The organism is Pandoraea sp. NPDC090278 (assembly GCF_044772185.1).
In the GTDB taxonomy this organism is placed as follows: Bacteria; Pseudomonadota; Gammaproteobacteria; order Burkholderiales; family Burkholderiaceae; genus Pandoraea.
In genome coordinates this window covers 1,784,163-1,839,721 of sequence record NZ_JBIVYJ010000001.1, presented here as the reverse complement: position 1 = coordinate 1,839,721, position 55,559 = coordinate 1,784,163, and the positions used below count along the sequence as shown (strand labels likewise).

General features: G+C 62.4%; 56 protein-coding genes and 1 tRNA gene (2 of these 57 cut by a window edge). 33 read left to right on the top strand and 24 right to left on the bottom strand.

Annotated features, from left to right (window positions below; genetic code table 11):
* From ACIQWO_RS07890 to wrbA, 5 genes are all read right to left on the bottom strand, one after another.
* On the bottom strand, positions 1-298 hold the 5' portion of the coding sequence (locus ACIQWO_RS07890) for a MerR family transcriptional regulator (RefSeq protein WP_402821467.1). Its footprint begins 227 nt before the window's first position; the window shows 298 of its 525 coding nt (coding positions 1-298); it begins with the start codon at positions 296-298; its stop codon lies off the left edge, out of view.
* Positions 299-475: 177 nt separating this feature from the next.
* On the bottom strand, positions 476-862 hold the full coding sequence (locus tag ACIQWO_RS07885) for a hypothetical protein (RefSeq protein ID WP_402821464.1): 387 nt from the start codon (positions 860-862) through the stop codon (positions 476-478).
* Between the two features lie 641 nt (positions 863-1,503).
* Positions 1,504-2,925, bottom strand: a complete 1,422-nt coding sequence (locus tag ACIQWO_RS07880; RefSeq protein WP_402821461.1) for an FAD-binding oxidoreductase — start codon at positions 2,923-2,925, stop codon at positions 1,504-1,506.
* Between the two features lie 48 nt (positions 2,926-2,973).
* Positions 2,974-3,426, bottom strand: coding sequence for a DUF2069 domain-containing protein (locus tag ACIQWO_RS07875; protein ID WP_402821458.1), 453 nt, complete (start codon positions 3,424-3,426; stop codon positions 2,974-2,976).
* Positions 3,427-3,463: 37 nt separating this feature from the next.
* Positions 3,464-4,051: an NAD(P)H:quinone oxidoreductase gene (wrbA, locus tag ACIQWO_RS07870; RefSeq protein WP_039397667.1), complete on the bottom strand. Its 588-nt coding sequence runs from the start codon at positions 4,049-4,051 to the stop codon at positions 3,464-3,466.
* 311 nt (positions 4,052-4,362) lie between these two features.
* On the opposite strand from wrbA, the gene ACIQWO_RS07865 reads away from it, so the two are divergent.
* Positions 4,363-5,751, top strand: coding sequence for a YihY family inner membrane protein (locus tag ACIQWO_RS07865; RefSeq protein WP_402821454.1), 1,389 nt, complete (start codon positions 4,363-4,365; stop codon positions 5,749-5,751).
* Here ACIQWO_RS07865 and ACIQWO_RS07860 read toward each other — a convergent pair.
* The 3 genes from ACIQWO_RS07860 to ACIQWO_RS07850 all read right to left on the bottom strand — a co-directional run bounded on the left by ACIQWO_RS07860 (position 5,748) and on the right by ACIQWO_RS07850 (position 8,309).
* Positions 5,748-6,080 carry an Mpo1-like protein gene (locus tag ACIQWO_RS07860; protein ID WP_402821451.1) on the bottom strand — a complete coding sequence of 111 codons (333 nt, stop codon included), beginning with the start codon at positions 6,078-6,080 and terminating at the stop codon, positions 5,748-5,750. The genes ACIQWO_RS07865 and ACIQWO_RS07860 overlap by 4 nt on opposite strands.
* 109 nt (positions 6,081-6,189) lie before the next feature.
* Positions 6,190-7,005 carry an alpha/beta fold hydrolase gene (locus tag ACIQWO_RS07855; protein ID WP_402821448.1) on the bottom strand — a complete coding sequence of 272 codons (816 nt, stop codon included), beginning with the start codon at positions 7,003-7,005 and terminating at the stop codon, positions 6,190-6,192.
* The gene (locus ACIQWO_RS07850) at positions 7,002-8,309 is read right to left on the bottom strand and encodes an O-acetylhomoserine aminocarboxypropyltransferase (protein ID WP_402821445.1); all 1,308 of its coding nucleotides are present in this window, start codon (positions 8,307-8,309) and stop codon (positions 7,002-7,004) included. The genes ACIQWO_RS07855 and ACIQWO_RS07850 overlap by 4 nt, the downstream gene beginning before the upstream one ends.
* A gap of 375 nt (positions 8,310-8,684) precedes the next feature.
* Here ACIQWO_RS07850 and ACIQWO_RS07845 point away from each other — a divergent pair, with 375 nt between their 5' ends.
* Genes ACIQWO_RS07845 through aroC form a run of 3 tightly spaced genes read left to right on the top strand, consistent with a single transcriptional unit; the run spans position 8,685 to position 12,196 of the window.
* Positions 8,685-9,140: a CBS domain-containing protein gene (locus tag ACIQWO_RS07845; protein WP_039397675.1), complete on the top strand. Its 456-nt coding sequence runs from the start codon at positions 8,685-8,687 to the stop codon at positions 9,138-9,140.
* Positions 9,137-11,056, top strand: coding sequence for an MFS transporter (locus tag ACIQWO_RS07840; protein ID WP_402821442.1), 1,920 nt, complete (start codon positions 9,137-9,139; stop codon positions 11,054-11,056). Before ACIQWO_RS07845 ends, ACIQWO_RS07840 begins: the two co-directional genes overlap by 4 nt.
* 36 nt (positions 11,057-11,092) lie before the next feature.
* Positions 11,093-12,196, top strand: coding sequence for a chorismate synthase (gene aroC / locus ACIQWO_RS07835; protein ID WP_402821439.1), 1,104 nt, complete (start codon positions 11,093-11,095; stop codon positions 12,194-12,196).
* A 113-nt stretch (positions 12,197-12,309) separates the two neighbouring features.
* Here aroC and ACIQWO_RS07830 read toward each other — a convergent pair whose 3' ends face one another.
* Both ACIQWO_RS07830 and ACIQWO_RS07825 read right to left on the bottom strand, forming a co-directional pair.
* The gene (locus tag ACIQWO_RS07830) at positions 12,310-12,627 is read right to left on the bottom strand and encodes an MliC family protein (protein ID WP_402821436.1); all 318 of its coding nucleotides are present in this window, start codon (positions 12,625-12,627) and stop codon (positions 12,310-12,312) included.
* A gap of 53 nt (positions 12,628-12,680) precedes the next feature.
* Positions 12,681-14,351: an electron transfer flavoprotein-ubiquinone oxidoreductase gene (locus ACIQWO_RS07825; protein WP_046292319.1), complete on the bottom strand. Its 1,671-nt coding sequence runs from the start codon at positions 14,349-14,351 to the stop codon at positions 12,681-12,683.
* A 178-nt stretch (positions 14,352-14,529) separates the two neighbouring features.
* On the opposite strand from ACIQWO_RS07825, the gene ACIQWO_RS07820 reads away from it, so the two are divergent.
* The 3 genes from ACIQWO_RS07820 to ACIQWO_RS07810 all read left to right on the top strand — a co-directional run bounded on the left by ACIQWO_RS07820 (position 14,530) and on the right by ACIQWO_RS07810 (position 17,232).
* On the top strand, positions 14,530-15,306 hold the full coding sequence (locus ACIQWO_RS07820) for an SDR family oxidoreductase (protein ID WP_402821431.1): 777 nt from the start codon (positions 14,530-14,532) through the stop codon (positions 15,304-15,306).
* Positions 15,307-15,533: 227 nt separating this feature from the next.
* Positions 15,534-16,598 carry a DctP family TRAP transporter solute-binding subunit gene (locus ACIQWO_RS07815; RefSeq protein ID WP_402821428.1) on the top strand — a complete coding sequence of 355 codons (1,065 nt, stop codon included), beginning with the start codon at positions 15,534-15,536 and terminating at the stop codon, positions 16,596-16,598.
* 160 nt (positions 16,599-16,758) lie between these two features.
* Positions 16,759-17,232 (top strand): acyl-CoA thioesterase, encoded by a 474-nt coding sequence (locus tag ACIQWO_RS07810; RefSeq protein ID WP_402821912.1) that lies wholly within the window; start codon positions 16,759-16,761, stop codon positions 17,230-17,232.
* Position 17,233: 1 nt separating this feature from the next.
* Here ACIQWO_RS07810 and ACIQWO_RS07805 read toward each other — a convergent pair whose 3' ends face one another.
* Complete coding sequence (locus tag ACIQWO_RS07805) at positions 17,234-17,779, bottom strand: LuxR C-terminal-related transcriptional regulator (protein ID WP_402821425.1); 546 nt, start codon at positions 17,777-17,779, stop codon at positions 17,234-17,236.
* 227 nt (positions 17,780-18,006) lie between these two features.
* Between ACIQWO_RS07805 and ACIQWO_RS07800 the strand changes: the two genes are divergently transcribed.
* Both ACIQWO_RS07800 and ACIQWO_RS07795 read left to right on the top strand, forming a co-directional pair.
* On the top strand, positions 18,007-18,705 hold the full coding sequence (locus ACIQWO_RS07800; protein WP_402821422.1) for a CoA transferase subunit A: 699 nt from the start codon (positions 18,007-18,009) through the stop codon (positions 18,703-18,705).
* A gap of 23 nt (positions 18,706-18,728) precedes the next feature.
* Positions 18,729-19,367 (top strand): CoA transferase subunit B, encoded by a 639-nt coding sequence (locus ACIQWO_RS07795; RefSeq protein ID WP_039397694.1) that lies wholly within the window; start codon positions 18,729-18,731, stop codon positions 19,365-19,367.
* 267 nt (positions 19,368-19,634) lie between these two features.
* On the opposite strand, the gene ACIQWO_RS07790 is transcribed toward ACIQWO_RS07795, so the two are convergent.
* Positions 19,635-20,426, bottom strand: a complete 792-nt coding sequence (locus tag ACIQWO_RS07790; RefSeq protein WP_402821419.1) for a 3-hydroxybutyrate dehydrogenase — start codon at positions 20,424-20,426, stop codon at positions 19,635-19,637.
* Positions 20,427-20,590: 164 nt separating this feature from the next.
* Between ACIQWO_RS07790 and ACIQWO_RS07785 the strand changes: the two genes are divergently transcribed.
* The 15 genes from ACIQWO_RS07785 (at position 20,591) to ACIQWO_RS07715 (ending at position 37,618) form a co-directional block, all read left to right on the top strand.
* Entirely contained in the window at positions 20,591-21,469 is an 879-nt protein-coding gene (locus ACIQWO_RS07785) for an alpha/beta fold hydrolase (RefSeq protein ID WP_402821416.1), read from the top strand.
* Positions 21,470-21,535: 66 nt separating this feature from the next.
* The gene (locus ACIQWO_RS07780) at positions 21,536-21,892 is read left to right on the top strand and encodes a RidA family protein (RefSeq protein WP_039397700.1); all 357 of its coding nucleotides are present in this window, start codon (positions 21,536-21,538) and stop codon (positions 21,890-21,892) included.
* A 47-nt stretch (positions 21,893-21,939) separates the two neighbouring features.
* Positions 21,940-24,210 (top strand): RelA/SpoT family protein, encoded by a 2,271-nt coding sequence (locus tag ACIQWO_RS07775; protein WP_402821412.1) that lies wholly within the window; start codon positions 21,940-21,942, stop codon positions 24,208-24,210.
* A gap of 182 nt (positions 24,211-24,392) precedes the next feature.
* Positions 24,393-24,469: transfer RNA gene (locus ACIQWO_RS07770), tRNA-Val, on the top strand.
* 237 nt (positions 24,470-24,706) lie between these two features.
* Entirely contained in the window at positions 24,707-26,614 is a 1,908-nt protein-coding gene (gene thrS, locus ACIQWO_RS07765; RefSeq protein WP_402821409.1) for a threonine--tRNA ligase, read from the top strand.
* A 52-nt stretch (positions 26,615-26,666) separates the two neighbouring features.
* The gene (gene infC / locus ACIQWO_RS07760; RefSeq protein WP_402821909.1) at positions 26,667-27,185 is read left to right on the top strand and encodes a translation initiation factor IF-3; all 519 of its coding nucleotides are present in this window, start codon (positions 26,667-26,669) and stop codon (positions 27,183-27,185) included.
* Positions 27,186-27,364: 179 nt separating this feature from the next.
* Positions 27,365-27,562: a 50S ribosomal protein L35 gene (gene rpmI, locus ACIQWO_RS07755; protein WP_010806049.1), complete on the top strand. Its 198-nt coding sequence runs from the start codon at positions 27,365-27,367 to the stop codon at positions 27,560-27,562.
* 25 nt (positions 27,563-27,587) lie between these two features.
* Positions 27,588-27,947, top strand: coding sequence for a 50S ribosomal protein L20 (gene rplT / locus ACIQWO_RS07750; RefSeq protein WP_010806048.1), 360 nt, complete (start codon positions 27,588-27,590; stop codon positions 27,945-27,947).
* Between the two features lie 149 nt (positions 27,948-28,096).
* On the top strand, positions 28,097-29,110 hold the full coding sequence (gene pheS, locus ACIQWO_RS07745) for a phenylalanine--tRNA ligase subunit alpha (RefSeq protein WP_039397704.1): 1,014 nt from the start codon (positions 28,097-28,099) through the stop codon (positions 29,108-29,110).
* Positions 29,111-29,195: 85 nt separating this feature from the next.
* Positions 29,196-31,634 carry a phenylalanine--tRNA ligase subunit beta gene (gene pheT / locus ACIQWO_RS07740; RefSeq protein WP_402821397.1) on the top strand — a complete coding sequence of 813 codons (2,439 nt, stop codon included), beginning with the start codon at positions 29,196-29,198 and terminating at the stop codon, positions 31,632-31,634.
* A gap of 64 nt (positions 31,635-31,698) precedes the next feature.
* Entirely contained in the window at positions 31,699-32,091 is a 393-nt protein-coding gene (locus ACIQWO_RS07735; RefSeq protein WP_039397708.1) for an integration host factor subunit alpha, read from the top strand.
* Positions 32,092-32,172: 81 nt separating this feature from the next.
* The gene (locus tag ACIQWO_RS07730; RefSeq protein WP_402821394.1) at positions 32,173-32,568 is read left to right on the top strand and encodes a MerR family transcriptional regulator; all 396 of its coding nucleotides are present in this window, start codon (positions 32,173-32,175) and stop codon (positions 32,566-32,568) included.
* A gap of 314 nt (positions 32,569-32,882) precedes the next feature.
* A complete protein-coding gene (locus tag ACIQWO_RS07725; protein ID WP_402821391.1) occupies positions 32,883-35,153 on the top strand; it encodes an EAL domain-containing protein in 2,271 nt (756 codons plus the stop codon).
* A 465-nt stretch (positions 35,154-35,618) separates the two neighbouring features.
* The gene (locus ACIQWO_RS07720; RefSeq protein ID WP_402821388.1) at positions 35,619-37,202 is read left to right on the top strand and encodes a diguanylate cyclase; all 1,584 of its coding nucleotides are present in this window, start codon (positions 35,619-35,621) and stop codon (positions 37,200-37,202) included.
* Positions 37,203-37,384: 182 nt separating this feature from the next.
* The gene (locus ACIQWO_RS07715) at positions 37,385-37,618 is read left to right on the top strand and encodes a hypothetical protein (RefSeq protein WP_402821385.1); all 234 of its coding nucleotides are present in this window, start codon (positions 37,385-37,387) and stop codon (positions 37,616-37,618) included.
* A 120-nt stretch (positions 37,619-37,738) separates the two neighbouring features.
* Here the strand turns inward: ACIQWO_RS07715 and ACIQWO_RS07710 are convergent, their stop codons facing one another.
* The 4 genes from ACIQWO_RS07710 to ACIQWO_RS07695 form a co-directional block, all read right to left on the bottom strand.
* Positions 37,739-37,933: a rubredoxin gene (locus ACIQWO_RS07710; RefSeq protein ID WP_039397716.1), complete on the bottom strand. Its 195-nt coding sequence runs from the start codon at positions 37,931-37,933 to the stop codon at positions 37,739-37,741.
* A 206-nt stretch (positions 37,934-38,139) separates the two neighbouring features.
* On the bottom strand, positions 38,140-38,430 hold the full coding sequence (locus tag ACIQWO_RS07705; protein ID WP_402821381.1) for a hypothetical protein: 291 nt from the start codon (positions 38,428-38,430) through the stop codon (positions 38,140-38,142).
* 387 nt (positions 38,431-38,817) lie between these two features.
* Positions 38,818-39,144 carry a hypothetical protein gene (locus ACIQWO_RS07700; protein WP_402821378.1) on the bottom strand — a complete coding sequence of 109 codons (327 nt, stop codon included), beginning with the start codon at positions 39,142-39,144 and terminating at the stop codon, positions 38,818-38,820.
* A 100-nt stretch (positions 39,145-39,244) separates the two neighbouring features.
* Complete coding sequence (locus ACIQWO_RS07695) at positions 39,245-39,655, bottom strand: hypothetical protein (RefSeq protein WP_402821375.1); 411 nt, start codon at positions 39,653-39,655, stop codon at positions 39,245-39,247.
* Positions 39,656-39,990: 335 nt separating this feature from the next.
* Between ACIQWO_RS07695 and ACIQWO_RS07690 the strand changes: the two genes are divergently transcribed.
* Positions 39,991-40,224, top strand: a complete 234-nt coding sequence (locus ACIQWO_RS07690; protein ID WP_402821372.1) for a DUF3717 domain-containing protein — start codon at positions 39,991-39,993, stop codon at positions 40,222-40,224.
* A 1-nt stretch (position 40,225) separates the two neighbouring features.
* Here the strand turns inward: ACIQWO_RS07690 and ACIQWO_RS07685 are convergent, their stop codons facing one another.
* From ACIQWO_RS07685 to ACIQWO_RS07665, 5 genes are all read right to left on the bottom strand, one after another.
* On the bottom strand, positions 40,226-42,862 hold the full coding sequence (locus ACIQWO_RS07685; protein WP_402821369.1) for an EAL domain-containing protein: 2,637 nt from the start codon (positions 42,860-42,862) through the stop codon (positions 40,226-40,228).
* A gap of 162 nt (positions 42,863-43,024) precedes the next feature.
* Positions 43,025-43,243, bottom strand: a complete 219-nt coding sequence (locus ACIQWO_RS07680) for an RNA-binding S4 domain-containing protein (RefSeq protein ID WP_233326110.1) — start codon at positions 43,241-43,243, stop codon at positions 43,025-43,027.
* A gap of 66 nt (positions 43,244-43,309) precedes the next feature.
* Positions 43,310-43,888, bottom strand: coding sequence for a TMEM175 family protein (locus ACIQWO_RS07675; protein ID WP_150574631.1), 579 nt, complete (start codon positions 43,886-43,888; stop codon positions 43,310-43,312).
* Positions 43,889-43,938: 50 nt separating this feature from the next.
* Positions 43,939-45,510 (bottom strand): GGDEF domain-containing protein, encoded by a 1,572-nt coding sequence (locus ACIQWO_RS07670; protein WP_402821364.1) that lies wholly within the window; start codon positions 45,508-45,510, stop codon positions 43,939-43,941.
* A 27-nt stretch (positions 45,511-45,537) separates the two neighbouring features.
* Positions 45,538-46,110: a flavin reductase family protein gene (locus ACIQWO_RS07665; protein WP_402821361.1), complete on the bottom strand. Its 573-nt coding sequence runs from the start codon at positions 46,108-46,110 to the stop codon at positions 45,538-45,540.
* A gap of 364 nt (positions 46,111-46,474) precedes the next feature.
* On the opposite strand from ACIQWO_RS07665, the gene ACIQWO_RS07660 reads away from it, so the two are divergent.
* Both ACIQWO_RS07660 and ACIQWO_RS07655 read left to right on the top strand, forming a co-directional pair.
* A complete protein-coding gene (locus tag ACIQWO_RS07660) occupies positions 46,475-47,416 on the top strand; it encodes a DUF72 domain-containing protein (RefSeq protein ID WP_402821906.1) in 942 nt (313 codons plus the stop codon).
* A gap of 131 nt (positions 47,417-47,547) precedes the next feature.
* A complete protein-coding gene (locus ACIQWO_RS07655) occupies positions 47,548-47,694 on the top strand; it encodes a hypothetical protein (RefSeq protein WP_402821358.1) in 147 nt (48 codons plus the stop codon).
* Positions 47,695-47,714: 20 nt separating this feature from the next.
* On the opposite strand, the gene ACIQWO_RS07650 is transcribed toward ACIQWO_RS07655, so the two are convergent.
* The 3 genes from ACIQWO_RS07650 to ACIQWO_RS07640 form a co-directional block, all read right to left on the bottom strand.
* Complete coding sequence (locus tag ACIQWO_RS07650; protein ID WP_402821355.1) at positions 47,715-48,524, bottom strand: alpha/beta fold hydrolase; 810 nt, start codon at positions 48,522-48,524, stop codon at positions 47,715-47,717.
* A 131-nt stretch (positions 48,525-48,655) separates the two neighbouring features.
* Positions 48,656-49,132: an OsmC family protein gene (locus ACIQWO_RS07645; RefSeq protein ID WP_402821352.1), complete on the bottom strand. Its 477-nt coding sequence runs from the start codon at positions 49,130-49,132 to the stop codon at positions 48,656-48,658.
* Between the two features lie 178 nt (positions 49,133-49,310).
* Positions 49,311-50,180 carry an IclR family transcriptional regulator gene (locus tag ACIQWO_RS07640; protein ID WP_402821349.1) on the bottom strand — a complete coding sequence of 290 codons (870 nt, stop codon included), beginning with the start codon at positions 50,178-50,180 and terminating at the stop codon, positions 49,311-49,313.
* 297 nt (positions 50,181-50,477) lie between these two features.
* Here ACIQWO_RS07640 and ACIQWO_RS07635 point away from each other — a divergent pair, with 297 nt between their 5' ends.
* The 6 genes in view from ACIQWO_RS07635 to ACIQWO_RS07610 are tightly spaced (at most 48 nt apart) and all read left to right on the top strand, a layout consistent with a single transcriptional unit that may run on beyond the window.
* Positions 50,478-51,572 carry an ABC transporter ATP-binding protein gene (locus ACIQWO_RS07635; protein WP_402821346.1) on the top strand — a complete coding sequence of 365 codons (1,095 nt, stop codon included), beginning with the start codon at positions 50,478-50,480 and terminating at the stop codon, positions 51,570-51,572.
* On the top strand, positions 51,565-52,470 hold the full coding sequence (locus ACIQWO_RS07630) for an ABC transporter permease (RefSeq protein WP_039397742.1): 906 nt from the start codon (positions 51,565-51,567) through the stop codon (positions 52,468-52,470). Before ACIQWO_RS07635 ends, ACIQWO_RS07630 begins: the two co-directional genes overlap by 8 nt.
* A gap of 48 nt (positions 52,471-52,518) precedes the next feature.
* Positions 52,519-53,313, top strand: coding sequence for an ABC transporter permease (locus tag ACIQWO_RS07625; RefSeq protein ID WP_150574625.1), 795 nt, complete (start codon positions 52,519-52,521; stop codon positions 53,311-53,313).
* A 23-nt stretch (positions 53,314-53,336) separates the two neighbouring features.
* Entirely contained in the window at positions 53,337-53,735 is a 399-nt protein-coding gene (locus tag ACIQWO_RS07620) for a (2Fe-2S)-binding protein (protein ID WP_402821341.1), read from the top strand.
* Positions 53,728-55,179, top strand: coding sequence for an FAD-dependent oxidoreductase (locus ACIQWO_RS07615; RefSeq protein ID WP_402821338.1), 1,452 nt, complete (start codon positions 53,728-53,730; stop codon positions 55,177-55,179). The genes ACIQWO_RS07620 and ACIQWO_RS07615 overlap by 8 nt, the downstream gene beginning before the upstream one ends.
* Positions 55,172-55,559, top strand: partial view of an NAD(P)/FAD-dependent oxidoreductase gene (locus ACIQWO_RS07610; RefSeq protein WP_402821335.1) — the beginning only. The gene runs 758 nt beyond the window's last position; the window shows 388 of its 1,146 coding nt (coding positions 1-388); the start codon lies at positions 55,172-55,174; the stop codon falls past the right edge of the window. The genes ACIQWO_RS07615 and ACIQWO_RS07610 overlap by 8 nt, the downstream gene beginning before the upstream one ends.

Below are 55,559 nucleotides of genomic sequence, written 5' to 3'. Positions count from 1 at the left end.
TGCGCGATTTGCCAGCCTCAACCATGCGACGCGGCCGCTTGAGCATTTCGGTAATCGCGGCAATCGAGAAGCCGAGCGAGCGCATGCGCAGGATGCGGCCGAACGTTTCGAGATCGGCGGGTGTGTACATGCGGTAGCGTCCGCCGCTGCGGGCGGGGACGACGAGGTTCAACTCCTCGTAATACTTCAAGGTGCGTGCCGTGACGCCGAGCGCGGCAGCCGCCTGACCGACGGTCAGCAGCGATGCATCGTCCGGTGGGGTGCCGCCGGGGGCTGTCGATGAGAGATCTGCTGGCATGAACGTGCCTCCGATCGAATGATGGACGGAATCTTAGCACAACCTGTACGTGAACGTGCAGGTTTGGGTGTGATGCATCGTTGAGGGTGTCTGAGTGGAAATGGCAATCGGCCCGAGGAGCGTGGACGTCTGAGACGTCGCTGCTCACCGGGCCGATGGGAGGCGGGTGGAGGGAAACTAGCGCGCAGCCAGATTCGGCGCCGTTTCCCAGCGAATCGCGCGCACGCCGGCGGTGTCGCCGAGCGTCGAGACAAGATGTACGAGCGCGGCGCGACCACTGCGGTCGCAGCGCAACACGTAGTCGAGCTCCAGCAGGTAGCCGCCCGAGCGGTCGACGCGGGTTGCCGTTTCCGGCGAAATCCGCTGCGCGCGAAGGGCGTTGCGTACCGTGGTGTCGATGGTGTCCGCCCGGGACGCCAGCGTCAGTACGACAAGTCGATACTGAGGCGACAGGTGAGACGCGGTGGCGTGGGGCGTCGGCGCGGCATTCGATGTGGTCGACGCCGGTGCGAGGCGGGTGCGAGCGCGATCGAACAGCGACGGGATAAGCATTTGCAGCGTCATGGTGTCCTCCTGATTCAAGGGCCTGAGACGGCGGATGCCGGGGCTTGGCAACGCATCGTGTGCCGTCGACGGCCGCTTCCGAGCCACAGATGGCGCGGGAGGCGTACGTATAACGTCACGCGATACATGAATTCGACGCAAGCGTCGGCAGGCTTGATCGCACCGTGGGCGACCGACGATGTCATGTGTCGGTTGCGTGGTGGCGCAAAAAAGCGTGCCTTGTTCCGGATGACGCGACGTCATCCGTCAAACAAACGCTGAACTGCGGTGATAGGTGCGGGAAATCTGATTCGCTTGCCGAAGTCTCGGATGACGCTGACGTCATCGGGATTCGGTGCGATCGATGCACTACCGCTGCGGCATTGAGTCCGGCAGCGGCAGTCGGGGACGACTGCGGGTTACCGGGCCAACGCCTCGCCGGTCATTGCCGACGCTTGCGTGCTACTAGAGCAACTGCCCACGGAAAACTCCGTCGTAATTGGAAAGAACCCATTCTAGGGATTTGGCGCGCGTCTGTAAAGGAAATGGCGGGATTTTGCGGCGTTTTGTCGCGAAATTGACGACATTTCTTCAAAAATTGGCGATTTTTTAACGCGTGACCGTCGAGTGCGTCGATTGCCTGTCGCGATGTCCTGATCGGCTCAGTCGGGCAGCACTTTGCCGGGATTCATCAGTCCGAGTGGATCGAACGCCGACTTGAGTGCGCGCATCAGGGCGATTTCCACGGGTGACTTGTAATGGGCGGACGCGTCGCGCTTGAACTGCCCGAGGCCATGCTCGGCGCTGATCGTGCCGCGATGCGCATGCACGCTGTCATGGACGGCGGCGGTGACGGGCGTCTGATATTGCTTGAGGAAGGCGGCCGGGTCGATGCCGTCGGGCGCCATTACGTTGTAGTGCAGATTCCCGTCGCCGAGATGGCCGAACGTCACCATTCGTGCCCCGGGCGCGATGCGCTGCACAATGGGATCGGTGGCTGCGATGAACGCGGGCACCTGCGAGACGGGCACAGCGATGTCGTGCTTGATGTTGAGGCCTGTCGCCGATTGCGCGAGTGGGATGCTCTCGCGCAGATGCCAGAGCGCATTCGACTGAGCGAGGCTGCTGGCAACGATGGCGTCGCGCACGATGCCTCGCTCGATGGCCGCATTCAGCACCCGTTCCAACAGGTCGCGCGCGTGCGCCTCGCTCTCGTTGTCGGAGAGTTCGAGCAGTACCGACTGCGCAAAAGGCTGGGAGAACGGATAGCGCTGCGACGTGAAGACCTGCGCGACCAATTGCAGACAGAAATCGGACATCAGTTCGAAGCCTGTGAGCAACGGCCCAGCCATGCGCTGCGCAAGATTCAGCAAAGCGAGGGCGTCGGCGGGGCTGTCGAGTGCGGCGAGCGCTGTCATTCGCGCGGCGGGTTGCGCGAAGAGCTTGAGCGTCGCTGCCGTGATCAGGCCGAGCGTGCCTTCCGCACCGATGAACAGATCGCGCAGATCATATCCGGTGTTGTCCTTGCGCAGACCGCGCAGGCCGTCCCACAACTCGCCCTGCGGCGTGACGACCTCCAGACCCAGACACAACTCGCGTGCGTTGCCATATCGCAGCACCGCCGTGCCGCCTGCGTTCGTCGCCAGATTGCCGCCGATGGTGCAGCTACCCTCGGCCGCGAGGCTCAGCGGAAACAGACGCTCGGCTTGCGCAGCGGCCGCCTGCACGTTGGCGAGGAGGCACCCGGCTTCGGCGGTGAGCGTCAGGTTATCGGCGTCCACCTGACGGATGCGATCGAGGCGTCGCAGGCTGATCACGACCTGATGGCCGCTGGTGTCGGGCGTTGCGCCCCCGGCAAGGCCGGTGTTGCCCCCTTGCGGCACCATCGGCACGCCATGTGCGACGCACAGACGCACAAGCGCAGCGGTCTGGGCGGCGTCGGCGGGGCGCAGGACAGCGAGCGCGTTGCCAACGTACCGTTTGCGCTGGTCGGTGAGGTAAGTGCCGGTGTCGGCGCGCTCGGTCAGCACATGATCGCGACCCAGCAGGTCACGGCAGGCAGTGAGGAATTCGGCTTGATTCATGGGGTGGAGGCGGGGCGTGGGCGTCGCCCGAAGGCGAATTGCAGCGCGCTAGCGCGCTGCCGCCGCCCGAGCTTTCGCAGCGCGCTTGAAGGGGCGCAGATAAAAGACGGTCGCGAAGAAAAAGATCAGCGCCAGCGCCGTCTCGATCCATGCAAGCGTGGCAGATGGGCCGGTATCGCTCATGCCACGCACCACGCCCTCTGCGAGGAATAGCAGGATGAACATGCTCGACCACTGGAGCGTGTACAGATTGCCGCGTAGCACGCCGCGTAGCGGCAGGAGCAACAGCAACGCCTTGAGCACCAGCCACGAACCGCCCGGACGCAGCGGCGCCAGCCACAACTCCCAGGCTACCGACAACGCGATCAGCGCCAGCAAGCTGGCAATGCTCACCTGCCGCAACCCCTGAGCGTGGCCCGGCGTGAGTGCCCGACGGGCATCGACATGCGGGGCATCGTCACGCGGGAGGTCGTGCTGACGGTCGGGCGGTGTGGCAGTCATGGGCTTGTCTCGTGGCCTGTACTACTGCGGAAAAGGTTCATTCTGCCAGCTTGCAGGCCGCGCGTGCGAGTCTTGCGCCGAGTGCCGAGGCCAACTGACGTTCGTCCGCCGAGAGCGGGTTGCCGTCGTGCGCGAAGTGCGTCGCACCGTAAGGGGAGCCGCCGGTGCGCGTGCTCGAGAGCGCAGGTTCGGTGTAGGGGAGCCCCATGAGCAGCATGCCGTGGTGCAGCAACGGAATCATCATCGACAACAACGTGCTTTCCTGACCGCCGTGGAGGCTGGCGCTCGACGTGAACACGCACGCGGGTTTGCCTGCGAGCGCGCCGGACAACCACTGGGGAGTGGTGCCGTCGAGAAAGTACTTCAGCGCGGCGGCCATGTTGCCGAAACGGGTCGGCGAGCCGAGCGCCAGACCCGCGCACTCTTCCAGATCGCGCAATTCGACGTACGGCGGGCCGCTGTCCGGGATGTCCGGTGCGCTGGCTTCGCATACCGTCGACACGGCGGGCACGGTGCGCACGCGGGCCTGTGCGCCGGGTACGCTGTCGATCCCGGCAGCAATGCATTGGGCGAGTTGTGCGGTCGTGCCGTGACGGCTGTAGTACAGGACGAGGATTTCAGTCATTGATGCGAGTGAGCGAAGAATCGAGTGCGAGCCGGTTGACCGGAGTCGCGGGCTTTCCATCTTTCAGAGTGTGCTGGCAACGCTGCCAAAGCCGCATGGGCAGAGTGAAAAGCCTGCGAAAAGTGCGGGTATTATAGGGCGTTCCTGGTGGCGTGATCGTAGGGTGGAGCGGGCGCTGTGGATGGCGTTCGACCTGCCGCCGTCGCCAGATTATTGTCACGCTGCCGTACTTGCGTCGTACCTGTGTCGTGTGTGTAGTGCTTTCGTAGTGCTTTCGTAGTGTCTGCGTATTGCCCGGTAAGGAGCCCGATTTGTTCAAACTGTCCCGCATCAACTGGAATAACGTTCGCCAACTGCTGAGGTACGCGCTCGCGCGGGCACAGGACGACCGGATTCCCCAAGTGGCGGGCAGTCTGACGTTCACCTCGATTCTGTCGATCGTGCCGTTGTTTGCCGTGACATTCGCCTTGTTCACAGCTTTCCCGATTTTCAATTCGTTTCGCGACGCGCTCCAGGGCTTCCTGCTCGAGCACCTGATGCCGGAGAGCGTCAACGCACAGATCTTCAATTACCTCAATCAGTTCGCTTCGAAAGCGAAGAGCCTGACGGCGTTCGGTCTGATCGGCTTGCTCTTCACGTCCGTGCTGACGTTGATGACGATCGAATCTGCGTTCAACGTCATCTGGCGTGTGCCGCGTCCGCGCCCGCTGGCCCAGCGTCTGCTCATTTACTGGAGCCTGCTGACGCTCGGGCCGCTGCTGTTCGGCGTGAGTCTGTCGATCAGTTCCTACGTCTTCACGCAATCGATGTCGCTGGTAAGCACCTTGCCACCTGCCGTGGCGTCGCTGCTCAGTCTGATTCCGCTGGCACTCACGAGCGTGGCGTTCATGCTGATGTACGTCTACATGCCGAACTGCAAGGTCGACTGGCGCGACGCGCTGGTGGGCGGCGTGGTGGCGGCGCTGGCGTTCGATCTGACCAAGCGCGGCTTCGGCATGTACATCCGGCAGTTCCCGACCTACACGGCGGTGTACGGTGCCTTCGCGGCCGTGCCGATCTTCCTGCTCTGGATCTACCTGTCATGGCTGGTCGCGCTCGTCGGCGCGACGATCACATCGGTCCTTCCCGCGCTGCGTCTTGGACATTTCCAATATCCGCGCTTTCCCGGCAGCGATTTGCTCGACGGCCTGACACTCATCCATCTGCTCAATCAGGATCGTGAAGCCGGTGGTGGGGGTTATACGACGCAGCAACTGGCGCGCACCATGCGCACGAGTCTCGAACACGCTAACGAGCTGCTGTGTCGCCTCGAACGCATGGGCTGGGTCGGACGCATGACTATGCAACCCCCCGCCGAGCGCTGGCTGCTGCTCGCGAATCCACGGACAACGACCCTGTCGCCGCTCGTCGCCCAACTGGCGCTCAACGTCGACGAACTGGCCCGGCAGATGGAGCGCCATGCGCTGGACGGTGCGCACGTGGCCGAGATCCTGCGCGAAGGGAAGTGGGACGTGCCGCTTGCCGACGCGCTGCCGCGTGATCCATCGTCACCCGATGCGGACGCGCCGGACGTACAGGATGCATTGGACGAGTCGGACGCATCGGACGAAGGCGGCGCGCGTGCCGACACTCGCCGTGGGACCGAAACGCCTTCGACGCAAGACGTCCGGCACTGGACCCCCGCGCCGGGCAAGCGCTAAAGCTTGATGCGGCCGACGCAGATGTCGCGGAACATCACCCAGTCGCCCATCAGGCTGTAGATGGGATGCCGAAACGTGGCGGGCCGGTTCTTCTCGAAGAAAAAGTGCCCGACCCACGCGAAGGCATAACCGCAGACAACTGCCGCAAGCAGCCACCACGCGTTGCCCGTCGCAGCGAACGTCACCAAAAAAGCGATCACACCCCACGAGCCGACGAAGTGCAGTCGGCGGCACGTGGCGTTCCTGTGCTCGCCGAGATAGAACGGGTAAAAGTCCGCAAACCGGTCGAACGTTCGTGATGCCGGTGCGGGGTCATGTCCCTCGGTCATGGCAAGCCTCCTTGTCGTGGTTGGCGAAAGTGACGCCTTCGCTTCATGCATCCTGGTCACACATCCCGATCGTGCTGTGTCGATCCTGTGAGCCTGCGCTCTGGCCGGGTCAGTCTCGCAAGAATCGCTTGAGCGCATCGAGCAGCGCATCCGGCTGTTCCGTCATGATGGCGTGGCCAGCATTGACGAGTTCCACCGTGACCGGTGCGCCGTTGTCGCGCAAGGCGTCGAGCAGGGCCTGTGCGGCGCGTGGTGGCGTCATCTGGTCGCGCTGTCCCAGCACGGCCAGCACCGGACACTTGATTCGCGCGGCGGCGTTCATGCCCTGATCGTAGCCGTTGCAGGCCTCGAAATCCGTAAGAAACACTTTGGCCGGATTCCGTTGTGCGACGCGCTCCATCAACCGCTGGTTGCCGCCCCATGTCCAGAACCCGGGGCCTGGGGCAGACGGTTTGGCCGCGAGCGTGCTATGCGACCAGGCATTGACCAGTGCGATGGCCTCGGACTCGCGCTCCGCGGCGGCGCTGAGCAACGTGTCGGCGACCTTCATCGGGTAGGCCGTGCCCACCAGCGCGATGCGCGAAACGCGTGCCGGATGACGTGCCGCCGCGTCCAATGCGATGAGTGACCCCATGCTGTGGCCCACCCATGTTGCGCGCTCGACACCCGCCGCGTCGAGCACCCCAACCACGCAATCCGCCATCTCACCGATGGTCTTCAACGGCGCACCGGTGCTGCGATGATGCCCTGGCAGATCGAGCGCGAGCACGTTCATGCCGTGATGCGCCAGATATCGACTCTGCAACCCCCAGACACTGTGATCGTGTTGCGCGCCATGAAGGAAGACTACGGTGGGCTGCGTCGGTTGAATCGGTTTGCCTGCGGTGTAGGCGTAGACGTTATTGCCAGCCATGTCGAAATTCATCGCGCTTGCCCCTTCGAAGACGATTTCGCTGCCGCCTTGAGGCCGCGCTTGAGGTCCTGAATCAGGTCGTCGGCGTCTTCCAGGCCGATGGACAGGCGTACGGTGCCTTCGCCGATACCCGCCGCAGCAAGGGCGGCGGCATCCATGCGGAAGTGCGTGGTGGACGCGGGATGAATCACCAGCGAGCGCGCGTCGCCCACGTTCGCGAGATGCGAGAACAACTGCAACGCTTCGATGAATCGCCGACCCGCTTCGCGGTCTCCTTTCAGGTTGAAACTGAACACGGCACCCGCACCCCGCGGGAGTAACCGTTTCGCCAATGCGTAATCGGGGTGCGACAGCAACTCGGGGTAGGCGACGCTCTCGACCGCTTCGTGACCCGCGAGGAACTCGACAACCTTGCGCGCATTCTCGACGTGGCGCGCCATGCGCAACGGAAGCGTTTCGATCCCCTGAAGCAGTTGCCAGGCAGCCTGTGGGTGAAGACATGCGCCGAAATCACGCAACCCTTCGCGTCGCGCCCGTAACAGGAACGGCGCGACCGAGCTTTCCTCGGCGAAGACCATGCCGTGGAAGCCGTCGTACGGCTCGGTGAGTTCGGTAAATTTGCCGCTTTTCTCGAAATCGAACGTGCCGCCGTCGACCAGCACGCCACCGATGGTCGTGCCGTGGCCGCCGAGGAATTTGGTCGCCGAGTGATAAACGAGGTCCGCACCGTGCTCGAAAGGCTGGATGAGCCACGGCGTCGTGAACGTGCTGTCGACGAGCAGGGGTACGCCCGCGTCGTGAGCGATGCCTGCGACCTGTGCGATGTCGAGCACATCGAGGCCGGGATTCCCCAGCGTCTCACCGAAAAACAGGCGCGTCTCGGGACGAACGGCTGCCCGCCAGCCTGCCAGATCGCCGGGGCGAACGAACGTCGTTTCGATGCCGAACCGGCGCAACGTGTAATGCAGCAGATTGTGCGAACCGCCGTAGAGCGCGCTTGACGCCACGATATGCGAACCCGCCCCCATCAGTGTCGCGATGGCCAGATGCAGCGCGGCTTGTCCGCTCGCCGTGGCAATCGCGCCGACGCCATTCTCCAGTGCAGCCATGCGTTCTTCGAAGACCGCGTTCGTCGGATTGGAAATCCGGGAATACACATGCCCGGCGCGCTCCATATTGAACAGAGCGGCTGCCTGATCGGCATCGGAGAACACGAAGGAAGTGGTCTGGTAGATCGGTGTGGCGCGCGCCCCGGTGGTGGGATCGGGGGCCGCGCCGGCGTGCAGGGCAAGCGTATCGAAGTGCGGGACTGACATGTCGGGGATGGCCTCGCAGGTGGTGTGATGTGAACTTTACGTATACGGCAATCCTAGCACCACCTTCGTGCGCTCCGGCAGGCAATACGGGGGAGATCAGGGAAATTGCGGTGTTGTCTTATGTCAGGGGTAAGGTGTTCTCCGAGAGGGGACGCAGAATCGGCTGAAAACCCGCGTGGTACGGCCATGTCGGCGTTCTGCGCCTTTCCTTTTAGGGCGCTTTCCGATAGCATCCATCGAACAGGTTCCAATCACTATTTGACACGGAGACAGCAGGCGTACGCGCCGGCCATCCGTCTCGCAAGCCGAGTCCGGTAACGTCGGCGGCAGCGTTCTGCCACGATTGCCGGAGCAACACAATGAGGAGTGTGTGCCATGCGTGTGTCTGACATCCTGAAAGTAAAGGGCAACACCCTTTTCACCGTGACCCCGGAGACGTCGTTGGCGGATGCCGTCGACACGATGGCGGAACATGACATCGGTTCGCTCGTCGTGATGGAGTACGGCGATCTCGTGGGCATGCTCACGTTCCGCGAGATCATCAACACGATCAGCAAGAACGGCGGCACGGTCGGCGGCTCCACGATTCGCAAGATCATGGACGACCATCCGCTGACCTGCACGCCCGAGACGGACGTCAACGAAGTGCGCCGCATGATGCTCGAGCGCCACGCGCGCTATCTGCCGGTCATGGAAAGCCGCACGCTGATGGGCGTCATCTCCTTCTACGATGTGGCCCGCGCGGTCGTCGAGGAACAATCCTTCGAGAACCGTATGCTCAAGGCCTATATTCGCGACTGGCCGGCCGAGGAAGCGGAAAACGCAAAGTGAGTGAGGCCAGTCAGCGCGAGGCTCGCGGCGACGGCCACCAATCACGACTGCTGAAGGAACGCCGTTTCGCGCCGTTCTTCTGGACGCAGTTCCTCGGCGCGATGAACGATAACGTGTTCAAGATTGCGTTCACGTCGCTCGTCACGTATCACGCATCGCTTTTTCAGGACGTCGATGGCAAGACCGCGGCGTTCCTGATCTCGGCCATTTTCATCGCGCCGTTTCTCTTGTTCTCCGCGACCAGCGGGCAGATTGCCGACAAGTGGGACAAGGCCCGGCTGATCCGCTTCGTCAAGACGCTGGAGATTGCCATCATGGTCGTCGGTGCTGCCGGGTTCGTCTGGACGAGCGCGCCGTTGCTGTACGTGTGCACGTTCCTGATGGGCTTGCACTCGACGCTGTTCGGGCCGGTGAAGTACGCGTATCTCCCGCAGCACCTCGCCAATCATGAGCTGGTCGGTGGCAACGGGCTCGTTGAAATGGGCACGTTCGTGGCGATTCTCGTCGGCACGATTATTGGCGGCGAGTTGGCGGGAGCGGGCGCAGGCGCACTGCCGTGGATCGGTGGTGTGTGTATCGGTCTGGCGATGCTGGGGCGTCTGGTTTCCACCTGGGTGCCGCAAACCGCTGCTGCGCAACCGGACCTGCGAATCAATTGGAATCCGTTCACTGAGACGTGGCGAAATCTGCGCATCGCGCGTAATGACCGGGCCGTGTTTCAAAGCCTGCTCGGCATTTCGTGGTTGTGGTTTCTTGGCGCTACGTTCCTCGCATCGTTCTTCAATTTCTCGCGCGACGTGCTGGGGGCGAACCCCGACGTCGTGACATTGTTGCTGGCCATGTTCTCCGTCGGCATCGGCCTGGGGTCGCTGCTCTGTGAGCGGCTCTCGGGTGGCAAAGTGGAAATCGGACTGGTGCCGTTCGGGTCGATCGGCATGACGGTATTCGCCGTCGATTTGTACTTCGCGAGCCGGGGCGGCGCGCCCGTCGGGGCGTTGCAGACGGTCGGGCAGTTCATTTCGCAACCCGCGCATTGGCGCATCCTGGCCGATCTGTTCCTGCTGGCGATGTTCGGTGGCTTCTACAGCGTGCCGTTGTATGCGCTGATTCAGAGCCGGAGTGCGCCGTCGCATCGCGCGCGCATCATTGCGGCGAACAATATTCTCAACGCGCTGTTCATGGTCGTCTCTGCGCTGATGGCCATGATGCTCACGAAAGCCGGGCTGACCATCGATCAGTTGTATCTCGTGACCGGCATTCTCAACGCGCTCGTCGCTGTCTATCTCTATACGTTGCTCCCTGAGTTCCTGATTCGTTTCGTGATGTGGTTAATGCTTCACACCATTTATCGGATCGAGGTGAAAGGTGCGGATCAGATTCCGGACGAGGGGCCTTGCGTGCTGGTGTGCAATCACGTGAGCTTTGCCGATGCCGTGGTGATCGGCGCGTCGATCCGTCGCCCGGTGCGGTTCGTGATGGATCATCGGATTTTCCAGATTCCCGTGCTGTCCTGGTTCTTCCGGACAGTGGGCGCCATTCCGATTGCGCCAGCGCACGAAGACGCGGCGGGTCTGGAGCAGGCCTACGCGCAGATTGCCAAGGCGCTCGATGCGGGGGATGTGGTTTGCATCTTCCCGGAGGGCAAGCTCACGGCGTCGGGCGACCTGCAAGTGTTTCGGCAGGGCGTACAACGCATCATCGAGCGTTCCCCTGTGCCGGTAGTGCCGATGGCGCTGCGTGGACTGTGGGGAAGTTTCTTCTCGCGGCACGGCGGGGCAGCGATGACGCGTCCGTTCAAGCGAGGCATTCTGAACCGGCTAGAGCTGGTGATCGGCGAGCCGGTCGCGCCAGCGCAGGCGACGCCCGAATCGTTGCGCGATAAGGTACTCAAGCTTCGTGGCCCCTGGCCGGTATAATAGACAATTCCCGTCACACCCCAATCTGATCCCCGTATGTCTGGCAATACGCTTGGAACCCTGTTTACCGTTACCACTTTCGGCGAATCGCATGGCCCGGCCATCGGCTGTGTGATCGATGGATGTCCGCCGGGAATGGCGCTGACGGAAGCCGATATTCAGGTGGAGCTGGATCGCCGCCGTCCGGGTACGTCGCGTCACGTGACGCAGCGTAACGAGCCGGATGCCGTCGAAATTCTCTCGGGTGTATTTGAAGGCGTGACGACGGGCACGCCCATCGCCTTGCTCATCCGCAATACCGATCAGCGCAGCAAGGATTACGGCAACATCGTGCAGACGTTCCGTCCCGGGCACGCTGATTACACCTATTTGCAGAAATACGGCGTGCGCGACTATCGCGGCGGCGGACGTTCGTCGGCGCGCCTGACGGCACCGGTCGTGGCGGCGGGTGCAGTGGCGAAGAAATGGCTGGCGGAGCGCTTTGGCGTACAGGTGCGCGGCTGCATGACGCAGCTCGGCGATATCGAAATTCCGCAGACCGATTGGTCGCAAGTGCCGCAGAACCCGTTTTTCGCAGCAAACGCGGAGGTTGTCCCGCAATTGGAAGCGTACATGGACGATCTGCGCAAGGCCGGTGATTCGGTCGGTGCGAAGTTGCGTGTGATCGCAACGGGCGTGCCGGTCGGTCTCGGGGAGCCGCTGTTCGATCGCCTCGATGCCGATATCGCTCACGCCATGATGGGGTTGAATGCCGTCAAGGGTGTTGAGATCGGCGCGGGATTCCGCAGCGTGACGCAGAAGGGGGCCGAGCACGGCGACGAACTGACGCCGGAAGGTTTTGTCGGCAACAACGCCGGCGGGATTCTGGGCGGCATTTCGACGGGCCAGGACATCGACGTCTCGATTGCCATCAAGCCGACGTCGAGCATCCGTACGCCGCGCCAGTCGATCGACGTCAATGGACAACCGGCAACGGTAGAGACGTTTGGCCGTCACGATCCATGCGTGGGTATTCGCGCGACGCCGATTGCCGAAGCGTTGCTGGCGCTCGTGTTGATCGACCATGCGCTGCGTCATCGTGCGCAGTGCGGCGATGTTCGCGTGACCACGCCGGTCATCCCGGCTCGCGCACCGGAGTAAGCGGAGTCGGGTGAAGTGACGCGGCGTGAGCCGACACGCTGAACCCATAAAAAACGCCAGACGATGAGTCTGGCGTTTTTCACATCTGCGGGCTCACATTCGCTTTGGCGCGATCACTCGCGACATTGCGTGATGGGCTGCTCGCCTTTGGCGGTGTACAGCGTGCCTTCGGGACCCTTGCTCCACCAGATGAGTGTGCGTCCGATGTGCTTTTCTCCACTCGCCGCGCGCGCCGGTTTGAGGACCTCGCGTTTGCCCATCCAGTACAGCGTGACGTCCCCACCAAGATTGTGATCGTCGTAGACGAGCACGGCGACGTGCTGGTTGTCGCACAGGTAGCTCACCGTCTTGGCCTGGACGGCGCCGCCGGTCAGTGCGAGGGCGCTTGCCAACGTCGCGCCAGACATCCATACGGAAATTCTCGACATCATGCCTCCTGTGTGTGCAAATAAAAACCGCCGGGCGAACCGGCGGCAATACAACATCACATATTCGGGTAGTTCGGACCACCGCCGCCTTCCGGCGTGACCCACACGATGTTCTGCGTCGGGTCTTTGATGTCGCACGTTTTGCAGTGCACGCAGTTCTGGGCGTTAATCTGCAAACGCTCGGAATCGTCGTCGTTCTTCACGAACTCATACACCCCGGCCGGGCAGTAGCGTTGTTCCGGCCCGGCATACTCGTTCAGATTGATACCGACCGGCACGCTTGCATCCTTGAGCGTCAGGTGAGCAGGCTGGTTCTCTTCGTGGTTGGTGTTCGAGATGAACACCGACGACAGGCGATCGAACGTGAGCTTGCCGTCCGGCTTCGGATAGACGATCGGCTGGCATTGCGCGGCCGGCAGCAGGCATTCGTGGTCGGCCTTCTTGCGATGAATCGTCCAGGGCATCTTGCCGCCGAGCAGCTTTTGCTCGATGCCGGTCATGAGCGTCGCGACCGTCAAACCCTTCTTGAACCACTGCTTGAAGTTGCGCGCCTTGTTCAGCTCTTCGTGCAACCACGACTGCTCGAACGCTGCCGGGTAGGTCGTCAGCTCGTCGCGCTGGCGATCTGCCGTGACGGCATCGAACGCGGCATCGGCGGCCATCATGCCGCTCTTGATCGCGGCATGGCTGCCCTTGATGCGGCTGACGTTGAGGAAGCCAGCTTCGCAGCCCACCAGCGCACCGCCCTTGAACACCAGCTTCGGCAGCGCAAGCAAACCGCCCGCCGTAATGGCGCGGGCACCATACGAAATGCGTTTGCCGCCTTCGAGGAAGTGGCGGATCGACGGATGCGTCTTGTAGCGTTGGAATTCTTCGAACGGCGACAGATACGGATTGCTGTAGTCCAGCCCGACGATGAAGCCGACGGCCACCTGATTATTCGGCAGGTGGTAGAGGAACGAACCGCCGTAGGTGCTCGAATTGAGCGGCCAGCCCGCCGTGTGAATCACCAGCCCTTCCTTATGCTTGGACGGATCGATTTCCCACAATTCCTTGATGCCCAGACCGTACGCCTGAGGGTCGCGCCCCTCATCGAGGTTGAACTTGCGCATCAGTTGGCGGCCGAGACTGCCGCGCGCACCTTCCGAGAAGATCGTGTACTTGGCGTGCAGCTCCATGCCGAGCTGGAAGTTCTCGGTCGGTTCGCCGTCCTTGCCGACACCCATGTTGCCGGTCGCCACGCCCATGACCGCGCCGTTTTCGTCATAAAGCACTTCGGCGGCAGGGAAACCCGGGAAGATCTCGACGCCCAGCGCTTCGGCCTGCTGGCCGAGCCAGCGCACGACATTGCCCAGGCTGATGACGTAATTACCGTGATTCTGGAAGCAAGCAGGCAGCAGCCACGAAGGCGTGGAGGTCGCGCCCGTTTCGCTCAGGAACAGGAAGCGGTCTTCGACGACGGGGGTGTCGAGCGGTGCGCCGAGTTCTTTCCAGTTGGGGATGAGTTCGGTCAGGGCTTGCGGATCCATGACCGCGCCGGACAGGATGTGGGCGCCAATTTCCGAGCCTTTTTCCAAGACGCAGACCGAAATCTCCTTGCCCGCTTCCTGTGCGCGTTGCTTCAAACGGATAGCCGTGGACAGGCCGGCCGGACCGCCGCCAACAATGACGACGTCATACTCCATCGACTCCCTCGGGCCGTACTGCTCAAGCAGCTTGGGATCCATTGATGCTCCTGTTATAAACGTTAGAATTCGTGGGTGCGGCCATTTTCCGGGAATGGGGAACACCTCGCAACCGCATATTAATAGTACGGTCGTTCGATTTGGTAGGTAGGAAGCTCTAGCGGCGAGCCGGGTGGCGACGCCGTTGCTCAACGGGTGTCGAGGCACGAGGGAGAAGACGATGGGGCGTTCGCTGAATCTGGAAGGCAAGGTCGCAATGGTCACGGGGGCGTCGAGCGGGCTTGGCATGCAGTTCGCCAAGGTGCTCGCGCAGGCGGGGGCGAAGGTCGTGCTAGCTAGCCGTCGCGTGGAGCGACTCAAGGAATTGCGGGCGGAAATCGAGTCTCAGGGCGGCGCGGCACACGTTGTGCCGCTCGATGTCACCGACTACGACAGCATTCGCGCCGGGGTGGCGCATGCCGAGACCGAGGCCGGTGCTATCGACATTCTGATTAACAACTCGGGGGTGTCTACCCAGCAAAAGCTGGTCGATGTGACACCGCAAGACTTCGATTACGTCGTCGATACGAACACCCGCGGTGCGTTTTTCGTGGCGCAGGAAGTGGCCAAGCGCATGATCCGTCGCAGCAAGGGTGACCCGCAACGGCAACACCGGATCATCAATGTGGCTTCGGTCGCCGGGCAACGGGCGATTTCCATGCTCGGTGTCTATTGCATGAGCAAGGCGGCCGTGATTCACATGACCCGTTCGATGGCGCTCGAATGGGGACGTTACAACATCAACGTGAACGCGCTCTGTCCGGGGTACATCGATACCGAAATCAACCACGATCATTGGCAGACCGAAGCCGGGCGGAAGCTGGTTCAGATGCTGCCACGTCAGCGGGTCGGCGAGCCCGGCGACCTTGATGGGTTGATTCTACTTCTGGCCTCAGACGATTCCCGTTTCATCAACGGCTCGATCATGACCATCGACGACGGTCTGGCAGTAGGCTAGGCGCGACGGCCGTCCGAAGGCCACCGGGCGAGGCCGTCAAAGGCGGCCCGCCGATTGCGCAGGCTCGCTGCAATGCGGCAATCGGGGATTGTCCGAGGCAGTCAGCGCAGTGGCGACGAGCGCATAATTTCCCGGCGCTCCAGAACGCTTTTTGACGTTCATGGACGCGCAGCGGATCACGAACGACGTCGCGTTGACGTCGGATCCCGAATCATCTCGAGGACAACATGCGTAATCAAGGCTGGCGGGGGCTCGTCGGAGTCGCGCTTGCCCTCGCCGCAATCGCGCTGCCAGTGGCCGCGCAACCTTACAAGGCCGAATACACGCTGTCGATCGTGCCCGATGGCGGCACACCGTGGGGCAAGGGCACGCAGCTCTGGGCGGACATGGTGCGCGAGCGCACGCAAGGGCGCATCAACATCCGGCTTCACCCTAACGCCACGCTGATGGGCGGTGATCAGACGCGCGAATTCACGGCGCTGCGTCAGGGCGTCATCGACATGGCTGTCGGTTCGACGATCAATTGGTCGTCGGCGATTCCCGAATTCAACGTCTTCTCGCTGCCATTCCTGCTGCGCGGGTATCGCTCGCTCGATGCGCTCACGCAGGGCGAAGTCGGCCGTGAACTCTTCCGTCGTGTGGAGGAGCAGGGCGTCGTGCCGCTGGCGTGGGGGGAGAACGGTTTTCGCCAGGTGACCAATTCGCGTCGCGCGATTCGCGCGCCGGAGGACATGAGAGGGCTGCGCTTTCGCGTCGTCGGCTCGCTCCTGTTCAACGACATCTTCACGGCGCTCGGCGCAGTGCCCACTCAGATGACGTGGGGTGAGGCCATACGCGCATTGCGAGCCCGCAAGATCGACGGTCAGGAAAATCCGATCACGATATTCAACAATGCGCGGCTCGATACCGTCGGGCAGCGCTATCTGACGGTATGGGATTACGTAGCCGACCCCATCGTCTTCGTCGTCAATCGTCAGGTGTGGGATAGCTGGTCGCCGCAGGATCGCGACATCGTGCGCGACGCCGCAGTGGAGGCCGCACGCTTCGAAGTCACGCTGGCCCGTGAGGATCTGCTCAGCAGTGGACAGGGCATGTGGGAAAACCTGGAGGCCCGCGGGGTGAAGGTCACACGACTGACCCCTGAGCAGCGCCAGCGCTTTGTCGATGCGACGCGGCCGGTCTACGTGAAGTGGAAGGCGCTTGTCGGGCGCGATCTGGTCGAAAAGGCCGAAGCGGCCGTCAGGGATGAGTCGATCAGCAGCAAGTCGGCATCCCCTGCAACTCGCAAGTAGGGCGTGGGATAGTCGGCATTGCCGGAGGTGGCGCGGTGCTTTGGGCGCTTCGGAATCTTCCGATACACGGTTCTCTCGCCATTCCTAAATGACGGCCGTCGAGGCGAATCTCGGCAGTCTGACGCGCGCCACGCCCCCCGAAGCGCTACACTTTATCCCCATGACGCCCTGTCAGTTCAAGGCAGGGCGTCGATTTTCATCATGGGGAATTGCAGTGTCGTCAGAGTACAAAGAAGTCTTTCGTATGAGCATGCCCATTCGCTGGGGCGATATGGACGCGTTCGGGCATGTCAATAACACCGTGTACTTTCGTTACATGGAGCAGGTGCGTATTTCGTGGCTGGAAACGCTGGACATCGCGTCGGAAGAGCGTGATACGGGCGAGGGCCCGGTCATCGTCAATGCCAACATGACGTTCCTGCGTCAATTGCGCTATCCCGGCGATATCGATTGCCGCATGTTTATCGGTGCACCGGGACGCAGCAGCATCGATACGCGCTTCGAACTGCGCCGTGCCGATACGCCGGACATTCTCGTGGCTGAAGGCAGCGCGAAAATCGTCTGGGTGAATTATCAGGCTGAGAAGTCGGTGCCGTTGCCGGAGGCCGTGCGCACGTTGGTCGCCGGGGGCTGATTCAGTTGCCCAGCAGACGTTGCACCAGTTCTGTTGCCGTGCCCGCGCCGTATTTCTGCATGAGACGGGCGCGGTAGATATCGACGGTTCGCGGGCTGATCTCAAGAATCTTGCCGATCTGCTTGCTTGTCTTGCCTTGCACCAATTGGGCGGCAATTTCGCGTTCACGGGCGGTCAGCGCGACAGCGACGCGGCGTGTGGCGGAGATGTCTTCGAAGGTCCAGAGGCCAGCGGCATGTGGATCCTTGACGTCGAGCGAACGGCCCGTAACGTGGCACCAGAACAATTCGCCGTTGGCGCGTCGCATGATGCGCTCGTCCGAATAGACGCCTTGCGTGCTCATGATGGGCGGAATGCGTTCGCCGATGCGCTCGAATTCCTTCGGTGACGGATACAGGACCTGGAAAGACTGGCCGATGAGCGTTTCGTGCGCGTAGCCGAAGATCCTGCCGAGTTGGCGGTTGCAATCCTCGATGATGCGCTGGCGCGAAATGACCAGACCGACGGGGGCGATGTGAAAGGCTGTCTGGTAATCGAACGTCGGCATTGGGGGAGATACGGATCCGGTCGGGTCTCGCGCGTGGGAGCTGCGTGTGGCGGCCCGGTACGCGGGAAGATATGTAATTTCACGTATTGTGCCCCATTTGCGTGCCACCGTAAGCTCTGAGATTGCATGAGGTGCGTGGTTCGCGGTGTTAGCGGACTGTCGCAAGCCTCGCAACGCGCGAGTGCGCGGCATAATTTCAATTCTCAACCGAGGGAAAGGGACAAACGATGAACAAGGTATACGCCAGCGCCAAGGAGGCGCTCGCCGGTGTCGTCGCAGACGGGCAAACGCTCGCCGTCGGTGGCTTCGGCCTGTGTGGCATTCCGGAGGCCCTGATCGCCGCATTGCGCGACTCGGGCGTCAAGGGGCTCACCTGCATCAGCAACAACGCCGGCGTCGATGGTTTCGGCCTCGGTCTGCTGCTTGAGACGCGTCAGATCAAGAAAATGATTTCGTCGTACGTGGGCGAGAACAAGGAGTTCGAGCGTCAGTATCTGGCGGGCGAACTCGAACTGGAATTCACGCCGCAGGGCACGCTGGCCGAGAAGCTGCGCGCTGGTGGCGCCGGTATCCCGGCATTCTTCACGAAGACGGGCGTGGGCACCGTGGTTGCCGAAGGTAAGGACACGCGCGAGTTCGACGGCGAGACGTACGTCATGGAGCGCTCGCTGCGCGCCGATGTGTCGCTGGTCAAGGCCGCCAAGGCCGACCGTGCAGGCAACCTCGTCTTCAATCGCACCGCCCGCAACTTCAATCCGATGGCCGCTATGGCTGGCAAGATCACCATCGTCGAAGTCGAAGAACTGGTAGAAACCGGTTCGATCGATCCGGACGACGTGCATCTGCCGGGGATCTTCGTTCAGCGCATTGTGCTGAACGCGCATCCGGAGAAACGCATCGAACAACGCACGGTACGTGCCAAGTAAGCGCCGAGATCAAGGAGATAACCATGGCATGGAATCGTGATGAAATGGCTGCGCGCGCGGCGCGAGAGCTCGAAGACGGCTTTTACGTGAACCTCGGCATTGGTTTGCCCACGCTGGTGGCGAACCATGTGCCGGACGGCATGGAAGTTTGGCTGCAATCGGAAAACGGCCTGCTCGGCATCGGTCCGTTCCCGACTGAAGACGAAGTCGACGCCGACATGATCAACGCTGGCAAGCAGACGGTGACGACGCTGCCGGGCTCGTCGATTTTCTCGTCGGCCGATTCGTTCGCGATGATTCGCGGCGGTCACATCAATCTGGCGATTCTCGGGGCGATGCAGGTTAGCGAAAAGGGCGACCTCGCGAACTGGATGATCCCCGGCAAGATGATCAAGGGCATGGGCGGTGCGATGGATCTCGTTGCTGGTGTCGGTCGCGTGGTCGTGCTCATGGAGCATGTGGCCAAGGGCGATGCGCATAAGATCCTCAAGGCCTGCGATCTGCCGCTCACCGGCGTGGGCGTGGTCAATCGCATCATCACCGACCTCGGTGTGATCGACATCACGCCGGATGGTCTGAAGGTCATCGAACTGGCACCGGGCGTGACGAAGGAAGAAATCTCGCAGAAGACCGGGGCACAGCTCGACACGAGCGCTGTCTGAGGTCAAACGATTGTCGCGGATGCCCGGCGGGTTGCCGGGCTGCAGCGGCATCGGCGACACCGGTTTGCTGAGGATGACCTGGGCCGTTGAACCCGGTCGTCGATGATGTAGGAAGTTGGACTATGCAAGGCAAAACGGGCGGAGAGTTTCTCCGCCCGTTTTGTTTTGATGATCGGCATTGTTGGCTAGCGGGTGAAATGCCGCGTCAATGCTGTCAGTGCGTTTGTCGCTGTCTTCGTCGCTGCTTTTGTCGCTGCTTTCGTCGCTTTACTGCGCAGTCCAGCCACCGTCCATGTTCCATGCGGCACCGCGCACTTGAGCGGCGGCATCGCTGCAAAGGAACACGGCGAGCGCCCCGAGCTGCTCGGGCGTGACGAACTCGCCGGAAGGTTGCTTCTCGCCGAGCAGCGAGCGCTTGGCTTCATCCCCTGACAGCTTGTCACGGGCGGCGCGGTCGTCCACCTGCTTTTGCACGAGCGGCGTGAGCACGAAGCCCGGGCAGATCGCGTTGGCTGTCACGCCGGTCTGCGCATTTTCCAGAGCCGTGACCTTCGTCAGGCCAACAATGCCGTGTTTGGCTGCGACATACGCCGACTTGCCCGCCGAGCCGACGAGTCCGTGGACCGACGCGATGTTGATGATGCGTCCCCAGTTGCGCGTGCGCATACCGGGCAAGGCAAGTCGCGTGGTGTGGAACGCGGACGTCAGGTTGATGGCGATGATCGCGTCCCATTTGTCCGTCGGAAAATCCTGAATTTCCGCGACGTGCTGAATGCCTGCGTTGTTGACCAGAATGTCTACGCCGCCGAACTCCGATTCGGCGTATTGCATCATCGCCTCGATCTCGCTTGCACGGCTCATGTCGGCACCGTGATAGCCGACCTGTGTGCCTGTATGGCCCGCCTTTGCTGCGGCCTCGGTAATGGCTTTGCGTGCTGCGTCTGCATCGCCGAAGCCATTCGTGATGAGGGTGGCGCCTTGTGCCGCGAGCGCCTGTGCCATGCCCAGACCGATGCCGCTGGTCGAGCCGGTCACGAGGGCGATTTTTCCTTTCAGCATTGCATCGTCTCCGTGCGGGAGGAGGGTGGGGGAGGAATACGATGTCGACGAGCGTGGCCCGCGAACTGCGGTTTGATGCGGCTCATGAGTGACCTCATTCTAGCTTACGGTTTGCGGCAAGCGCGGTAGAATTCGAGTCTGGAAACCGATCCGATGAGTCTGCCATGCCGAGTCACACGCCGCGTCTTTCGAACGTTCAGTGTCTGAGTCCTTCCGGACTGCATCGGATGGCCTATGCCGAGTGGGGCGATCCCGAGAACCCTCGTGTGTTGGTCTGTGTTCACGGGCTCACGCGCAGCGGTCGCGATTTTGACGCGCTGGCGAATGCGTTCGCAAACGACTACCGTGTGGTGTGCCCCGATGTGGTGGGGCGTGGCCAGTCGTCCTGGTTGCTGAACCCCGCGGGTTACGTTGTGCCGCAGTATGTTGCGGACATGGTGACGCTTATCGCCCGGCTTGGCGTCGCGACCGTCGACTGGTTCGGTACGTCGATGGGTGGCCTCATCGGCATGGGACTCGCGGGTCTGCCGGATACGCCGATTCGTAGCCTGTTGCTTAACGACGTAGGCCCGCATATCGATGCGCCAGCCCTCGCCCGCATCGGGCAGTATGTTGGTATCCCGAAGCGTTTTGCATCGATCGACGAAGGCGCAGATTACATCTGGTCGATCTCGTCGGCGTTCGGGCCGCATACTCGTCAGGAGTGGCTTGCGTTGAGCGAGCCGCTGCTCAAGGCGGATGGCGATGGCTATGTGCTGCGTTACGACCCGTCGATCGGGGCGGCCTTCTCGGCGGTGACGCCTGAGGCCATCGCGGCAGGAGAGGCCATGCTCTGGGCGTCGCTTGCCGCGTTCCCGGGGCGGACATTGATCGTGCGAGGTGAGCAGTCGGACCTGCTTTCGCGCACGACGCTCGACCAGATGCTGGCGCACGCGCAACACGCGCGCGCCGTTGAAATTCCCGGCGTGGGACACGCGCCGACCTTTGTGCATGCGGATCAGATCGAGATCGCACGCCGATTTTATGAGGGATATGCCGACTGAGACGCGTCAGTGCGACGTGGCGTGGCGGTAGGTCCAGAGTCAGAAGAACACGAGGAGTCTTACATCATGGCAGTACAACGTTTCTACGTCGAAAAGCGCTGGTCGGACATGGCTGTGCACAATGGCACCGTCTATCTGGCCGGTCAGACCCCTGATGATCGTTCGCAGGATATGGCGGGTCAGACGCGCCAGGTGCTCGCACACATCGACCGCCTGCTCGGCGAAGCGAACAGCGACAAGTCGCTCATTCTGTCCTGTCAGATCTTTATCTCGGACATGAAGTACTTCGGTGAAATGAATCAGGTGTGGGACGAGTGGGTGCCGGCAGGCAATGCGCCCCCGCGTGCTACGGTGCAGGCGTTGCTCGCCGACCCTGCCATGCTTGTTGAAATCGTGGTCGTGGCAGCTCAGCGCGAAAGCTGAGTGCACGACCCGCAACATCCGGGGCGCCGGTCGCCCCGTGTTCCGACATGAACCAACATCAAGCACCGACATCCACTGAGTCGCGTCCGACGCCGGGTGTGGGTGATGCATCACTGCCCGCTACTCTGGACGACGCACTCGCATTCGCCGCGACGCTTTGCGGCGAGCACGTCCTCTCGTCCGGCGAACCGATCATGGCGCACGCACGCGGCATGATCGCGATTCTCGACACGCTGCGCGTGGACGAGGCGACGCACCAGGCGGCGGCGCTCTTTTCGGCCGTCGAATTCCTCCCCGATCCACAAGTGACGTTGACGCAGAAGTTCGGTGCCGAAGTCGCCGCGCTCGTGATCGACGTGCGCAAGCTGCAACGGCTCTCGGGCGCTGGCGCGCGTGCCGCGCAAGCGATGCCGGTCGATGGTCGTGATCGCGACGCCATCGCGGAGCGTAAGTCGCAGGTCGAAGGGCTGCGCAAGATGTTGCTGGCGTTTGCACAGGACATTCGTGTCGTGATGATCCGGCTGGCGTCGCGTCTGCAATCGCTGCGCTGGTATGCGGCCGAGAAAAAGGCGCCGCCCGAAGATATGCCGCACGAGGTGCTGGAAATCTATGCGCCGCTGGCCAATCGGCTCGGTATCTGGCAGCTGAAGTGGGAGCTTGAAGACCTCGCGTTCCGTTTCCTGGAGCCGGTCACGTACAAGCAGATCGCCAAGCTGCTCGAAGAGAAGCGCGTCGAGCGTCAGACGTTTATCGAAGGGGCGATCCAGCGGCTTCAGGACGAGCTGTCGCTCGCGGGCGTCAAGGCCGAAGTGTCGGGGCGGCCGAAGCACATCTACAGCATCTGGAAGAAGATGCGCGGCAAGGCGGTCGATTTTGCCGAGCTTTACGATGTACGCGCGTTTCGTGTGATCGTCGACGACATCAAGGATTGCTACACGGTGCTGGGCATTGTCCATAACCTGTGGCAACCGATTCCGAAAGAATTCGACGACTACATTTCGCGGCCGAAGCCGAACGGCTACAAGTCGCTGCATACTGTCGTCATCGGCGACGACGGGCGTGCGTTCGAGGTGCAGATTCGCACGAACGAAATGCACCACTTCGCCGAGTACGGCATTGCGGCGCACTGGCGCTACAAGGAAGCCGGGCAACGGGGTTACGGCGGTGCGTTTTCGGCGAACGACGCTTACGACGAGAAGATCGCGTGGCTGCGTCAGTTACTTGCGTGGAAGGACGATGTCGCCGATACGGTGGGTGCCGAGGCTGCGGTACAGCCGTGGGAGCAGCTCAAGCGCGCGACGATCGACGACCACATCTATGTGCTCACGCCGCAGGCACGTGTGATTGCGCTGCCGCAAGGCGCGACGCCGGTCGACTTCGCTTATCACCTGCATTCGGAGCTGGGGCACCGGTGTCGCGGCGCGCGTGTCGACGGCGCGATGGTGCCGCTCAATACGCCTTTGCAAAACGGGCAGACGGTCGAGATCGTCACCGTCAAGCAGGGTGGTCCGTCGCGGGACTGGCTCAATTCGCAACTCGGGTATTTGCAGAGCCATCGGGCGCGCCAGAAGGTGCGTCAGTGGTTCAACACCATCGACCTCGAAGAGACGATTGCGCACGGTCGCACGATCATCGACAAGACGCTGCAACGCGAGGGCAAGACGTCCGTCAACCTTGAGGAGTTGGCGGCGCGTCTGGGTTTTCGCGCGCCGGACGATCTCTACGCGTCGATTGCCAAAGACGAATTCAGCCTGCGGCACGTCGAACAGGCGCTCTCGGGCAATCTGCCGGGGCCCGAGCCGAAGGACGACGACACGGTCGTCGCCAAGAAGAGTCTCGACACGAGCGTTGCGCAGGGGGCGAAGAGCGGTGTGCTGGTGGTGGGTGTCGGCGCCTTGCTGACGCAATTGGCCAAGTGCTGCCGCCCCGCACCGCCGGATCCGATTGTGGGTTTCGTCACCCGGGGCAAGGGCGTGTCGATTCACCGTCAGGATTGCAGTAGTTTCCAGTCGATGAAGACGCGCGCGCCGGAGCGGGTGATTCAGACGGCGTGGTCGTCCGACGTGCTCGAAGGGCGTGGCGTTGCGGCTTATCCGGTCAATATCCAGATCGAAGCGACGGATCGTCAGGGTTTGCTACGCGACATCTCCGAAGTGTTTTCGCGGGAGAAGCTCAACGTGACGGGCGTCAGCACGCAATCGCGTGGTGCGCAGGCGTTCATGCAGTTCACGGTCGAGGTGCGCGACGGTGGGCAGTTGCAGCGTGCGCTGGCGCAGTTGGATGGCGTGACGGGCGTGGTGTCGTCGCGCAGGCGTTGAAATGGCTGTTGGCGGTGGGCTCTCCCGGGGGGATTGCCCACGGCTCGCCGCAGGTAGTTCGACGTGTCCACTGACGTCGCGGCCCCGCGCGAAAGCCTTGATTGATGCGGTTTTTCGTCGGCAGGCACAATAATCGCTTGGCGATGTGCCGAAACCTTGCTAGAATCTCGTTCTCTTGCAGTAGGCTCGTAGCTCAGCTGGTTAGAGCACCACCTTGACATGGTGGGGGTCGTTGGTTCGAGTCCAATCGAGCCTACCAACGAAATTTAATGCATTACAGTCCGCGAAACCCCGCAGACACAGGCGCTGGAAAACACTCATGTTGAAGACTGCCCGAACTTTCACAGTGGTGAAGGTGCGACATTAAGTCGAGGGTGTTTTTCGTCTGGATGCAAGGAATGAAGAGACGGCCTCGACGACAGTCGAGGCCGTTTTTTTTCGTGGTTTGCCGCGTGGCGTGGGCCGCGCGTGACGTTTTTGCGCATGGGAGTGCGACATGATTTCGGTACGTTTGCCTGACGGTTCGCAACGCCAGTACGAAGCCCCGCTGACGGTGGCGCAAGTCGTCGGTTCGATCGGCGCGGGTCTGGCCAAGGCTGCCCTGGCGGGCCGCGTCGACGGCAAGCTGGTCGATACGTCCTATCTGATCGATCGCGACGTGAGTCTCGCCATCGTCACGGACAAGGACGCCGACGGCCTCGACGTCATTCGTCACTCGACCGCTCACTTGCTGGCGTATGCCGTCAAGGAGCTGTTCCCCGAGGCGCAGGTCACGATCGGTCCGGTCATCGAAAACGGCTTCTACTACGACTTTTCCTTCCATCGTGCTTTCACGCCGGAAGATCTCGAAGCCATCGAGAAGAAGATGCACGAGCTCGCCAAGAAGGACGAGCCGGTGACGCGCGAAGTGCTGTCGCGCGACGACGCTGTGCGTCTGTTCCTGTCGATGGGCGAGAAGTACAAGGCCGAAATCATCGAATCGATCCCGGCTACGGACGAAATCGGTCTGTACCGCGAAGGCAAGTTCGTCGATCTGTGCCGTGGTCCGCACGTCCCGTCGACGGGCAAGCTCAAAGTCTTCAAGCTGATGAAGGTGGCTGGCGCCTACTGGCGCGGCGACGCGAAGAACGAGCAGCTTCAGCGCATTTACGGCACGGCCTGGACGAAGAAGGAAGACCAGGACGCGTATCTGCACATGCTCGAAGAAGCCGAAAAGCGCGATCACCGCAAGCTCGGCCGCGCGCTCGACTTCTTCCATATGCAGGAAGAAGCGCCGGGTCTCATCTTCTGGCACCCGAAGGGCTGGACGCTCTGGCAGCAGGTCGAGCAATACATGCGCCGCGTCTACCGTAACAACGGCTACCAGGAAGTAAAGGGTCCGCAGATTCTCGACCGCTCGCTGTGGGAAAAGTCGGGACACTGGGAGAACTACAAGGACAACATGTTCACGACGGAATCGGAAAACCGTGCCTACGCACTCAAGCCGATGAACTGTCCGGGGCACGTCCTGATTTTCAACTCGGCGCTGCACAGCTACCGCGATCTGCCGCTGCGTTACGGCGAGTTCGGTCAGTGCCATCGTAATGAGCCGTCGGGTGGTCTGCATGGTCTGATGCGCGTGCGTGGCTTCACGCAGGACGACGGTCACATCTTCTGTACGGAAGACCAGATCCTCGACGAGTGCGTGAACTACACGGCGCTGCTGCACGCGGTCTATAAGGATTTCGGCTTCACGGACATGATTTACAAGGTCGCAACGCGCCCTGAGCATCGTGTCGGGTCGGACGAAAATTGGGATAAGGCCGAATTCGCGCTGATGGAATCGCTGCGCCGTTCGGGCTGCGAATTCGTGATCGCGGAGGGCGACGGCGCCTTCTACGGCCCGAAGATCGAGTACACGCTCAAGGATGCGCTCGGCCGTCAGTGGCAATGTGGCACGATGCAGGTCGATTTCTCGATGCCGGAGCGCCTGGACGCCGAGTATGTGGCCGAAGACAACAGCCGTAAGCGTCCGGTCATGCTTCACCGCGCAATCCTTGGCTCGCTGGAGCGTTTCATCGGGATTCTGATTGAGCACCATGCTGGTGCATTGCCTGTCTGGCTGGCGCCGGAGCAGGTGATCGTGATGAATGTCTCGGAAAAAACGGCCGATTACGCCCAGGAAGTGACGAAAAAGTTGAAAGAACAAGGGCTTAGGGCTCGGAGCGATTTGCGCAACGAGAAAATTAGCTATAAAATACGCGAGCACTCTCTGCAGAAAGTTCCCTATCTCGTGGTAGTGGGGGACAAAGAGCAGGAGGGAAGTACGGTAGCCGTGCGTGCCCGTGGCGGCGTGGATCTGGGTGTGATGCCCGTTGACGCGCTCATCGAACGTCTTGCGCAAGAATGCGCATCGTTCCAATAACGCCTGTCGGACAGCGCGGCTAAATTTTTGACTTTTTTCGAGGATAAGCAACATCGCTACCGATAAGTCGCATCGCATCAACGGCGAGATTACTGCGCCCGAAGTGCGTCTAACTGGCGTTGACAACGAGCCGCTTGGTATTGTGAAGCTGGCAGAGGCTTTCCGCCTGTCCGAAGAGGCTGACGTCGATCTGGTGGAAATTGCACCGACCGCGAATCCGCCGGTTTGCAAGCTGATGGACTACGGCAAATTCAAGTATTCGGAACAGAAGAAAGCGCACGAGAACAAGCAGAAGCAGCGGATTATCCAGACCAAGGAAGTCAAATTCCGACCTGGCACCGACGACGGTGACTACAACGTCAAGTTGCGCATGCTGAAGCGTTTCCTCGAAGACGGCGATAAGACCAAGATTACGCTGCGTTTCCGCGGTCGTGAGATGGCTCACCAGGAAATCGGCGCGCGTATGCTGGAGCGTCTGAAGTCCGATCTCGAAGAGTTCGGCCAGCCGGAACAGATGCCGAAGATGGAAGGCCGTCAGATGATCATGGTCATCGCGCCGAAGAAGAAATAATGCCGTGGCGGTGTCGAACGACGCCGCCGGGCAGCAAGGAATTGCCGCCGTCGCCTCATTAGGGGCACGGCAGTAATACAGGGTGCAGTTCGGCCCTGAAAATAAGTGGTCTCAGGTTCTAAAAGGGGCGCGATTTTGGCGTCACACCTGTGATCATGTTAAAAACCCTGGAGTTTTTCATGCCTAAGATGAAAACCAAGAGCGGTGCCAAGAAGCGCTTTCGCGTGCGTCCTGGCGGTACCGTCAAGCGTGGTCAGGCCTTCAAGCGTCACATTTTGACGAAGAAGACCACCAAGAATAAGCGTCACCTGCGCGGTGCCGTCGGCGTTCATGAGTCTGATCTGAACTCCGTACGCGCAATGCTGCCCTTCGCTTAAACCCCGACTTAGATAGGAGAGAAACATGCCTCGAGTCAAACGTGGGGTCACCGCACGGGCCCGCCATAAGAAAGTCATCGCAGCAGCCAAGGGTTTCCGCGGCCGCCGCAATAACGTCTTCCGCATCGCCAAGCAAGCGGTCATGCGCGCTGGGCAATACGCCTACCGCGATCGCCGTAACAAGAAGCGCGTGTTCCGCGCCTTGTGGATTGCGCGTATCAATGCAGGTGTGCGTCAGCACGGTATGACCTACAGCGTGTTCATCGCTGGTCTGAAGAAGGCCTCGATCGAACTCGACCGCAAGGTGCTGTCCGACATGGCCATCAACGACAAGCCGGCATTTGCCGCGATTGTCGCTCAGGTGAAAGCCGCCGTCGCAGCCTAAGCTGTAGTTAGCGTATAGCGCGTTTTATTGCGCGCCGTTCGCCAAGAGGGGGCTCTCATCGGAGCCCCCTTTTGTTTTTCGCTTGCCTTTCCGCTTGTTTTCGCTGGTACACGCGGCCATTCCGACCGCCTAACTTGAGTCTGTAGCATATGGATCTGGAACTTATCGTCAGCGAAGCGCAGCGTGCGTTCGCCGCCGCTCCCGACGCCGCCGCGCTGGAAAACGAGAAAGCCCGCTTTCTCGGCAAGACCGGCCAACTGACCGAGTTGCTCAAGGGCCTCGGCAAGCTTGATCCCGAAACGCGCAAGACCGAAGGCGCGCGGATCAACGCGGCCAAGCAACAGATCGAAGGCGCTCTGCAGGCGCGCCGCCAGGCCATGGCCGACGCGCTGCTCGATGCGCGCCTGTCCGCTGAGGCTATCGACGTCACGCTGCCCGGCCGAGGCCTGGGCGCTGGCAGTCTGCACCCCGTGCTCACCACCTGGGAGCGCGTTGAACAGATTTTCCGTTCCATCGGATTCGACGTGGCCGACGGCCCCGAGATCGAAACCGACTGGTTCAACTTCACTGCCCTGAACAGCCCCGAGAACCATCCGGCGCGTTCGATGCAGGACACCTTCTACGTCGAAGGCAATGACGATGCGGGCAAGCCGTTGCTGCTGCGCACGCACACGAGCCCGATGCAGGTGCGCTATGCGCGCATGAACAAGCCGCCGATCAAAGTGATCGCGCCGGGACGTACGTATCGTGTCGACTCCGATGCTACGCACTCGCCGATGTTCCACCAGGTCGAGGGCCTGTGGATCGCCGAAGACATCAGCTTCGCCGACCTGAAGGGCGTGTACACCGACTTCCTGCGCAAGTTCTTTGAGCGCGACGACATTCAGGTGCGTTTCCGCCCGTCGTACTTCCCGTTCACGGAGCCGTCCGCCGAAATCGATATGCAGTTCGAGACCGGCAAGAACGCCGGCAAGTGGCTGGAGATTTCGGGATCGGGGCAGGTGCACCCGTCAGTGGTCCGTAATATGGGTCTCGACCCCGAGCGCTACATCGGTTTCGCGTTTGGCTCCGGCCTGGAGCGTCTGACGATGCTGCGCTACGGCGTGCAGGACCTGCGTCTGTTCTATGAGAACGATCTGCGCTTCCTGCGCCAATTCATGTAATCGATGCCGGTAGCCCTGGCAGGCGCGCGAAGTCGCTGCCGCCGGGCTTTCGGAAGTGAAGACTTAACTGCGAGCGAACTGATCCATGCAATTCTCTGAATCGTGGCTGCGTACCCTGGTCGACCCGGATTTGTCGACGGACGCGTTGGCGCATGCCCTGACGATGTCCGGGCTCGAAGTCGAGGAAACCGATCCCGTCGCCCCGCCGTTTACCGGCGTGGTCGTGGCCAAGGTGCTCGAAGTCGCCCGTCACCCGGATGCCGACCGTCTGAACGTCTGCCAGGTCGATGCCGGTACTGGCGAGACGCTCACCATCGTGTGCGGCGCACCGAACGTGGCGCCGGGTATCAAGGTGCCTTGCGCTACCGTCGGTGCGGTTTTGCCGCCGGCCGAAGCGGGCGGTGCACCGTTCCAGATCAAGATCGGCAAGCTGCGTGGCGTGCAAAGCTTCGGCATGCTGTGCTCGGCCCGTGAGCTGAAGCTCTCGGAAGATCACGCCGGACTGATGATCCTGCCGGAAGACGCACCGGTCGGCATGAACATCCGTGAGTATCTCGATCTCGACGACACGGTTTTCGTCGTCAAGCTCACCCCGAACAAGGCTGACTGCTTGTCGCTGCTCGGCGTTGCCCGCGAAGTCGCGGCGATCACCGGTGCACCGCTCAAGGATTTGCCGGGGCAGGGCGCACAGACGTCGACCATCGCCGACACGCTGCCGGTGCGCATCAGCTCGCCGGACGGTTGCGGCCGCTTCGGTGGCCGCATCATCCGCAACGTGAACGCTGCGGCACCGTCGCCGCGCTGGATGGTGGAGCGCCTCGAGCGCGCCGGTCAGCGCAGCATCTCGGCGCTCGTCGACATCACCAACTATGTGATGCTCGAACTGGGTCAGCCGCTGCACGTCTATGATCTGAATCGTCTGCAAGGCGGGATCGACGTGCGCTTTGGCCGCGCGGGCGAGACGCTCAAGTTGCTCAACGAGCAGACGGTCACGCTTGACGAGACGACCCTCGCCATCACCGACGCCAGCGGCCCGATCGGCCTCGCGGGCATCATGGGCGGCGATTCGACGAAGGCAGGTCTCGAGACGCAAAACATCTTCCTCGAAGGTGCGTTCTTCTTCCCGCAAGCCATTCAGGGGCGTGCTCGCAAGTACAACTTCGCCAGCGATGCGTCGCACCGCTTCGAGCGCGGCGTCGACTTCGCTGGCAACGTGCGCGCGCTTGAGCGTGCCACGCAACTGGTCCTCGACATCTGCGGTGGTCAGGCCGGTCCGCTGGAAGACCAGGTCGCGAAGCTGCCCGAGCGTCAGCCGGTGAAGATGCGTGTGGCCCGTGCCGTCAAGATTCTTGGCGTGCCGGTCACCGAGCAGGAAATGAGCGCGATCTTCACGCGTCTTGGCCTGCCGTTCACGCTGACGGATGGCGTGTTCGAAGTCACGCCGCCGTCGTACCGTTTCGATATCGAGATCGAAGAGGATCTGATCGAAGAGATCGCACGCATTTACGGTTTCGACCGCATTCCGGCCAATCCGCCGGTGGCCGCGAGCGAAATGCGTCCGACGCAGGAAAGCCGTCGTTCGCAGCATGCCGTGCGCCACGCCGTGGCCGCGCGCGACTATCACGAGACCGTCGGTTTCAGCTTCGTCGACGTGGAATGGGAAGCCGACTTTGCGGGCAACGACAATCCGATAAAGTTGCTGAACCCGATTGCGAGTCACCTCGCCGTGATGCGCTCGACGCTCATCGGCAGCCTGATCGCGACGGCGCGTTACAACCTGAATCGCAAAGCATCGCGCGTTCGCGTGTTCGAAATCGGTCGCACCTATCACCGTGACAACACGGTGGCGTCCGGCGAACTGAGCGTGGGTGGGTATCGTCAGCCGCTGACCGTGGCGGCACTGGCTTACGGTCCCGTGCTCGAAGAGCAGTGGGGCGCGGCGGCGCGTCAGGTCGACTTCTTCGACGTGAAGGGCGACCTCGAAGCACTGCTGGCACCGCGCGCGGCGCGTTTTGTGAAGGCTGAGCATCCGGCGTTGCATCCGGGACGCAGCGCAGCGATCGAAGTGGACGGCAAGCGCGTCGGTTTCATCGGCGAGCTGCATCCGCGCTGGCAGCAGAAGTACGACCTGCCGCAGGCGCCGGTGCTGTTCGAGATCGAGGCAGAGGCACTGTTCGGTCGTGACGTCGCGAGCTACGAGGACATCTCGAAGTTCCCGCCGGTCACGCGTGACCTCGCATTGGTGGTCGATCAGGCACAGCCGGTTCAGGTGTTGCTCGATGCGATGCTGGCTGCGCGTCATGACGATCCGGCATGCAGCGTGGTGCAGTCGGTGCGCCTGTTCGACGAGTTCCGGCCCAAGGCGGGCGCGGCTTCGGGCTCCCTGGGAGCCCAGGACAAAAGCGTGGCGTTTCGTGTTACTCTGCAAGACCCCTCGGGTACGTTGCAGGACGAGACGGTCCAGGGCGCCATTAACGCACTGGTACAACGGGTAGAAGGGTTCGGCGCACGTTTGCGCGCTTAAAACTCAGTAAAAGAATCCGGGTGCGAGTGGGTTATCGCACTGTCATCGCCATCGCGTGGGACGTATGAACGAAATGAATCCTGGTGAATTTGAAGCCATGCTCGCGGCGCAGCGCATTGCGTTGGGTCGCGGCGAAGTGAACGAGGTCTCGACCGAGGCGCCGACGCTGACCAAGGCCGAACTGGCCGAGTTGCTGTTCGAGCATGTGGGTCTGAACAAGCGCGAAGCGAAGGATATGGTCGAAGCGTTCTTCGAGTCGATCCGCGACGCGCTCGAATCGGGCGACAGCGTCAAGCTCTCCGGCTTCGGTAACTTCCAGTTGCGCGACAAGCCGCAGCGCCCGGGTCGGAATCCGAAGACGGGCGAAGCGATTCCGATTGCCGCGCGCCGTGTCGTGACTTTCCACGCCAGCCAGAAGCTCAAGACGATGGTCGAGTCCGGCGTACTGAGCAAGTAATTCCCCCGGCCGCCGCATTCTGTGGCGGCCGTTGGTTTTTCGTCCGCAATTTAACCGTCGTCCCATTCCGCTAACGCCGCGATGGATCACGTTGCCTTGCCGCCGATTCCCGCCAAGCGTTACTTCACCATCGGTGAGGTCAGCGAGCTATGTGGTGTCAAACCGCATGTGCTGCGCTATTGGGAGCAAGAGTTTACGCAACTGCGTCCGGTCAAGCGACGCGGCAACCGGCGGTACTACCAACATCACGAAGTCCTGCTGATCCGGCGTATCCGGGAGCTGCTCTATGAGCAGGGCTTTACGATCAACGGTGCACGCAATCGTCTCGAAGCCGACACGCCGCGTGGCGCGCGCGCTTCGGGTGCCACTGGCGCTCAGGTGGATACGCCGAGCTCAGGCGAACCGGGCGACGCTGCACTCGATGTCGGCGATCTGCGTCGCCGTCTCGAATCCGTCATCGACCTGCTGAAGTCCTGAGCGGTCCCCGCACTTCCGATCTCCCGCTTCACCACCGCCCGCCCGACTTCGGGATTCTCCTAATACGGCGGTGGCCGAAACTTCCGTAATCCGAGATATGGCACGCTGCAAGGCGGGGGCGCGCTCGTCTGGCCGGATGAACTCCATACATCCCCGGATTGAGACGACGCGGAACGACTTCCGGGGGCGCTGGGATTGCCTTACACTTGCCGGAAACTATGACGCCCGTCAGCGGCGTCCCTGGATCCTCTTGAAAACCGGGCCAACACCGACCTTTTCGCGCGGGGGCGCGAAGGCTGAAAGGATCTCGACCTATGGCGGAACCGAGCATGACGGGAGCGCGACGCGGGCGTTGGGCGACTTCCTATCGCTCTATCGTCGCAATCCTGATTTTCGGTTTTCTGATCCTTGTCCTTCTGTGGACAGCGGTGCTTTGGCGCATCTCTATCGAGCACAAAGCCATTCTGCGCGACACGGCGGCCTCCGCCTCGACCGTCGCGACAGCGCTTGAACAACAGACGCTGCGCGCGATTCGCCAGGTCGACCAGATCACCCGCTTCGTGAAATACGAGTACGAGCGCCGCCACGGCGACTTCGATCTGAAGCAGACGCTGACCGAGGGGATTGTCGCCGAACGCTTCATGGTGCTCGTGAGCGTGACCGATGCCAACGGCATCGTGGTGGCCGCCACGATGCCGGGCGGCGCGGGCGTGAGCATCGCCGATCGCGAGCATTTCCGTGTGCATCTCGACGACGAGAGCGATGGCCTCTACATCAGCCATCCGGTATTCGGACGTGTGTCGCGCAAGTGGGTGCTCCAGTTCAGCCGTCGCCTGAATCATCCTGACGGCTCTTTCGCGGGCGTTGTCGTCGTCTCGCAGGAGCCAAGTTACTTTACCTCCGACTTTTATACGAATGCCGTGCTTGGCCAGTACGGCCAGATCGCAGTGATTGCCGACGACGGCGCGCTGCTCGCGCGCAGTACCGGGGCGAGCGTTGCCATCACCGGCACCGGCGAGTTGCCGCCGTTCACGGCAGAGCAACGCAGCTCCGGTGTGCAGCGCGATCCGATCGATGGCGTCGAGCGCATCGTCGCATATCGGCATTTGCGCGACTATCCGTTAGCCGTGCAGGTGGGATTGTCGATGGACGAGGAATTGTCCGAATATCGTCACGTGGAACGCGTCTATCTGACGATGGCGACGTTTATCTCGGTGGCGCTTGTCGTCTTCTTCGCGCTCATTGCGTACCTGATGCAGCGTCTGATTGGCCGTGATCAGCAGCTCACGCGCCTGATCTCATACGACGCGCTGACTGGCCTGCCGAATCGTTACGCGCTAATGGAGTCGCTGCGCCGGGCATTGTCCGCACCTGATCAGCTCGGTAAGGTCGCGCTGCTGCACATCGATCTCGATAACTTCAAGAGCGTGAACGACACGCTCGGTCATTCGCAGGGCGACGAAATCATCCGTCAGGTCTCGGAGCGGTTCATTCCGCGCATGCCAGTCGGGGCGATGCTCGCGCGCTTCGCGGGCGACGAGTTCATGGTGTTGCTCGAAGGGGACGGTGCACCCGATCAGGCCGAACCGCTGGGGGAGACACTGCTGGCTGCGCTCAAGTCGCCGATGGTGGCCGACGGCACGTCGTTCGCGTTGCACGCCAGCATCGGGGTGACGTTCTGGTCGCAGCCGGAAGAGACCGAGGCGGATCTCATCAAGAAAGCGGATCTGGCCATGTATGCCGCGAAAGAGGCGGGCAAGAGCGTCGTGCGAGTCTATTCGCAGCAAATGACGCATCAGGCGCACCAGCTTGTCGTGTGGGAGCGTCAGATGGAGCAGGCGCTGGCCAATGGCGAGTTCTTCCTGGCCTATCAGCCGATCATCTCGCTAGGCAGCGATTGCGTCTGTGGCATGGAAGCGCTGATTCGCTGGCGTCATCCGGAGCGCGGCATTCTCAGCGCGGGCGAGTTCATTCCGCTGGCGGAGACGACCGGGCAAATCGTGGCCATCGGCGAATTCGCGCTCACGCAAGCCTGTCGCCAACTCGTGGCATGGCGCGGTACACCGATGGGGGCGTTGCGATTGGCGGTGAATGTCTCGTCCGTGCAGTTCTGGCGAGGTGACATCGGCGAACTCGTTGAGCGTCTCGTGAAGGAGTACGCGATCGAGCCTCATCGTCTGGAACTGGAAATCACCGAATCGGTGATGGTGAAGAACCCGGCGCTTGTGGAAATGAAGATCGAGCAGTTCAAACGCGCGGGTTTGCGCATTGCACTGGACGATTTCGGCACGGGCTACTCGTCGTTGTCCTATCTGACGCGCTTCCCCGTCGATACGCTCAAGGTCGACCGATCGTTTGTCGAATCGATTCCCGATTCGTCACGGTCGTGTCTCATGATTTCGAACATCGTCAATATTGCGCGCTCGCTGGGCATCGATCTGATTGTCGAAGGGGTGGAAAACGAGCGTCAGCTCGATTGGCTTCGTCATTTTGTACCGCTCAGTGCACAGGGCTATTTGTTTTCCCGGCCGGTAGAAATCGAACAGCTGGATTTGCTAATTGCCCGATTCGGTATTTGCCAATAAAGGCGACGTAATTGAGAAACACAAAAACGAGCTAGTTAATAGGTTAAATAGCTATGCATAATAAATCGGCTATCAGATGGTTTTCGTACGGCAGGATCGTCGGAGTACTATAGAATCATCGAGTTCTCGCGATGATTCCGAAACGCATGAACGGATGGCCGTGCGCCCCAACCGGCAGTAGACCGGGGTAGGGAGCGCGGGCTGTCAACGGCCTGCCATTGTTGGGGTAGACAATGGCGTGGCAGCAGGGATCCGAAGGCGCGGGGCGCGACAAGCCGAGGGTCGGGAAACGAGGGAAAGAGTTTGACGCGCAGACCAGAATTGGCGGGAATTCGCTGGCACAACGAATGCCGGTCGCGACCAGAAGTTCTGTCCGGGGAAAAGACAGAAGCGCGATGTCGATTGAAGCGGGAACTTTGCCAACGTAACAAGTGAAAAATATTAGAACGAGCGTTTGATTTTCGGATGAGGATAAGGCATTGGCTTTATGCCGCCTGTGTCTCGGTCGGCGTGCTGGTCGCCTGCTGGGTTGCGGCGGACCGCACTGCCACGTCGCTGGTGGGCGATAAGCTTGCGCAAAGCGTCGACGCCGGGCAAATCGTTGCCGACCGCGTCGCCGACGGCATGGTGCACGCCATCAACACGGATTTGTCGATGGTGCGCGCGATTCCGTCGACGCTGGCCGATGTCGACTTGCTGCGCGATGTCGTGCCCGCAGTGGGTGGCAAACCGGCTGCGGCGGATGTCGTCGAGCGCGCGAACGAATTCCTGCGCGGCGCACAAAGCTACTTCGGCGTCGACCGCGTGTGGGTGATCGACGCGAGCGGCGTGTGTGTCGCCGCCAGCAACTACCGGGATACCCCGTCACCGCTCGGCGAATCTGTGGCCGACATGCCCTATGTCACGAACGCGCTGCTCGGCGACCGTTTCGAGCGCTACGCGTCGGGTTGGGAGCGTCAGGCGCCGGGGCTTTATTTCAGCGCGCCGATGTACCGCGACGGATTGCTGATCGGTGTGATCATGACCAAGATCGGGCTGACCCGTCTGCGCCACTGGGTCGGCAGCGGCGAGTCGTTCGTGACGGACGGCAACGGCGTCGTCATCATGGCCAACGACCCGCGCTTCGAAAACAGCTTCATGATCGACGGCAAGCTCGGATCGCTCCCCGACGCCGAGCGGCAAGCGCTTTATCAGCGCAACGATTTCGCGCGCATGCCGATTTCGCAATTCAAACGTGCGCCGGGCCGCTCGAACGCCTGGGTGCCGCAGGAGTTGCTGGACCGGATGTCGGAGTTCAACGATCTGCGCAAGCCGTTCGTGATTTCGTCGCGCCCGAGCGCGAGCAACGATCTGATCGTCTACGCGGTGGAGGGTGTCGATGCGTGGGACGCCCTCACGCGTCAGCACGCCAAGGATCTAGCGCTGTGCTTCCTGCTGTATCTGGGGGGCGCGATCATCGTGGCGCTGGTCGCTTGGACGTATTGGCGCGAGCGGACGCAGCACCATGAGATGCGTCAGTCGAACGAGGAGTTGCGCGCGGCGAACAACCAATTGGCGTTCGAAGCCAGCTACGACGAACTCACGGGTAGCCTGACCCGTCGTTACTTCTTCCATCGCTTCGAACAACTGCTGGAGGCCGCGCAGCGCAAGAACGAGCCGATGAGTCTCATCGTCGCCGATCTCGACCACTTCAAGACCATCAACGACACCTATGGACACGCCATTGGCGACCAGGTGCTGTGTCGTTTCGTGCTGGTGTGCTCGTCGACGTTGCGTGGCGACGACCTGATCGGACGCATCGGCGGCGAGGAGTTCGCCATCTTGCTGCCGGGCGCGAGCGAACGCGATGCGCTGCGCGTGGCCGATCGGATTCGCGAGCGTTGCAAGCGCGAATCGGTCGAAGGGAGCGAGCCGCCGCTGCAATTCTCCGCGAGCTTCGGCATTACGGAGTGGCAGGATTCGGATTCGCCGATGAACATAGTCGAGCGCGCAGACATGGCGTTGTATCGTGCCAAGCGCGCCGGGCGCGACCGTTGCTGGGTGTTCTGAAGGCCAGATTTCGTCGGCGTTACCAATGTCACGTTTGGTAACTAAAGAGCGTGCACGCATCCCGCATTTCGCGGGAACTCCCCTGTCTAACGAATCAAGCAGGTGTGAACCGATCGATGTTGGATTGACGACATCGGTCGCCGTCGCACCGGATTCCATCGATTCGTGCGGGAGAGATCATCGTGAAACGCAGACTGATGTTGGCAGGCGGCGCTGCCGTCGCCATGTTGCTGGGAGGTTGCGTGGCGGTGCCGTATGGCGCGCCTGTATATGGCGGCGCATATGACAACGGATACGCTTATGCCCCGGGCTACTACGCGCCGGGTTACGCAGTCGCACCGGCACCGGTCGTGACGGTGGGCGTGGGCGGGTATTACGGCGGGGGCTACTACCGTGGCTGGCGTGGCCGCGGTTGAGGCCGTGGATGGGGATGGCACCACTAATGCCGTTGCAGTGCGCTGAAACGGCGGGTGTTGCACCGTCTCCCCAGTCGAATGACCCGGTTGCGGCTTAACGCTGCCACCGGGCTTTCGGCTTCAGAACTCCGACAGCGCGAAGTCTTCTTTGGACACGTCACATTCCGGGCAACGCCAATCGGCAGGCACATCAGCCCAGCGGGTGCCGGGGGCGAGGCCGTCGTCCGGTGCGCCTTCGGCTTCGTTGTAGATCCAGCCGCAAATCAGGCAGATCCAGCTCTTGAATTCAGTCGGGGTGTCCAGCGTGGTGGTCATGATCTTGGGTCAACAGGGAAAACTTGCGCGACCCGCATTGTAAGGCACGCGCACGACAACGTCCCGCTCGGGCGCACGCGTTGGCGCACGAACTTAATCCAGATCAATCGGAAAGCACCGGGATAGCCGACGCGTTGGCGGTCGACAGAGGCTGGGCAAGCGGATACACAAGGGGCGTGCGCCGGCGGGGGCCGGCGCAGCAGGCGTTACCAGTGAATCTGGTTAAGGAAGATGGGGGCCATCTGCGCCAGCGAGTTCAGGAGGGACATGGCGGTGTCGCGGTGCGACACTTCCTTCCACAAGCGGCTTTCCTTGACCACACGGTCACGGTCCTCGGATGTTTTGACGTCCGGCTCGCGCAGACGGTTGATCAGATCGATCACCGAGGCACGGTCGACGGTTTCGGTCACCGAGTGGCGTGCTAGCAGCTCATCCAGATGCACGCGCTCGGCTTCGGTCACAGGGTCGTTCACGGACGGCTTGTCGGATTGGGTCATACGAGATGTTCTCCCCAAAAGTCACTGAAAAGATGCATTGCGACGCGTCGCATGACTCCATCATAGGCCGATTCACTTAGGCTGCGAACCCTCTGCGTCCACTCCGAGCCCCCTCGTTGCTCACTCTGCGACCCCGTAGTCGACGCCGTCCGATCGCGTGTCAAACCCGTGACGTTTCCGCACAGAAGCGGCGCAAAACGTCAAGCGCAAAAAATTTGTCCAATGCTGATGCCGAAACGGGCAATCCTCTTGACAGCGTGTAACGACGGGCGTTTCGAGGGGGTGGTGTCAGGTTATCCAGTGGGTTATCCACAGAAGTTGTGGGTAACTTAAGGGGGACGATGCGGATCTCGGCAGGTGTCATTGCCGTGACCCGCACGTGAACTGTCATCGCAGCAGCGGACGAAGCATGAGCAGCGCGAAGAACAGCGCGACGCCGACCGGCAGCAATCCCGTAAAGAACGCAGGCCACGGCGCGCGTCCACGACGACGAGCGCCGAACGAGGAGATCAGTCCTGCGCAAAGGCATAGCACGCCGACGCCCCAAGTGGGATTCGGGCTCTTGAGCACCCAGGCAACCGCTGCGAGCAGCCCAACCCACGCCAGCGGAATGGCGCCCGGCGGGGGCGGCTTCACGTCGGCTGCCGGTTTGTTGCGGGCGTTACCCGTGGCGTTGGCGGAGGTCTTCTGGGGCTCGGGAATCTTGGCGGACATTGCGTATTGGGAGAATCAGGAAGCGCGAGGGCGACGTGCGGAAACACATGCACAACCGACGCGCGAAAGTCGCAGCATAACAAACGCGGCGGCCCGTCGCTCAGGACGTCGCGCCGTGCAAGGTCAGTGCCCCCGGATGACGCGACGGTGCATGCACACCAGCGGCGGGGGCGTCGACATACCAGACGGAGGTCGAGTCAACGTCGCGCGTCGGTGCGAACGCTGGCGGGGTCGCGCAGCGATCGTCCAGATCGACGTACTGTTTGTGCGGTGTGCGCACGCGCGAGATGAAGACGAAGGCCCTCGCTGCGCCCGAAACGTCACGTGCTGCTTCGTTCGGTACGGCCCGGACGGCGACGCAAGGCTGGTGAAACGCATCGGCGGGTTTCGCGGTGGCCGGTGGCATCGATTGCGCATGGACGTGCGGGGCGGCCATCGTGGCCAGCAGACCGATCGCCAGCAGCGTGAGCCATCGGAGGATGTCTGCGCGACGCCGTCTCTCGTGATCCAAGGGACAAACGCGCGTGCAGGGTGTGACGTGTCTCGGCGGCATGATGGGCTCCGTCGGGGCAATCGTGAGGGGGCGCGTTGCGAACGGCAGGGACGTTGCGCGGCGTTTCCTCTGCCTTAAGCCAATATCGTGCCGGAGTTGCTAAGTGGATGATTTTGCGTGGATTGTTGGCGCGCGTTAGCGGCACGACATCCGATGTCGAGCATCAAGTGTTGCAGTTCCGAAACGTGCGCCTGAGAATTGACGTCAATGGGTCCGGGATGGGGCCATTCTCCGACTCTTCGAATACTGTATATAATTACAGTATTCCACTCCACGGCGAGACACGACATCTCATGAAAGCCAACTATTCCATCGCCGACATCGAGCAGGCGATCAACTACTGGACCAGTCATCAGGCCGCAGACAGCAACCTGTCGTTGTGTCCGGCAGCGCGCGTGTTGGCGAACATCTACGGCGAGATGATCTATCGTCGCGAGACGAGCGTTTCGGCCGATGCGCTCAACGGCGAGCAGAGCCAGGCCATCGAAACGGCCCTGCATCAGATGGAATTGGGGCTGGCGCCTTGATTCAGGATTGAACAGGGTCGGGCGAGCGTCGTTGCGCGGACCAGCGTTCGAGCCAGCGCTCCAGATCGCCAGCACTCAGCGCGGGGGAGAACAGGTACCCCTGTGCCACGCGATAGCCCTGTGCGACCAGCAAGTCTCGCTGGGCTTCGTCTTCCACCCCTTCGGCCACCACGGTGAGGTGCAGATTGCGGCCGATGCTGATGATCGCGTTGGTCAGCGCACGCACTGTTTCGTCGCGCGCAATGTCGTGCACGAAGCTGCGGTCGAGTTTCAGTTCCGAGACCGGCAGTCGGCGCAGATAGCCGAGACTCGAATACCCGGTGCCGAAGTCGTCCATCGACAGGCGCACGCCCAGGTTGTGGACTTCCTCGATGATGCGCAGCGTGCTGGGGTTGTGATCCATCAGCACGCTTTCCGTGATCTCGATGGCCAGGCACGACGGCGGTAGTTCGTGATCGGCCAGCGCTTCGGCAATCGTGTGCGGCAGATCGTGATCGTGGAAGTTGGTCGGCGACAGATTGACCGACACGTTGCCGATGCCGACGCCGCGTCGGCGCCAGTCGGCCAGTTGACGGCACGATTCGCGCAGCGTCCACGTGCCCAACTCGCCAATGAGACCGCATTCCTCGGCCAGCGCAATGAAGCGTGACGGCGGCACTTCGCCGTACTGCGGGTGCGTCCAGCGCGAGAGGGCTTCTGCGCCGTACACCGACTCGTCGAGCAGATTGATCTGCGGCTGATAGAACAGCTGCAACTTGCCCAGACGTAGCGCGTCGCGCATGGCGGTCTCCAGCTCCAGCCGTTCCTGCGCGTGGACGTTCATGTCCTCGTGGTAAAAGCGCACGCTCCCCGGGCTCGTCATCTTCGCCTGATACATCGCCATGTCCGCGCGTTGCAGGAGGATGTCGAATTCCCGTCCGTGATTCGGATATAGGCTGATGCCGAAGCTGCCCGACGGCACGAGCGTCACGCCGTCGACCTGACATGGGGCGGTGAGTGCCGTGCGCATGCGCTCGATGGCGATGTCGAGCCGTTCCGGGTCGCATTCCGTGAGCACGGCGACGAACTCGTCGCCCGAGAGTCGCGCCACGATGTCCGCGCCGCGCAGCGAACGGCGCAGGCGCTGGGCAATCGTTCGCAGCAAGACGTCGCCCGCCTGATGGCCGAGCGAATCGTTGACCTGCTTGAAGCGATCCAGATCGATGAAGATGACCGCCATGCGCGTGTTCAGCTCCGACGCACTCGCGATGGCCTGTGCGGCGAGCACGCCGAGCATGCTGCGATTGGGCAATCCCGTCAGGCTGTCGGAGAACGCCAGTTGACGGATGCGCGTACGCGATTCGTCGCGCTCGAAGGCGAGTTTGCACAGATGCACGCAGACGTCGACCAGCCGCTCGTGCAGGGCGTCCGGGCCGCGTGCGGTACGGTAATAGAACGCGAGCACCCCGAGTACCCGGCCATCGTTTGCGATGATCGGCATGGCCCACGACGCCGCCAGCCCATACTCAGTCGCCATCTCTCGGTAGTCGGCCCAGCGGGGATCGTTGGCAATGTCGGTCACGATCACCGGCCGGGCCAGAAATGCCGCTGTACCGCACGTGCCCACGTTCGGGCCGATGGCGATGCCATCGATGGTCTTGTGATATTGCGCGGGCAGACTGGGCCCGGCTTGCGGACGCAGCTTGCCTTCGGCATCCACGCGCACAACCGAGGCCATGACTTCGGGCGCAATCTGCTCCAGTTCGCGGCACACGAGCGTGAGCACTTCGACGAGCGGCGCATCGCGCACCATCGCGGCCAGCGCCTTGTGCTGCAACACTTCCTGAATCTTCGATTGCGTGATGTCCGTGAACAGCACCACCGCGTTCACGAGCTTGCCCTGTGCATCGAGAATCGGGTTCGTCACGACGGAGACCCACAGCGGTTGACGCTGCGCGGTGCGCACCAGCACTTCGCAATGGCAACTGCGGCCGTCGCGCGCGGGCACGAGGCATCCGGAGAGGGCTTGTTTGACCTCGACCGCCGCCGCGCCGCTCGCGAATTCGTCCATCGGACTTTCGCCGGACGAGGCGGTCACCGACTGACCGACGACCTCGCTTGCCGCATAGCCGAGCATGCGGGTGAACCCAGCATTTACGTAACAGACGCGGCTCTGGGCGTCGGTGATGAGGACTGCGTTGTCTGTTTCGTCGACGCCGAGCGACAGCAGATGCAGACGGGCATCGTCGGCGGCCTGACGCGCCACGCGGGCCGTGACGTCGACGGCCAGCTTGATCACGAAGGCGAGCTTGCCGTCATCGTCGAAGATGGGGTTGTAGGTGGCTTCGAGCCACACGGTGCTGCCGTCGTGGCGAAGGCGGCGGACCTGATCGGTGTGCGAGCGCCGCGTGATGAGCACTTGCGCGAGGGCGTCGCCGCACGTCGGGTCGGCCGGGTCGCACAGCATGGCGTGCGGCTTGCCGATCAGTTGATCGCGCGTGTAGCCGAAGACTCCGAGAAACTTGTCGTTGACGTCGGCGACGAGGCCGTCCGGCGTGAGCGTAAGCGTGCCCAGCGACCGGTCGAGAGCTTCGAGCAGCGCTTCGCGTCCCGGTGCCGGTGTGGCGCCTGTGGCGGACGGTGAACCGGGCACGACCATCGCAAGGGCCTCCTCGGACGTCCTGCAATCATTGTCGGGGGTGACTGGGGCTGACACGCCAAAATCGCTTTCAAGTATAGCGACCTGCGGGGGCAGGCTCACGTGGGATAAACCGGGGGGTAGGCGGCCCTTATGCGGGCTTTATGGGGCCTCAAGGACCCTTTAGGCGGCCTTCACCCGGATACGCACGCCATCGACAGCGACCGTCTGGCCCGCACGGATCTTGCAGGTCTTGCGGGTCTCGAGCTGGCCGTCGACACGGACTGCGCCGTTGGCCACCATGACTTTGCCCGCGCCGCCGGAATCGACGACGCCGGTGAGTTTGAGTAGGTCGTTGAGGGCGACGAATTCGCCCGTCAGTTCAAAAGTTACGTTTTGCATAGTGGTGCGGATACTACGGAAAAACCCGGTGCGCGTCGACTGCCGTAGCGCACCGTGCCAAGGGGGTCACTTTTCGATCACGTGTTCGATGCGACGGTCCGGAATCAGCCAAACGGCGGCCATGAGCGCGTACAGCGCCAGCGAGACCGCTGGCACCACGAACGCCAGTCCGATGGCCACGGCGTAGACCACCACGGACAGCTTGCCCTTGTAGTCGCGCCCGAGGGCGTCGGCGAGCTTCTTGTTGCCGCCGTCGTGCACCGCCAACAAGGTTCTCGACAGAATGTAGTGGGCAATGGCGGCCATGCACAGCACCACGCCGTAGAGCGCCGTCGGCCAGGCGGTGAAGTGGTTCTCGCCGAGCCAGTGCGTCACGAACGGAATCAGCGACAGCCAGAACAACAGGTGCAGGTTGGCCCACAGGACCCCGCCGGACACCTTCTGGACCACCTGGAAAAGATGATGGTGGTTGTTCCAGTACAGGCCGACATAGACATAGCTGAGGATGTAGGTGAGGAACGTCGGCGCGACCGGCAGCAGGTCCGCCAGTTCGCTGCCGTGCGGCGCTTTCATCTCGAGCACCATGATCGTGATGATGATGGCGATCACGCCATCGCTGAATGCTTCGAGTCGGCTCTTGCCCATTGCGGTGGTGGTTTATGTCTTCAGTCGGGATCAGCCGACAAGGGTGGAAATCACAGCACGGCCACGCGATTGCGGCCGCCTTGTTTGGCTGCATAAAGCGCGCGGTCGGCGCGTTGCAGCAGGGTACTGAAATCGGCGTCGTCCGGACCGAGGCTGGCGACACCGATGCTGGCGGAAAAGCGCACTGGAGCGTTCCCATTCGTTCCGTTACCCGGGACGCTCGCGCCGTTGATCGCGACGAGCATACGCTCCGCCGCCTGCAAGGCACGTTGTGCATCGGCCTCGGGCAGCAGCACGGCGAACTCCTCGCCGCCCAGACGGCCGATCACAGTACTCTTGCGCAGCGCGGCCCGCAACACCAGCGTCAACTCGACGATCACCCGGTCGCCGATGGTATGCCCCCAGGTGTCGTTGATCCCCTTGAAGTGGTCGATGTCGAGCATCAGCACCGACAGGCGGCGCTGCTGCGCGCGGGCGACCGCGAACAGCCGGTCGGCCTGCATGAGGAAAGCCCGACGGTTGAGCAGGCCGGTCAGGCCGTCGCGCATCGCCATGTCGCCGAGCACCCGGTTCACGCGGCGCAGTTCGAGTTCATCCACCACAAGAGAGGACAGATCGGCCAGCAAGCCGCGTTTCTCGTCGTCGAGATCGCGGGGACGGCGGTCGATCACGCACAGCGTGCCCAGCCGGTGCCCTTCGGGGGTGCGCAGCGGCGCGCCCGCGTAGAAACGGATGTTCGGGTCACCGGTCACGAGCGGATTGTCGGCGAAGCGTCGGTCGGCACGGGCGTCGGGCACGACGAGCACATCGTCGCTGAGAATGGCGTGAGCGCAGAACGCCATTGAGCGCGGCGTTTGCGAGGCATCGATGCCGCGGCGCGCCTTGAACCACTGGCGCGATTCGTCGATCAGGGAGACGAGCGAGATCGGCGCGCCCAGCACGTGCGAGGCGAGTCGCACGATACGGTCGAAGGCGGGTTCGGGCGGTGTGTCGAGAATCTCATAACGACGCAGCGCGGCGAGGCGCTCCGCCTCGTCGAGGCCCACGCCGGTGGCGCGGCCAAGTGGCGAGCCCGCCGAGCGCAGGAGACGGGCGCGGGCGTCGTTGAGATCGTTGGCGTCGGAGGAATCGTGGCCGGATGCAGTCATGTCGCGACGGGTGGGCAGGGCCCAGCGGGTGGACGACAGCAGTGCCGTTGACGGAGATGGTTCGGGCCGCGAATTCGGCAACTGCACGAAAGGTTCGAACGACTCGTGATGCTCGAAGCGCAAAGCAGAGGCAAGCGACGCACCGGGCGCGACGGCCATGAAAGGCGATGCGCTCGGCACAGACTTCGCAGACAGTTCAGGTGCTACGACGGAACGGCCGTGGAGCCACGTGGACTCACGATCGAAGACCTCCGTAACGCTGTCAATTCTGCCCCGCCCGGGGCTACTTGGCAAATAGGGCGACGCGACGGCACCCGCACCTGTCTCCACGACGTCGACCCTGTCCGCGCGATGGCCCATGCCGCCAGTACCACCCGTACGCCACAAGGCGTGCGCGGTCTGTGCGGGACGATCGCTGCTGTAGAGGCTATCGGTGCTGTCGGTCGAACGGCGCGGCGGCAAGGTGTGGCTCATGGCGGGTTGTCGGAGAGAAGTGTCGGGCTAATTGCCGGGTTTGACTTCGAAGGCTTCGCCGGTCTCGAAGAAGTTGCCACCGGCGATGTAATGCAGACTGCGCGATGTGCCGGGTTCGAACTGCCAGTGCCCGTCGCGAAACGCACGCGGATCGGCCCACGCCGCCACGACTTCGCCGAGGAACAGGTCGTAGCGATCCTGGTTGTGCGGCTCGGGAATCACCCGGCATTCGAGCCATGCGAGGCAGCCGTCGATGAGCGGCGCGGCGATGTGCGAGCCGGTGAAGGCTGTCACGCCGGTGCCCTCGGCGAACTTGTCGGTGTCACGTCCGGACACCGAGCCGACGGCCAGCGTTTCACGCGCAATCACGCGCGCGGGCACGTTCAGCGAGAACTCGCCCGAGGCTTCGACCAGCTCACGCGTGAGTGTATTGCGGTCGATGACGACGGCGACCTTCGGTGGCGAGAAGTCGAGCGGCATCGACCACGCGGCGGCCATGACGTTACGACGTCCGTCGTGCGCGCTTCCTACGAGCACGGTCGGGCCGTGGTTGAGCAGACGGTAGGCTTTGGGAAGTTCGACGGGCAGACGTTCGGTCATGGCAAGAGGTCCGTGCAGGCGGCGATCCGTTGTCGGGCCGCATGTTGATGGCGGACCATGATAGCGCGCGGCATGCCATCCGAAAAAGGCGGCCCGCAGGGTCAGCTGCGGGCCGTACAAACGGCACGCCGCGGGGAGCGCGTGCCGGATCAGATGTGCACGCAGTATTTCATGGGTTCGTCCCAGTCCAGTCCCCGTCCGCCGGGCGTTGCGTCATCGAGCAATTTACGTAGAAAACCGTGCCGCAGAGACCTTGCGAGCGCGCGCCTATACTTGTGCGAAAGCTGCCGGAATTATCGGGATGGCGATCCCGTCGACGAACGGCCGAAGCGCGGCCCGTGTCGCGCCAATGGGAGGCTCCGGGATGGGCAAGGTCTATGTCGGTACAGCGTCGTGGACGGACAAATCGCTGATTGCCTGCAAGCGGTTTTATCCACCGGGACATACGTCTGCCGAAGCGCGTCTGCGCTTCTACGCCAGCCAGTTTTCGATGGTCGAGGTCGACAGTAGTTACTACGCGATGCCCTCGGGATCCAATGCGCGGCTGTGGGTCGAGCGCACCCCGGACGCGTTCGTCTTCAATATCAAGGCATTCCGTCTGCTCACCGGCCATCAGACCCCGCGCATTGCTTTGCCCAAGGATCTCCAGCCCGAACTGCCGCCGGGGCCACGCGCCAACGTCTACTACAAGGACCTGCCGACCGCGCTGATCGATGAGATCTGGCGGCGCTATCTGGAGGCCATCGAACCGTTACACGAGGCAGGAAAGCTCGGTCTGGTGCACTTCCAGTTTCCGCCGTGGCTGACGGGCGATAAGTCGAGTCGCGAGCATGTCGAAGCCTGTGCGCAGCGCATGACCGGTTACGGCGTCGCCGCCGAGTTCCGGCATCGCGGATGGTTCGACGGTGAGCGTTGCGACAAGACGCTGGCGTGGTTGCGCGAGATGGGCTGGGTCAACACGACGGTGGACGAGCCGCAGGGCTTCACGAACAGCATCCCTCAAGTCTGGGAGACGACGTCGCCACTCGCGGCGGTCGTGCGTCTGCATGGCCGCAATGAGCAGACGTGGAACGTGCGCGACAGCACGGCGGCGTCCGACCGCTTTAATTACGACTATCGCGAAGCGGAACTGGCCGCGCTGGTCGATCCGATCCGCGTGATCGCCAAAGTCGTCGCGCGCGTGTACGTCGTGTTCAACAACAATTACGAGGATCAGGGGCAGCGCAACGCCATGACGCTCATGCAGTTGCTGGGTGACGATGCCTTCGGCGTGCCTGGCCAATCGACCGATCTTCTGACGCCATGACCCCATGACGCGATGACACCCTGAAGGCATCGCGCCTTCGCGCCAGCGCATATCCATTCCCCGGCCTTACGAGTTGCTCCATTCGGGATGTTGTCGCATTACCATGCGCCAACATCAGAATGGGAGGCGTTATGCGCCGGCTAATTGTCACTGCCTTGTTGGTTGGCGCAACGGGGTTGCAGGGCTGCGCAAGTTCGGCGCAAACGTTTCTGCTCGGCACCGCAGTGGGTGCCGTTGCCGTGATCGGTGCGGCAGGGTGTTCGCTCGCCTGCCGCTGATTCAACAACTATTACGTGGATTACGAGGCGCTGTTGTGCGTGAGGAACGCCTCGATCACTGAAGCGAAATACGGCGGACACGCTTGCATCGGGTAGTGCCCGCAGTTCGGCATGACTTCCAGCGTCGCATTCGGATGCCAGGCGAGAAAGGTCTGCGCCATCGCGGCCGCATCGAGTCCGGGATCCTTATCGCCGACGATCACCAGAAACGGGGTTTCCGCACCTTCTGCCCCCTGAACTTCTGCGGCGAAATCCGTTGTCACCAGCATATCGAGGTATCGCGCACGGCAGGCCGGTGAAACCGTGGTGCGGTTCTGCCTGACCTTGCGATCCACCCAAACGTCGGATAGCCCGCCGCTGACGAATTTGAACAATCGCCGCAGGGCGTCGTCGTTGTTCGTCGTGCTGGAGAAGAAGGCGAGGGCCTCGGGATTCAGCCGGTTTCCGGCCGCCGACACGGGGCATACGGCGACGGCGCTTGCAATGCGCGACGGTGCATCGACCGCCAGACGTTGCGTCACCATCCCCGTCATCGAATGACCGATCACGTGAAACCGCGACCAGCCGAGATGATCGGCGAGCCTGAGGCAATCGGCGGCGATTTCGTCCACCGTGTAATCGCCCGTCAAATCGATGGAGAGTCCGTAGCCGCGCAGATCGACGAAGACGTAAGTGAATGCGCGCCCGTCGAGCCAGGGCATTGCGGCGTCAAAGCTGGTGTGATCGCCGAGCCAGTCGTGCATGACGAGCACGGGCGTGGGGCCATCGCCATATCGTGCATGGCCGAGGAGGTTGCCAGCAGCGGCGAAGCGTTCTGCGGAAATAGTCATGTCCTGATTCCTACGTTGTGAGTGGAACCAAAACGAAACGCCCTCCCGGCGAACCGGGAGGGCGTTTTCAAAGTGAACCGATCATATCAAGCCGTCACGAGCGGGTCAATCGCGTTCTGACGTTCCTGACGTCAAACCTCGACCGTCTCGATAACCGCTTCGCATTCGATCGGGAAATTGACCGAGTTGGCGATGTAGCACTTCTCGTGGGCGGCGTGATGCAGATGTTCGGCGAGTGCGACGTCGCCGCCCGCACGAATCGTTACGTGCGGACGCAAGACGATTCGGGTGAAGCGTCCTTCGGTGGGCGTGTCGAGCATCGTGCCGACGGCGTTGTCCTCATACCGCTCGACGATAATTCCGGCCTCGGCGCACAGATGCAGGTACCAGAGCTTGTGACAGGCGCTTGCCGACGCGACCAGCAAATCTTCCGGATTCCAGCGAGCGGCATCGCCGCGAAAGGCCGGGTCCGACGAGCCGGGGATCGTGGGTTTGCCGTCGGCGCGAATCTCGTGATTGCGTCCGTACGCGCGATAGCCCGATGTGCCGCTGCCCTGATTGCCGATCCATTCCACATTGACGCGGTACTCGTGTTCGCCTGATGCCATGTCTGCTCTCCACTGAAGGCCGCGGCCGATGGGGATATGAAAAAGGAGATGGGGAGCCGGGCCCTTTCGCGATTCTCTCAGTCCCGTGCACGAAATGCTGGCCATTTTCGGCCATCAAAAGGACGGATTCCGTCCTCGACGCCACCCCGTCCGTCAAACCTGTCAAACCCGTCAAACGTCAGGCCAATGGCTCCGTCGTGAGTGCGCGCGTGAGGCCGTGCATCGGGCGGCGCATGGCGACGTCGAACGGATTCGTTTGCGGGCCGATCAGTTCGGCCTGACGCCGCAACAGTTCCACCACCATCGGCAGGCGGTCCTGCGACAGTCGCGCGGCCAGCGTGCCCACGCTCAGCGCGGCCACGGCGTGCCCCATGCGGTCGAACACCGGCACGGCGACCCCGGCCATGCCGTCGAGCACACCGCTGTTGCTCCCCGCATAGCCCAACTGACGCACCCGCTCGATCTCCGTGCGCAGATACACCTCGTCGAGCACGCCGTAGCCGCGCAGTCGCGGCACGTTAAAGCGGATGATCTCCTCGCGCTCGGCCTCCGGCAGGAACGCCAGAATCGCCAGACTGCCCTGACCGACGCCCAGCGCCACACGTCCACCGATGTCGCCGGTAAACGAACGGATCGGGAAGGGGCCTTCGCACATGTCGAGGCAGACGGCATCGAAGCTGCTGCGCACCAGCAGAAAGATCGTGTCGCCCAGACTCGCGCACAGCCGCAGCAGCGACGGGCGGCACAACGTGCGCATGCCGCTCGGGTTGCCCGCCTGCGCGGCCATCGCGAAGAAATCGATACTCAGCCGGTACAGCTTGGACGACTCGTCCTGTTCCACGACCTGCTCGGCGATGAGCGCGTGAAGAATGCGGTGCACCGTCGCCTGACTCAGGCCGACGGCTTTGGCGATGTGGGTGACGCGCTCGCCTTCGGGCTTGGCTTCGCCGAGGGCGCGGATGACGGCAAACGTGCGTTGCAATATGCCCGCGCCGGCGGATTCCGCAGACGAGCTTGCCGTTGCGCGGGGTGAATCGGAGGTGGTCATCAGGGTCTCGAATATTCCGTCAAACGAAATATTAACGTAAGCCGCCACGAGTTGAAAACTGGCGCGATGCGTCGAAACCCGCAAAAACAATCAATATTCAGCATAAGTTAGGGATTATCCCGAGACGGTGGCGCGAAACGAAAGGCTTTGTCCATCCGTGAAACATTCCGTCAAACGAAATAATCTGAAAATTTATCTCATTTCGCGGAATCGTTATCTTGCGACATGCAATTTGGCTCGCTACTGTTCGATGCAATTGCATTTCACGCGACGCGCGAGCGTCCAAAGGTAGTGACCATGTCTTTTCTGACTTTGACGGATGTTTCCAAGACGTTTGGCGAGCTGAACGCCGTCTCGAACGTCAATCTCTCGGTGGAGAAGGGCGAGTTCGTCTCGCTGCTCGGCCCCTCGGGCTGCGGCAAGACCACCACGTTGCAGATGATCGCGGGCTTTGTCGAAGCCACGACCGGGCGCATTACGCTCGACGGGCGCGACATCACGAACATGCGGCCGAACAAGCGCGGTCTGGGCATCGTGTTCCAGAGCTACGCGCTGTTCCCGCACATGACCGTGGCGGATAACGTCGGCTTCGGTCTGGAGATGCGAGGCGTCGACAAGTCGGAACGCAAGGACCGCGTTCGCGAGGCGCTCGCGCTCGTGCGGCTCGAAGCGCTCGGCCATCGCTTCCCGCGAGAGCTCTCGGGCGGCCAGCGTCAGCGCGTGGCGATCGCCCGCGCCGTGGTGATCGCGCCGCCCGTGCTGCTGCTCGACGAGCCGATGTCCAATCTCGACGCCAAGCTTCGCGAAGACATGCAGTTCGAGCTGCGCTCGATCCAGCGCAAGATCGGCACCACCACCATCATGGTGACGCACGACCAATCCGAAGCACTGTCGATCAGCGATCGCGTTGTGGTCATGGAAGCCGGGCGCATTACGCAGGTCGACACGCCGTACCGCGCTTACGAGCGTCCGGAAACACCGTTCGTCTCGCAGTTCATCGGTAAGGCAAACATGCTCGACGGTCGCGTGGCCGCGCGCGACGGCGAGCATCTGCATATCGAGCTGGGCGCGCAACTCACACAGCGTGCCGCGTTGGCGGACCTCGCGCCGCGCGACCGTGGCATGGCGGTCGGCGACGCCATCACCATGTGCCTGCGTCCGGAAAAGGTGCGCTTGTGCGCCCCGTCGACCGGCCGTCTGTCTGCGACGGTGACGAGCCGTTTCTTCCTCGGCAGCCAGTGGCTGTACCGCGTCGACAGCGCGTTGGGCGAGGTGCTCGTGTGCTGCCAGAACGAAGGCGGCGAGCCGCTGAGCGAAGGGGCGCCGGTCGGTCTGGACTGGCAGCCGGAGGCGGTGCGTTTCGTTTCCGCAGGAGCGTGCTCGAATGGCTGAGACGCTGCAAGTTCCGCGTACGGACGCCGCGCCAGTTGCGCGCGCGCCGTGGAGCGCCTATCTGCCGATGTGGGTGATGAGTGCGCCCGCCATGCTGTTGTTCGTGGCGCTGGTGCTGATCCCGTTGCTCATGACGCTTGCGCTCACGTTCTATCAGTTCGACCCGGCAAGCGGCCCGATTGCGGCGTTCCAGTTCGAGAACTACAAGGAAGTGCTGTTCGACTCGTACTTCCACACGATCTTCCTGCGCACGTTCGGCATCTCGCTCACGGTCACCGCGATCTGCGCTGTGGTGGGGACGTTCGAAGCCTACGTGCTCTCGCGCATGGGCGACCCGTGGCGCTCGCTGTTCCTGCTGATCATTCTCTCGCCGCTGCTCGTGTCAATCGTGGTGCGCGCGTTCGGCTGGAGCATGTTGCTCAGTTCGGGCGGCCTGATCAATCAGGCGTTCGGGCTGGTCGGCATGGGGCCGTTCAAGATGGAATACACCAACTTCGCCATCGTCGTGGCGCTGGCGCACGTGATGCTGCCGTTCATGGTGATTCCGGTGTGGACGTCGCTGCAACGCCTCGATCCGCAGACGGAAAACGCAGCGCTCTCGCTCATGGCGTCGCAAGCGACCACGCTGCGCCGCATCGTGCTGCCGCAACTGGTGCCGGGCATTTTGTCGGGCAGCCTGATGGTGTTCGGTCTGTCGGCGAGCGCTTTCGCGATCCCGAGTCTGCTGGGCGGACGCCGTCTTAAAGTGGCCGCCACCGCGGTCTACGACCAGTTCCTCAGCTCGCTGAACTGGCCGCTGGGCGCGACCATCGCCGTGTTGCTGCTGGTGGCGAACCTGATCGTGATGCTGACGTACTACCGTCTGCTCGACCGCCGTTACTCGCGCAGCATGGGCTAACGCCGATGCTGTCGCCGAACTGAAGCAGAACAGAACTCACTCGCCATCATGCGTAAAAACAGTCCCCTGGCGCTCGCGTTCCATACGCTCGTCATCCTCTTCGTTCTCGCCCCGATGATCATCGTGGTGCTGGTCGCGTTCACGCCGGAGCAGACGCTCTCGCTGCCCACGCGCGGCATCTCGCTGCGCTGGTTCCGGGCGATTCTCGACTATCCCGACTTCATCGCGTCGTTCTTCACCAGCCTGAAGCTGGCGTTCATCTCGGCCACGCTGTCGCTTGCGATTGCGTTGCCTGCGGCGCTCGCCATCGGCCGTTCGCGCTTCCCGGGCCGCAACTTCCTCAACGGTCTGCTGCTCTCGCCGCTGGTGATTCCGGGCCTCGTGCTCGGCATCGCGCTGCTGCGCTTCTTCGCCATGCTCGGTGTGACGGGCTCGTTCGGCGCGCTCATCTTCGCGCACATGATCGTTGTGACGCCGTTCATCATGCGTCTCGTGCTCGCCTCGATCAGCGGTCTGGATCGCAGCGTCGAGAACGCGGCGGCCTCGCTCGGTGCGGGATCGTGGACGACGTTCCGTCGCGTGACCATGCCGATGATTCTGCCGGGCATTACCGGTGGCTGGCTGCTGGCGTTCATCAATAGCTTCGACGAACTGACGATGTCGGTCTTCCTCACTGCGCCGCAAACCGTCACGTTGCCGGTCCGTATGTATATGTACGCCACCGAGTCGATCGATCCGATGATGGCGTCCGTTTCGGCGCTCGTCATTGCCGTCACGCTTGGCGCGATGTTGTTGCTCGACCGCATCTACGGTCTGAATCGCATTCTCATCGGCCAGCACTGAACGCGCGCTCCACGACGACTCTTATGTCCAGCTCTTCCCAAACTCCTCAAGACGTGCGCGCGTCTGGCTCGTCCGTTTGCCATCCGCAGTTGACGCGTCTGGCCGAGACTGCACGTGCACCCGTGACTTTCTATATCGACGGAGAACCGGTGCAGGCGCTCGCCGGTGACACGTTGCTCACTGCCATCCTCACGCATCAGCGGCACGTGCGCATCAGCGAATTCAGCGGTACGCCGCGCGCCGGTTTCTGCATGATCGGTGCGTGTCAGGACTGCTGGGTGCGTTGCGAAACGGTGAGCGCCGACGGTGGCGACGCCCAACTCACGCGCTTGCGCGCCTGCTCGACGACGATACAGGCGGGCATGCGCATCGTCACGCGCGCGGCTGATGCGAACGAAGTGCACGGAGGCTCGCATGGCTGAGCGCACCGTGAATGCCAGTGACACCAACATCGCCAATGTCGTGATCGTCGGCGCAGGCCCGGCGGGCATTCGTGCCGCGCAAACGCTGGTCGCTGCGGGCGTGCGTCCGATCGTGCTCGACGAGAACATTCGCTGGGGCGGTCAGATCTATCGTCAGCCGCCGCAAGGCGCAGGTTTTGCACGCAGCAAGCAGGCGCTGTACGGCTTCGAAGCGGCGAAGGCCGATGCCGTCCACAGCACGATGGCGGCGCTTCTGCCGCAGGTCGATTACCGGCCTGAGACGCTCGTGTGGGCGTGCGATCCGCAGCGGTTGCACACCATGCATGGCGGACGTGAAGCGCCGGTCCCGTTCACGCATCTGATCATTGCCAGCGGCGCGACCGACCGCGTGCTGCCCGTGCCGGGTTGGACGTTGCCGGGCGTGTACACGCTGGGCGGCGCGCAGGTCGCGCTCAAGGCGCAGGGCTGTGCGATTGGCGAGCGCGTCGTGTTCGCGGGCACCGGGCCGCTGCTGTATCTCGTGGCGTACCAATATGCGAAAGCCGGTGCGAATGTCGTCGCCGTGCTCGATACCAGCCCGTTTGTGGAACAGGCGAAGGCCGCGCCACGTCTGCTGAGTCAGCCATCGACGTTTGCCAAGGGCGTTTATTACCTGGGATGGCTGCGCGCGCGCGGCGTGCGCGTCGAATACGGCGTGACGCTCGAAGGCATTGATGGCACGGCAGGCGTGCGCGCAATTCGCTGGCAGCACAACGGTCGCGAGGCGAGCGTCGAATGCAGTGCCGTCGGTCTGGGCTTCGGCCTGCGACCGGAGACGCAACTGGCCGATCTCGCGGGTTGCCGCTTCGTGTTCGACGATCTCAACCGATGCTGGTTGCCCGAGCGCGACGCCGCCGGACGCAGTTCGCAACCCGGCATCTATCTCGCAGGCGACGGTGCGGGCATCGCGGGGGCAGACGCCGCCGAACTCGCAGGCCGTCGCGCGGCGCTGGCGTTGCTCGAAGACCTTGGCATTGCGGCCCCGTCCATGCCGGACGCGCCGGACGCGCAGACCATCGAGCGCAAGCTCGCGAGCATCCGTCGTTTTCGCGAAGGCATCGAGCAGGCGTTTGCGCTGCCGAAAGATCCTGCCGCGCAATGGCCCGACGACATGCTCGTCTGCCGTTGCGAGGAAGTCAGTGCAGGCACGTTGCGCGAGTGCGTTCGTCAGGACGGCGTCACCGAAATCAACCGCCTGAAGGCGCTCACCCGTGTGGGCATGGGCCGCTGTCAGGGTCGCATGTGTGGCGAAGCGGCATGTCATGTGCTGGCCGACGCCAGCGGACAGACGTATGCGCAAGTGGGACGGCTGCGTGCGCAGGCGCCGATCAAACCGATTCCGATTGCTCCGATGTTATTCGACGAAAACGTCGCCGCCATTCCCGAGGAGGCGCGCGATGAGTGAGACCCTGCATTACGACGTGGTCGTCGCTGGTGGCGGGCTGGTCGGTGCCTCGGCCGCGCGGGCTTTGGCCGAGCGTGGCCTGAAGGTCGCGCTGTTCGAGCGGCGCTATTGTGGCGCGCAGGCCAGCGGCGTGAACTATGGCGGCGTGCGCTGTCAAGGCCGTCCGGAGGTGCAGTTGCCGCTCGCCATGCGGGCACGAAGGATCTGGGATCGTCTGCCCGAACTGATTGGCATCGACGGCGAATTCGTCCGCTCGGGCCACCTGCGGCTCGCGCGTCGTGAGAGCGATCTCGAACCCCTCGACGCGTGGTCGGCGATGGCGCAGAACTACGGCCTGTCCACGACGGTCTTTCGCGGCGCGGAGTTTCGCGAGCGCTTTC

Bases quoted from the DNA above. Each gene is read 5' to 3' on its own strand.
- ACIQWO_RS07885 (WP_402821464.1), bottom strand. From the start codon at position 862: ATGACGCTGCAAATGCTTATCCCGTCGCTGTTCGATCGCGCTCGCACC.
- ACIQWO_RS07880 (WP_402821461.1), bottom strand. From the start codon at position 2,925: ATGAATCAAGCCGAATTCCTCACTGCCTGCCGTGACCTGCTGGGTCGC.
- ACIQWO_RS07875 (WP_402821458.1), bottom strand. From the start codon at position 3,426: ATGACTGCCACACCGCCCGACCGTCAGCACGACCTCCCGCGTGACGAT.
- wrbA (WP_039397667.1), bottom strand. From the start codon at position 4,051: ATGACTGAAATCCTCGTCCTGTACTACAGCCGTCACGGCACGACCGCA.
- ACIQWO_RS07860 (WP_402821451.1), bottom strand. From the start codon at position 6,080: ATGACCGAGGGACATGACCCCGCACCGGCATCACGAACGTTCGACCGG.
- ACIQWO_RS07855 (WP_402821448.1), bottom strand. From the start codon at position 7,005: ATGAATTTCGACATGGCTGGCAATAACGTCTACGCCTACACCGCAGGC.
- ACIQWO_RS07850 (WP_402821445.1), bottom strand. From the start codon at position 8,309: ATGTCAGTCCCGCACTTCGATACGCTTGCCCTGCACGCCGGCGCGGCC.
- ACIQWO_RS07845 (WP_039397675.1), top strand. From the start codon at position 8,685: ATGCGTGTGTCTGACATCCTGAAAGTAAAGGGCAACACCCTTTTCACC.
- aroC (WP_402821439.1), top strand. From the start codon at position 11,093: ATGTCTGGCAATACGCTTGGAACCCTGTTTACCGTTACCACTTTCGGC.
- ACIQWO_RS07830 (WP_402821436.1), bottom strand. From the start codon at position 12,627: ATGATGTCGAGAATTTCCGTATGGATGTCTGGCGCGACGTTGGCAAGC.
- ACIQWO_RS07825 (WP_046292319.1), bottom strand. From the start codon at position 14,351: ATGGATCCCAAGCTGCTTGAGCAGTACGGCCCGAGGGAGTCGATGGAG.
- ACIQWO_RS07820 (WP_402821431.1), top strand. From the start codon at position 14,530: ATGGGGCGTTCGCTGAATCTGGAAGGCAAGGTCGCAATGGTCACGGGG.
- ACIQWO_RS07815 (WP_402821428.1), top strand. From the start codon at position 15,534: ATGCGTAATCAAGGCTGGCGGGGGCTCGTCGGAGTCGCGCTTGCCCTC.
- ACIQWO_RS07810 (WP_402821912.1), top strand. From the start codon at position 16,759: ATGACGCCCTGTCAGTTCAAGGCAGGGCGTCGATTTTCATCATGGGGA.
- ACIQWO_RS07805 (WP_402821425.1), bottom strand. From the start codon at position 17,779: ATGCCGACGTTCGATTACCAGACAGCCTTTCACATCGCCCCCGTCGGT.
- ACIQWO_RS07800 (WP_402821422.1), top strand. From the start codon at position 18,007: ATGAACAAGGTATACGCCAGCGCCAAGGAGGCGCTCGCCGGTGTCGTC.
- ACIQWO_RS07795 (WP_039397694.1), top strand. From the start codon at position 18,729: ATGGCATGGAATCGTGATGAAATGGCTGCGCGCGCGGCGCGAGAGCTC.
- ACIQWO_RS07790 (WP_402821419.1), bottom strand. From the start codon at position 20,426: ATGCTGAAAGGAAAAATCGCCCTCGTGACCGGCTCGACCAGCGGCATC.
- ACIQWO_RS07785 (WP_402821416.1), top strand. From the start codon at position 20,591: ATGCCGAGTCACACGCCGCGTCTTTCGAACGTTCAGTGTCTGAGTCCT.
- ACIQWO_RS07780 (WP_039397700.1), top strand. From the start codon at position 21,536: ATGGCAGTACAACGTTTCTACGTCGAAAAGCGCTGGTCGGACATGGCT.
- ACIQWO_RS07775 (WP_402821412.1), top strand. From the start codon at position 21,940: ATGAACCAACATCAAGCACCGACATCCACTGAGTCGCGTCCGACGCCG.
- thrS (WP_402821409.1), top strand. From the start codon at position 24,707: ATGATTTCGGTACGTTTGCCTGACGGTTCGCAACGCCAGTACGAAGCC.
- rpmI (WP_010806049.1), top strand. From the start codon at position 27,365: ATGCCTAAGATGAAAACCAAGAGCGGTGCCAAGAAGCGCTTTCGCGTG.
- rplT (WP_010806048.1), top strand. From the start codon at position 27,588: ATGCCTCGAGTCAAACGTGGGGTCACCGCACGGGCCCGCCATAAGAAA.
- pheS (WP_039397704.1), top strand. From the start codon at position 28,097: ATGGATCTGGAACTTATCGTCAGCGAAGCGCAGCGTGCGTTCGCCGCC.
- pheT (WP_402821397.1), top strand. From the start codon at position 29,196: ATGCAATTCTCTGAATCGTGGCTGCGTACCCTGGTCGACCCGGATTTG.
- ACIQWO_RS07735 (WP_039397708.1), top strand. From the start codon at position 31,699: ATGAACGAAATGAATCCTGGTGAATTTGAAGCCATGCTCGCGGCGCAG.
- ACIQWO_RS07730 (WP_402821394.1), top strand. From the start codon at position 32,173: ATGGATCACGTTGCCTTGCCGCCGATTCCCGCCAAGCGTTACTTCACC.
- ACIQWO_RS07725 (WP_402821391.1), top strand. From the start codon at position 32,883: ATGGCGGAACCGAGCATGACGGGAGCGCGACGCGGGCGTTGGGCGACT.
- ACIQWO_RS07720 (WP_402821388.1), top strand. From the start codon at position 35,619: ATGAGGATAAGGCATTGGCTTTATGCCGCCTGTGTCTCGGTCGGCGTG.
- ACIQWO_RS07710 (WP_039397716.1), bottom strand. From the start codon at position 37,933: ATGACCACCACGCTGGACACCCCGACTGAATTCAAGAGCTGGATCTGC.
- ACIQWO_RS07705 (WP_402821381.1), bottom strand. From the start codon at position 38,430: ATGACCCAATCCGACAAGCCGTCCGTGAACGACCCTGTGACCGAAGCC.
- ACIQWO_RS07700 (WP_402821378.1), bottom strand. From the start codon at position 39,144: ATGTCCGCCAAGATTCCCGAGCCCCAGAAGACCTCCGCCAACGCCACG.
- ACIQWO_RS07690 (WP_402821372.1), top strand. From the start codon at position 39,991: ATGAAAGCCAACTATTCCATCGCCGACATCGAGCAGGCGATCAACTAC.
- ACIQWO_RS07685 (WP_402821369.1), bottom strand. From the start codon at position 42,862: ATGGTCGTGCCCGGTTCACCGTCCGCCACAGGCGCCACACCGGCACCG.
- ACIQWO_RS07680 (WP_233326110.1), bottom strand. From the start codon at position 43,243: ATGCAAAACGTAACTTTTGAACTGACGGGCGAATTCGTCGCCCTCAAC.
- ACIQWO_RS07675 (WP_150574631.1), bottom strand. From the start codon at position 43,888: ATGGGCAAGAGCCGACTCGAAGCATTCAGCGATGGCGTGATCGCCATC.
- ACIQWO_RS07670 (WP_402821364.1), bottom strand. From the start codon at position 45,510: ATGAGCCACACCTTGCCGCCGCGCCGTTCGACCGACAGCACCGATAGC.
- ACIQWO_RS07665 (WP_402821361.1), bottom strand. From the start codon at position 46,110: ATGACCGAACGTCTGCCCGTCGAACTTCCCAAAGCCTACCGTCTGCTC.
- ACIQWO_RS07660 (WP_402821906.1), top strand. From the start codon at position 46,475: ATGGGCAAGGTCTATGTCGGTACAGCGTCGTGGACGGACAAATCGCTG.
- ACIQWO_RS07655 (WP_402821358.1), top strand. From the start codon at position 47,548: ATGCGCCGGCTAATTGTCACTGCCTTGTTGGTTGGCGCAACGGGGTTG.
- ACIQWO_RS07650 (WP_402821355.1), bottom strand. From the start codon at position 48,524: ATGACTATTTCCGCAGAACGCTTCGCCGCTGCTGGCAACCTCCTCGGC.
- ACIQWO_RS07645 (WP_402821352.1), bottom strand. From the start codon at position 49,132: ATGGCATCAGGCGAACACGAGTACCGCGTCAATGTGGAATGGATCGGC.
- ACIQWO_RS07640 (WP_402821349.1), bottom strand. From the start codon at position 50,180: ATGACCACCTCCGATTCACCCCGCGCAACGGCAAGCTCGTCTGCGGAA.
- ACIQWO_RS07635 (WP_402821346.1), top strand. From the start codon at position 50,478: ATGTCTTTTCTGACTTTGACGGATGTTTCCAAGACGTTTGGCGAGCTG.
- ACIQWO_RS07630 (WP_039397742.1), top strand. From the start codon at position 51,565: ATGGCTGAGACGCTGCAAGTTCCGCGTACGGACGCCGCGCCAGTTGCG.
- ACIQWO_RS07625 (WP_150574625.1), top strand. From the start codon at position 52,519: ATGCGTAAAAACAGTCCCCTGGCGCTCGCGTTCCATACGCTCGTCATC.
- ACIQWO_RS07620 (WP_402821341.1), top strand. From the start codon at position 53,337: ATGTCCAGCTCTTCCCAAACTCCTCAAGACGTGCGCGCGTCTGGCTCG.
- ACIQWO_RS07615 (WP_402821338.1), top strand. From the start codon at position 53,728: ATGGCTGAGCGCACCGTGAATGCCAGTGACACCAACATCGCCAATGTC.